Origin of the sequence: Algihabitans albus (assembly GCF_003572205.1) — a bacterium.
GTDB lineage: Bacteria > Pseudomonadota > Alphaproteobacteria > Kiloniellales > DSM-21159 > Algihabitans > Algihabitans albus.
The window spans coordinates 1-56246 of the sequence record NZ_QXNY01000011.1 but is presented as its reverse complement, the minus strand read 5'-3'; the positions used below and the strand labels follow the sequence as shown (position 1 = coordinate 56246).

Annotated in this window: 50 protein-coding genes and 1 other RNA gene (1 of these 51 running past the window's edge); 25 read left to right on the top strand and 26 right to left on the bottom strand. The window is 64.9% G+C overall.

From position 1 onward, the window contains the following. From DBZ32_RS21425 to DBZ32_RS22910, 8 genes are all read right to left on the bottom strand, one after another. On the bottom strand, positions 1–1845 hold the 5' portion of the coding sequence (locus tag DBZ32_RS21425) for a 2-oxoglutarate dehydrogenase E1 component (protein WP_119169314.1). Its footprint begins 1143 nt before the window's first position; the window shows 1845 of its 2988 coding nt (coding positions 1–1845); the start codon lies at positions 1843–1845; its stop codon lies off the left edge, out of view. Positions 1846–2050: 205 nt separating this feature from the next. Then, the gene (gene sucD / locus DBZ32_RS21420) at positions 2051–2926 is read right to left on the bottom strand and encodes a succinate--CoA ligase subunit alpha (RefSeq protein ID WP_119169313.1); all 876 of its coding nucleotides are present in this window, start codon (positions 2924–2926) and stop codon (positions 2051–2053) included. 3 nt (positions 2927–2929) lie between these two features. Next, complete coding sequence (gene sucC / locus DBZ32_RS21415; RefSeq protein ID WP_119169312.1) at positions 2930–4126, bottom strand: ADP-forming succinate--CoA ligase subunit beta; 1197 nt, start codon at positions 4124–4126, stop codon at positions 2930–2932. A 271-nt stretch (positions 4127–4397) separates the two neighbouring features. After that, positions 4398–6002 carry a bifunctional phosphoribosylaminoimidazolecarboxamide formyltransferase/IMP cyclohydrolase gene (gene purH, locus DBZ32_RS21410; protein WP_119169311.1) on the bottom strand — a complete coding sequence of 535 codons (1605 nt, stop codon included), beginning with the start codon at positions 6000–6002 and terminating at the stop codon, positions 4398–4400. A gap of 51 nt (positions 6003–6053) precedes the next feature. Next, positions 6054–7082, bottom strand: coding sequence for an MraY family glycosyltransferase (locus DBZ32_RS21405; protein WP_119169310.1), 1029 nt, complete (start codon positions 7080–7082; stop codon positions 6054–6056). Between the two features lie 13 nt (positions 7083–7095). Further along, positions 7096–8760 carry a heparinase II/III family protein gene (locus DBZ32_RS21400; protein WP_162906905.1) on the bottom strand — a complete coding sequence of 555 codons (1665 nt, stop codon included), beginning with the start codon at positions 8758–8760 and terminating at the stop codon, positions 7096–7098. 149 nt (positions 8761–8909) lie between these two features. Continuing rightward, positions 8910–9572 carry a ribulose-phosphate 3-epimerase gene (gene rpe / locus DBZ32_RS21395; RefSeq protein WP_119169308.1) on the bottom strand — a complete coding sequence of 221 codons (663 nt, stop codon included), beginning with the start codon at positions 9570–9572 and terminating at the stop codon, positions 8910–8912. Positions 9573–9669: 97 nt separating this feature from the next. Next, entirely contained in the window at positions 9670–9951 is a 282-nt protein-coding gene (locus tag DBZ32_RS22910; protein WP_119169307.1) for a DUF1127 domain-containing protein, read from the bottom strand. Positions 9952–10046: 95 nt separating this feature from the next. On the opposite strand from DBZ32_RS22910, the gene DBZ32_RS21385 reads away from it, so the two are divergent. Continuing rightward, complete coding sequence (locus tag DBZ32_RS21385; protein ID WP_119169306.1) at positions 10047–10733, top strand: ArsR/SmtB family transcription factor; 687 nt, start codon at positions 10047–10049, stop codon at positions 10731–10733. A gap of 35 nt (positions 10734–10768) precedes the next feature. On the opposite strand, the gene DBZ32_RS21380 is transcribed toward DBZ32_RS21385, so the two are convergent. After that, positions 10769–11977, bottom strand: coding sequence for a penicillin-binding protein activator (locus DBZ32_RS21380; protein WP_268877964.1), 1209 nt, complete (start codon positions 11975–11977; stop codon positions 10769–10771). A gap of 17 nt (positions 11978–11994) precedes the next feature. Between DBZ32_RS21380 and rsmI the strand changes: the two genes are divergently transcribed. The 4 genes from rsmI (at position 11995) to gshB (ending at position 15437) form a co-directional block, all read left to right on the top strand. Then, positions 11995–13014, top strand: a complete 1020-nt coding sequence (gene rsmI / locus DBZ32_RS21375; RefSeq protein WP_119169305.1) for a 16S rRNA (cytidine(1402)-2'-O)-methyltransferase — start codon at positions 11995–11997, stop codon at positions 13012–13014. Continuing rightward, positions 13001–13366 carry a YraN family protein gene (locus DBZ32_RS21370; protein ID WP_208539361.1) on the top strand — a complete coding sequence of 122 codons (366 nt, stop codon included), beginning with the start codon at positions 13001–13003 and terminating at the stop codon, positions 13364–13366. Before rsmI ends, DBZ32_RS21370 begins: the two co-directional genes overlap by 14 nt. A gap of 159 nt (positions 13367–13525) precedes the next feature. Continuing rightward, positions 13526–14380, top strand: a complete 855-nt coding sequence (locus tag DBZ32_RS21365; protein WP_119169303.1) for a SirB1 family protein — start codon at positions 13526–13528, stop codon at positions 14378–14380. Between the two features lie 88 nt (positions 14381–14468). Beyond that, positions 14469–15437 carry a glutathione synthase gene (gshB, locus tag DBZ32_RS21360; protein WP_119169302.1) on the top strand — a complete coding sequence of 323 codons (969 nt, stop codon included), beginning with the start codon at positions 14469–14471 and terminating at the stop codon, positions 15435–15437. 34 nt (positions 15438–15471) lie between these two features. On the opposite strand, the gene DBZ32_RS21355 is transcribed toward gshB, so the two are convergent. Beyond that, positions 15472–17460: an acetoacetate--CoA ligase gene (locus DBZ32_RS21355; protein ID WP_119169301.1), complete on the bottom strand. Its 1989-nt coding sequence runs from the start codon at positions 17458–17460 to the stop codon at positions 15472–15474. A 230-nt stretch (positions 17461–17690) separates the two neighbouring features. On the opposite strand from DBZ32_RS21355, the gene DBZ32_RS21350 reads away from it, so the two are divergent. Next, positions 17691–18707: a DMT family transporter gene (locus DBZ32_RS21350; RefSeq protein ID WP_119169300.1), complete on the top strand. Its 1017-nt coding sequence runs from the start codon at positions 17691–17693 to the stop codon at positions 18705–18707. A 143-nt stretch (positions 18708–18850) separates the two neighbouring features. Then, positions 18851–19756: a DMT family transporter gene (locus DBZ32_RS21345; protein ID WP_162906903.1), complete on the top strand. Its 906-nt coding sequence runs from the start codon at positions 18851–18853 to the stop codon at positions 19754–19756. Between the two features lie 40 nt (positions 19757–19796). On the opposite strand, the gene DBZ32_RS21340 is transcribed toward DBZ32_RS21345, so the two are convergent. Continuing rightward, positions 19797–20111, bottom strand: a complete 315-nt coding sequence (locus tag DBZ32_RS21340) for a YbjQ family protein (protein ID WP_119169298.1) — start codon at positions 20109–20111, stop codon at positions 19797–19799. A gap of 116 nt (positions 20112–20227) precedes the next feature. Between DBZ32_RS21340 and DBZ32_RS21335 the strand changes: the two genes are divergently transcribed. Beyond that, entirely contained in the window at positions 20228–21541 is a 1314-nt protein-coding gene (locus tag DBZ32_RS21335) for an MFS transporter (protein ID WP_119169297.1), read from the top strand. A 19-nt stretch (positions 21542–21560) separates the two neighbouring features. On the opposite strand, the gene DBZ32_RS22230 is transcribed toward DBZ32_RS21335, so the two are convergent. Then, the gene (locus tag DBZ32_RS22230; protein ID WP_162906902.1) at positions 21561–21833 is read right to left on the bottom strand and encodes a hypothetical protein; all 273 of its coding nucleotides are present in this window, start codon (positions 21831–21833) and stop codon (positions 21561–21563) included. Between the two features lie 136 nt (positions 21834–21969). Here DBZ32_RS22230 and DBZ32_RS21330 point away from each other — a divergent pair, with 136 nt between their 5' ends. Then, a complete protein-coding gene (locus DBZ32_RS21330) occupies positions 21970–22923 on the top strand; it encodes a LysR family transcriptional regulator (protein ID WP_328587500.1) in 954 nt (317 codons plus the stop codon). A 22-nt stretch (positions 22924–22945) separates the two neighbouring features. Here DBZ32_RS21330 and DBZ32_RS21325 read toward each other — a convergent pair whose 3' ends face one another. Next, positions 22946–23704: an SDR family NAD(P)-dependent oxidoreductase gene (locus tag DBZ32_RS21325; protein WP_119169296.1), complete on the bottom strand. Its 759-nt coding sequence runs from the start codon at positions 23702–23704 to the stop codon at positions 22946–22948. Between the two features lie 161 nt (positions 23705–23865). On the opposite strand from DBZ32_RS21325, the gene DBZ32_RS21320 reads away from it, so the two are divergent. Both DBZ32_RS21320 and DBZ32_RS21315 read left to right on the top strand, forming a co-directional pair. After that, on the top strand, positions 23866–24357 hold the full coding sequence (locus tag DBZ32_RS21320) for a DUF3429 domain-containing protein (RefSeq protein ID WP_208539360.1): 492 nt from the start codon (positions 23866–23868) through the stop codon (positions 24355–24357). Between the two features lie 86 nt (positions 24358–24443). After that, entirely contained in the window at positions 24444–25778 is a 1335-nt protein-coding gene (locus DBZ32_RS21315; protein WP_119169294.1) for an RsmB/NOP family class I SAM-dependent RNA methyltransferase, read from the top strand. Here the strand turns inward: DBZ32_RS21315 and DBZ32_RS21310 are convergent. From DBZ32_RS21310 to DBZ32_RS21295, 4 genes are all read right to left on the bottom strand, one after another. Next, entirely contained in the window at positions 25762–26085 is a 324-nt protein-coding gene (locus tag DBZ32_RS21310; RefSeq protein WP_119169293.1) for a YbaB/EbfC family nucleoid-associated protein, read from the bottom strand. The two genes, DBZ32_RS21315 and DBZ32_RS21310, sit on opposite strands and share 17 nt — an antisense overlap. Continuing rightward, positions 26082–27950: a DNA polymerase III subunit gamma/tau gene (locus DBZ32_RS21305; protein WP_119169292.1), complete on the bottom strand. Its 1869-nt coding sequence runs from the start codon at positions 27948–27950 to the stop codon at positions 26082–26084. Before DBZ32_RS21305 ends, DBZ32_RS21310 begins: the two co-directional genes overlap by 4 nt. A 48-nt stretch (positions 27951–27998) precedes the next feature. Next, positions 27999–28095, bottom strand: an RNA gene (ffs, locus tag DBZ32_RS21300) — signal recognition particle sRNA small type. 81 nt (positions 28096–28176) lie between these two features. Continuing rightward, positions 28177–28851: a DUF6134 family protein gene (locus DBZ32_RS21295; RefSeq protein ID WP_162906901.1), complete on the bottom strand. Its 675-nt coding sequence runs from the start codon at positions 28849–28851 to the stop codon at positions 28177–28179. A 184-nt stretch (positions 28852–29035) separates the two neighbouring features. Here DBZ32_RS21295 and nudC point away from each other — a divergent pair, with 184 nt between their 5' ends. Next, positions 29036–29890 (top strand): NAD(+) diphosphatase, encoded by an 855-nt coding sequence (nudC, locus tag DBZ32_RS21290; protein WP_235830299.1) that lies wholly within the window; start codon positions 29036–29038, stop codon positions 29888–29890. A 38-nt stretch (positions 29891–29928) separates the two neighbouring features. On the opposite strand, the gene DBZ32_RS21285 is transcribed toward nudC, so the two are convergent. The 3 genes from DBZ32_RS21285 to DBZ32_RS21275 all read right to left on the bottom strand — a co-directional run bounded on the left by DBZ32_RS21285 (position 29929) and on the right by DBZ32_RS21275 (position 31838). After that, positions 29929–30330 carry a PilZ domain-containing protein gene (locus tag DBZ32_RS21285; protein WP_162906900.1) on the bottom strand — a complete coding sequence of 134 codons (402 nt, stop codon included), beginning with the start codon at positions 30328–30330 and terminating at the stop codon, positions 29929–29931. 141 nt (positions 30331–30471) lie between these two features. Next, the gene (locus DBZ32_RS21280) at positions 30472–30759 is read right to left on the bottom strand and encodes a hypothetical protein (RefSeq protein ID WP_119169289.1); all 288 of its coding nucleotides are present in this window, start codon (positions 30757–30759) and stop codon (positions 30472–30474) included. 230 nt (positions 30760–30989) lie between these two features. Further along, positions 30990–31838 carry a class II aldolase/adducin family protein gene (locus DBZ32_RS21275; RefSeq protein WP_119169288.1) on the bottom strand — a complete coding sequence of 283 codons (849 nt, stop codon included), beginning with the start codon at positions 31836–31838 and terminating at the stop codon, positions 30990–30992. A gap of 229 nt (positions 31839–32067) precedes the next feature. On the opposite strand from DBZ32_RS21275, the gene DBZ32_RS21270 reads away from it, so the two are divergent. After that, entirely contained in the window at positions 32068–32757 is a 690-nt protein-coding gene (locus tag DBZ32_RS21270) for a 2OG-Fe(II) oxygenase family protein (RefSeq protein WP_119169287.1), read from the top strand. Positions 32758–32891: 134 nt separating this feature from the next. On the opposite strand, the gene DBZ32_RS21265 is transcribed toward DBZ32_RS21270, so the two are convergent. Beyond that, a complete protein-coding gene (locus DBZ32_RS21265; RefSeq protein ID WP_162906899.1) occupies positions 32892–34088 on the bottom strand; it encodes an adenylate/guanylate cyclase domain-containing protein in 1197 nt (398 codons plus the stop codon). 506 nt (positions 34089–34594) lie between these two features. On the opposite strand from DBZ32_RS21265, the gene DBZ32_RS21260 reads away from it, so the two are divergent. Then, on the top strand, positions 34595–35278 hold the full coding sequence (locus DBZ32_RS21260; RefSeq protein ID WP_162906898.1) for a hypothetical protein: 684 nt from the start codon (positions 34595–34597) through the stop codon (positions 35276–35278). A gap of 42 nt (positions 35279–35320) precedes the next feature. On the opposite strand, the gene DBZ32_RS21255 is transcribed toward DBZ32_RS21260, so the two are convergent. Next, positions 35321–36364, bottom strand: a complete 1044-nt coding sequence (locus tag DBZ32_RS21255; protein WP_119169284.1) for a glycosyl hydrolase family 28-related protein — start codon at positions 36362–36364, stop codon at positions 35321–35323. Between the two features lie 156 nt (positions 36365–36520). Here DBZ32_RS21255 and DBZ32_RS21250 point away from each other — a divergent pair, with 156 nt between their 5' ends. The 8 genes from DBZ32_RS21250 to DBZ32_RS21215 all read left to right on the top strand — a co-directional run bounded on the left by DBZ32_RS21250 (position 36521) and on the right by DBZ32_RS21215 (position 47080). Next, positions 36521–37489, top strand: coding sequence for a glycosyltransferase family 2 protein (locus DBZ32_RS21250; protein WP_119169283.1), 969 nt, complete (start codon positions 36521–36523; stop codon positions 37487–37489). Between the two features lie 197 nt (positions 37490–37686). Beyond that, the gene (locus DBZ32_RS21245) at positions 37687–38952 is read left to right on the top strand and encodes a glycosyltransferase family 4 protein (RefSeq protein ID WP_119169282.1); all 1266 of its coding nucleotides are present in this window, start codon (positions 37687–37689) and stop codon (positions 38950–38952) included. A gap of 2 nt (positions 38953–38954) precedes the next feature. Beyond that, the gene (locus DBZ32_RS21240; RefSeq protein ID WP_119169281.1) at positions 38955–40256 is read left to right on the top strand and encodes a glycosyltransferase; all 1302 of its coding nucleotides are present in this window, start codon (positions 38955–38957) and stop codon (positions 40254–40256) included. A gap of 13 nt (positions 40257–40269) precedes the next feature. Then, positions 40270–41565, top strand: coding sequence for a hypothetical protein (locus tag DBZ32_RS21235; protein WP_119169280.1), 1296 nt, complete (start codon positions 40270–40272; stop codon positions 41563–41565). Beyond that, a complete protein-coding gene (locus tag DBZ32_RS21230; RefSeq protein ID WP_162906897.1) occupies positions 41562–43829 on the top strand; it encodes a GumC family protein in 2268 nt (755 codons plus the stop codon). The genes DBZ32_RS21235 and DBZ32_RS21230 overlap by 4 nt, the downstream gene beginning before the upstream one ends. Next, positions 43826–45091: a glycosyltransferase gene (locus DBZ32_RS21225; RefSeq protein WP_119169278.1), complete on the top strand. Its 1266-nt coding sequence runs from the start codon at positions 43826–43828 to the stop codon at positions 45089–45091. The genes DBZ32_RS21230 and DBZ32_RS21225 overlap by 4 nt, the downstream gene beginning before the upstream one ends. Continuing rightward, positions 45088–46041 (top strand): glycosyltransferase family 2 protein, encoded by a 954-nt coding sequence (locus DBZ32_RS21220; RefSeq protein WP_119169277.1) that lies wholly within the window; start codon positions 45088–45090, stop codon positions 46039–46041. The genes DBZ32_RS21225 and DBZ32_RS21220 overlap by 4 nt, the downstream gene beginning before the upstream one ends. Beyond that, positions 46034–47080: a polysaccharide pyruvyl transferase family protein gene (locus tag DBZ32_RS21215; RefSeq protein ID WP_162906896.1), complete on the top strand. Its 1047-nt coding sequence runs from the start codon at positions 46034–46036 to the stop codon at positions 47078–47080. Before DBZ32_RS21220 ends, DBZ32_RS21215 begins: the two co-directional genes overlap by 8 nt. 3 nt (positions 47081–47083) lie before the next feature. On the opposite strand, the gene DBZ32_RS21210 is transcribed toward DBZ32_RS21215, so the two are convergent. Genes DBZ32_RS21210 through DBZ32_RS21200 form a run of 3 tightly spaced genes read right to left on the bottom strand, consistent with a single transcriptional unit; the run spans position 47084 to position 50331 of the window. Further along, positions 47084–48268, bottom strand: coding sequence for an outer membrane beta-barrel protein (locus tag DBZ32_RS21210; RefSeq protein WP_119169275.1), 1185 nt, complete (start codon positions 48266–48268; stop codon positions 47084–47086). Between the two features lie 15 nt (positions 48269–48283). Beyond that, a complete protein-coding gene (locus DBZ32_RS21205; RefSeq protein WP_119169274.1) occupies positions 48284–48850 on the bottom strand; it encodes a polysaccharide biosynthesis/export family protein in 567 nt (188 codons plus the stop codon). Then, the gene (locus DBZ32_RS21200; protein ID WP_119169273.1) at positions 48847–50331 is read right to left on the bottom strand and encodes a lipopolysaccharide biosynthesis protein; all 1485 of its coding nucleotides are present in this window, start codon (positions 50329–50331) and stop codon (positions 48847–48849) included. Before DBZ32_RS21200 ends, DBZ32_RS21205 begins: the two co-directional genes overlap by 4 nt. 443 nt (positions 50332–50774) lie before the next feature. Here DBZ32_RS21200 and DBZ32_RS21195 point away from each other — a divergent pair, with 443 nt between their 5' ends. Both DBZ32_RS21195 and DBZ32_RS21190 read left to right on the top strand, forming a co-directional pair. After that, positions 50775–52220, top strand: coding sequence for an exopolysaccharide biosynthesis polyprenyl glycosylphosphotransferase (locus DBZ32_RS21195; protein WP_119169272.1), 1446 nt, complete (start codon positions 50775–50777; stop codon positions 52218–52220). Between the two features lie 101 nt (positions 52221–52321). Further along, entirely contained in the window at positions 52322–53314 is a 993-nt protein-coding gene (locus DBZ32_RS21190; RefSeq protein WP_119169271.1) for a UDP-glucuronic acid decarboxylase family protein, read from the top strand. A 132-nt stretch (positions 53315–53446) separates the two neighbouring features. Here the strand turns inward: DBZ32_RS21190 and galE are convergent, their stop codons facing one another. Continuing rightward, the gene (galE, locus tag DBZ32_RS21185; RefSeq protein ID WP_119169270.1) at positions 53447–54439 is read right to left on the bottom strand and encodes a UDP-glucose 4-epimerase GalE; all 993 of its coding nucleotides are present in this window, start codon (positions 54437–54439) and stop codon (positions 53447–53449) included. Between the two features lie 564 nt (positions 54440–55003). On the opposite strand from galE, the gene DBZ32_RS21175 reads away from it, so the two are divergent. Then, positions 55004–56113 (top strand): hypothetical protein, encoded by a 1110-nt coding sequence (locus tag DBZ32_RS21175; RefSeq protein WP_162906894.1) that lies wholly within the window; start codon positions 55004–55006, stop codon positions 56111–56113. Positions 56114–56246 lie beyond the last annotated feature (133 nt).

The following is a 56246-nucleotide window of genomic DNA, read 5'->3' as shown; positions in this document are numbered from 1 at the left end:
TGCCCAGTCGATTCCCTCGCCCGAGGAGATCATCGCTTTCTTGGCTTCGAGCTGCCGGGCGATCTTCCGGTTGATGTTGAAGCCCTCGGGCACTTGGGTCAGCGTCTCGCCGATCTGCCGCAGGGTCTTCAGGGGCACCGCGGTCTTGCCGCGCCGGGCGTCATAGCCGCGCGCCTTGTCGAAGCCGGCCCAGGCGCCTTCGAACCAGTCGGCCCGGTTGGGTTTGTAGGACTTCGCAGCATCGAAGTCGCGGTCGAGCCGCTCCCACATCTCGCGTACGATGGTCTCTGCTTCGCCTTCGGCGACCACGCCTTCGCGGACCAGCCGTTCCGCATAGACCGTACGCACCGTCGTATGTTTCTTGATGCGGTCGTACATCAAGGGTTGGGTAAAGGCCGGCTCGTCGCCTTCGTTGTGGCCATGTCTGCGGTAGCAGAACATGTCGATGACGACATCCTTCTTGAAGGTCTGGCGGAACTCCGTGGCAATCCGCGCCACATGCACCACCGCCTCCACGTCATCGCCGTTCACGTGGAAAATCGGCGCCTGGATGATCTTGGCTACGTCGGAGCAATAGGGACCCGAGCGGGCGTTGACCGGATTGGTGGTAAAGCCGATCTGGTTGTTGACGATGAAATGGATCGTCCCGCCGATGCGGTAGCCCTTGAGCTCGGACAGGTCGAGGGTTTCCGGCACCAGACCCTGGCCGGCAAAGGCGGCGTCGCCGTGCAGCAGCAGCGCCATGACCTGGGTGCGGTCGCTGTCGCCGTGCTGCATCTGCTTGGCGCGTACCTTGCCCACCACGACCGGATTGACTGCCTCCAGGTGCGACGGGTTGGCGGTCAGCGACAGGTGAACGGTGTTTCCGTCGAACTCCCGGTCGCTGGAGGTGCCGAGGTGGTACTTCACGTCGCCCGAGCCGCCGACGTCCTCCGGGTGCGCCGCGCCTCCGCGAAACTCGTGGAAGATGGCCTGGTAGGGCTTGCCCATGAAGTTGGCCAGGACGTTGAGCCTGCCGCGGTGCGGCATGCCCAGAACCACCTCCTTCAGGCCCAACTGGCCGCCGCGCTTCAGGATCTGCTCGAGACCCGGAATCATGGCCTCGGCTCCTTCCAGCCCGAAGCGCTTGGTTCCGGTATATTTCTTGTCGAGGAACTGCTCGAAGGTCTCGGCTGCCGTCAGGCGTTCCAGGATCGCGCGCTTGCCCGGAACGGTGAAGCTGGTCCTGTTGAGCGCCTCGTTCTCGATACGCTCCTGGATCCAGCGCTTCTGATCGGGGTCCTGGATGTGCATGAACTCGACGCCGATCGAACCGCAGTAGATGATGCGGCAGATCTCGACGATCTCATGCAGGGTCGCGACTTCCCGGCCCAGAACGCCGTCGATGAAGATCGGGCGGTCCAGGTCGGCTTCCGCGAAGCCGTAGGACATCGGGTCCAGTTCCGGGTGTGCGACGCGCTGTGCCAGGCCCAGCGGGTCCAACTCGGCCTCGAGATGACCGCGCACCCGATATGCGCGGATCAGCATGAGGGCGCGGATCGAATCGACCGTCGCTTGGCGCACGCGATCGGTCGACAGCGCATCTCCGCTCGGCACCGGATGGTTGGCTTGGACGGGCGCCATCGCACCGTTGCCTGCGCTGGACGACGCGGGGCGGTCGAGATCGCCGGTCAGCAGACGCCGCGCACCCTCGTCCAAATCGTCGAAGAACTTGCGCCAGCCCGCATCCAGGGACCCCGGATCGGCTTGATAGGAATCGTAGAGGTCGAAGAGCTGGTTCGCTCCCGGACCGAGCAATAGCGAGGCTTCGTCCGGGTCTTGGGAGGCGCGGGCAGAGTCCGTCATGCGTGTCTTTCGGCTGGGCCGGTCCGCCGAGACGGCCCCCGCCGCCCTTCGTTCGTCTATTGGCGGCCGGGGCCGCCGTGTCCTGGTTTACGGTGGCGAGAGCCACCATGCGCTTGTGTTGCGCCCCATTAAACAGCGAGCGCGACACCATTCCGTTAACATCCTACAGGGCGAAGCTGCGCCTTGTTCGCCCATGTTACAAGGCTCAGCTCCCGAAAGCGGTGACCATCGTGCTGCCCAAGCTGGCCGGAGACTCCGCGACGTGGATGCCAGCCTCGCGCAGCGCGGCGATCTTGTATTCCGCCGTATCCTTGCCGCCCGAGACCACTGCGCCCGCATGTCCCATGCGCCGGCCGGGCGGCGCGGTGACGCCCGCGATGAAGCCGACGGTCGGCTTCTTGACGCTCGACTCGGCCAGGAACTCGGCTCCCTTGACCTCGGCGTCGCCGCCGATCTCGCCGATCATGATGATTCCTTCGGTCTCCGGGTCTTCCAGGAACATCTTCAGGCAATCGACGAAGTCGGTCCCATTGACCGGATCGCCGCCGATGCCGATGCAAGTCGACTGACCGAGTCCGGCGGCGGTGGTCTGTGCCACGGCCTCATAGGTCAGGGTGCCGGAGCGGGAGACGATCCCGATCTTGCCACGCTGGTGGATGTGACCGGGCATGATGCCGATCTTGCAGGCATCCGGCGTGATGACGCCCGGACAGTTCGGGCCGATCAGCCGGGTGTCGGACTCTACCAGGCGCCGCTTCACCTTGATCATGTCCTGAACCGGGATGCCCTCGGTGATGCAGACCGCGAGACGAACGCCGGCGTCGATCGCTTCCAGAATCGCGTCGGCCGCGAAGGGCGGCGGAACGTAGATCACGCTGGCGTCGGCGGCGGTTTCGCTGACCGCTTCGGCCACGGTGTCGAAGACCGGAAGATCGAGATGGCTGGTACCGCCCTTATTCGGCGTCACGCCACCGACCATCTTGGTGCCGTAGGCGATGGCCTGCTCGGAATGGAAGGTGCCCTGAGCTCCGGTGAAGCCCTGACAGATCACCTTGGTGTTTTCGTCAACCAGAACGGCCATGATTTATGCGGCCTCCTTCACGGCCTTGACGATCTTGTCCGCCGCGTCGGCCAGGTTATCGGCCGAGACGATCGGCAGTCCGGACTCGGCCAGGATCTTCTTGCCCAGTTCGACGTTGGTACCCTCCAGGCGCACGACCAGCGGCACGTGCAGCGAAACCTCGCGCGCCGCCGCGATCACGCCTTCCGCGATCACGTCGCAGCGCATGATCCCGCCGAAGATGTTGACCAGGATGCCCTCGACGTTCGGGTCGGACAGGATGATCTTGAAAGCGGCGGTCACGCGCTCCTTGGTGGCGCCGCCGCCGACGTCGAGAAAGTTCGCCGGCTCGCCGCCGTAGAGCTTGATGATGTCCATCGTCGCCATGGCCAGGCCGGCGCCGTTGACCATGCAGCCGATGTTGCCGTCCAGCTTGACGTAGTTGAGCTCGTGGCGCGCGGCCTCCAGCTCCATGGGGTCTTCTTCGTCCTCATCGCGCATGTCCTCCACGTCCTTGTGGCGAAACAGCGCGTTGTCGTCGAAATTCATCTTGGCGTCGAGCGCCAGCAAGGACCCGTCACCGGTCACCACCAGCGGGTTGATCTCGACCTGCGATGCGTCGAGCTGAATGAAGGCCTTGTACATGCCCATCAGGAACTTGACGGCGGCCGAAACCTGCTTGCCTTCGAGACCGAGGCCGAAAGCCACCTTGCGGGCCTGATAGGGCATCAGGCCCAGGGCCGGGTCGACGGGCTCCTTGATGATTTTCTCCGGCTGCTCGGCGGCGACCTCCTCGATCTCCATGCCGCCTTCCGTGGAAGCGACGATCACCACCCGGCCGACGGCGCGGTCGACCAGCATGGAAAGGTAGAGTTCGCGCGCGATGTCGCAGCCTTCCTCGACATAGAGGCGCTTGACCTCCTTGCCTTCGGGGCCGGTCTGCTTGGTCACCAGCACCTTGCTGAGCATGGCGCGGGCGGCCTCCGCGACCTCCTCGTTCGACTTGCAGATCCGCACGCCGCCCTTGCCGTCCGGATCGCCGGCAAAGTGACCGGCGCCGCGGCCGCCGGCATGAATCTGGGCCTTGACGACAGTGACGGCGCTGGACAGATCGCGTGCGACGGTGACCGCCTCGTCCGGCGTGTAGGCGACGCCGCCCGTGGGCACCGCCACGCCGAACGTCCCGAGCAGACCCTTGGCCTGGTATTCGTGGATGTTCATGCGTGCTTTCGCTCGATGATTGGGCTCAGGAGACCGAGCCGTGGGGAGAGGCGGGACCGGTGCCGCCTCCGGGAGTCCGCCGTAAGGCAGTCAAGGAGACAGGCCGCTCATCGCCAGGAAAATCTCTGCTTAGGCACCGGTCCGATACCCGATCCGGCTCCGCAGCGCGGCGCACTTTAGCAGCCTCGCGCTGCAGTGCAACCGGCTGTCTGAAGCCATGCCATGCGTCCGTCGAAGAGAGACGGGGGAATGACAAAGCTTCCTGTCACAACTAATGCCGGAAGTGGCGCAGGCCAGTGAAGACCATAGCGAGACCGGCGTCGTCGGCGGCGGCGATGACCTCCTCGTCGCGGACCGAGCCGCCGGGCTGAATCACCGCCGTGGCGCCGGCCTCGACGGCCGCCAGCAGGCCGTCGGCGAAGGGGAAGAAGGCGTCGGAGGCGACGACGCAGCCTTTGGCCGCGCCGGCTCCGAAGGCTTGCTCTGCCTTGATCGCGGCGATACGGGCGGAATCGACGCGGCTCATCTGGCCCGCGCCGATGCCGAGGGTGGCGCCCGAGCGCGCATAGACGATGGCGTTTGATTTTACATGCTTGGCCACGCGAAAAGCGAACAGCAGATCGGCGATCTCCGCCTCGCTCGGCTGGCGCCGGGTCACCGCCCTGAGCTGATCGGCGGCGATCCGGCCGCTGTCGCGGCTCTGCACCAGCAGGCCGCCGGAGACCGTCTTGGCGGTAGTGCCGGCCTCGGCTGGATCGGGCAGGCCGCCGGTGATCAGTAGACGCAGGTTCTTCTTGCTGGCCAGCAGGTCTCTTGCGTCACCCTCGACCTCCGGCGCGATGACCACCTCGGCGAACAACTCGGCGATCTTCTCCGCCGTGGCTGCGTCGAGCGAACGGTTGACCGCGATGATGCCGCCGAAGGCGCTGACCGGGTCGCAGGCAAGAGCCTGGGCATAGGCCCCGCTCAAGCTCTCGCCTTCGGCCACGCCGCAGGGATTGGCGTGCTTGATGATGGCGACAGCCGGCCGCTCGAATTCGGCGACCAATTCGAAGGCGGCATCGGTGTCGTTGATGTTGTTGTAGCTGAGCTGCTTGCCCTGAAGCTGTTCCGCCGTGGCGACGCCCGGGCGTGCCTTGCCGGCCCGATAGAAGGCGGCCTCCTGATGCGGGTTCTCGCCATAGCGCAGGGTTTCCACCCTTGTTCCCGCCAAGGCGATCTCCTTGGGCAGCGGATCGCCGAGTTGCTGCGCGAACCAGCCCGAGACGGCAGCGTCGTAGCCGGCGGTATGGGAGAAGGCCGCGGCGGCGAGACGCCGGCGCAAGGCGGCACCGGTCCGCCCCCCCTCCGCTGCCAGCTCGGCGAGCAGGGCGGGATAGTCGGCCGGGTCGGTCAGCACGGCCACGGCGCCATGGTTCTTGGCCGCCGCGCGGATCATCGCCGGCCCGCCGATGTCGATGTTTTCGATGCAAGCCTGAAAGTCGCCGCCGCGCGCCACCGTCTCGCGGAAGGGGTAGAGATTGACCACCAGCAAATCGATCGGCTGGATGCCGTGCGCCGCCATCTGCTCGGTATGGGTCGGGTCCGAGCGCTTGCCGAGCAGGCCTCCGTGGACCAGCGGGTGCAGGGTCTTGACCCGTCCGTCGAGGATCTCGGGAAAGCCCGTGGTTTCCGCGACCTCACCGACCGGCAGACCGGCCTCGGCGATGGCCTTGGCGGTGCCGCCGGTGGAAATCAGCTCGACGCCCCCGTCATGGAGCGCACGCGCCAAGTCGATCAAGCCGTGCTTGTCGGAAACGCTCAGCAGCGCACGGCGCAGCGGGATCTGATCGAGGTCGGCGTCGGGATTGTCGCTCACGTCGGCGGCATTGCTCATCGGTCGGTCGCTCTGCGTTCGGTCAGGTTTTTGAAGGTATGGCTGGCGGGGCTACACCGAATCCGGGGCCCGTGCAACGCCGCCGCGCAGCCAGATTAGAAAGGCGCCGGTCAGCAAGGCCGCGACGGCCAAGGGTACCCAGGGCTGCCACAGCTCCGCCGCGACGGCCAGTGCCAGCAGCAGGAGATTGAAGCCGCCGATGGCCAGGCTGCAGCTCCCGTGGGTCAGCTTGCGTTCCACGGCGCGCTGGTAGGCATGGCTGCGGTGGGCGCGCCAGGGCGGTTGGCCTTGCATCAGCCTTAGCAGCAGTGTGGTGGTGGCATCGGCCCAGTAGTAGGCGGGCAAGATCAGGGCGGACGCCCAGGCGCCCTCGCCGGCGGCGATCACCAGCAGCCAGCCGAGCAGGAAGCCGAGCGGCACGGATCCGACATCGCCGAGAAAGACCTGCGCCCGATGCCAGTTCCAGGGCAGGAAACCAGCGACCGCGCCGATCAACAAGAGTGCCAGGACCACCGTGGCCAAGGGCCAGTCGCCGAGCAAGGCGAGCACGACCACGCCCAGCGAGATGGAAAGGGCCTCGACCGCAGAGAGGCCGTCGATCCCGTCCATGAAGTTGAAGAGATTGATGAACCAAATCCAAAGCAGCGCCGTGAAGACCAGGTCGGCCCAGAGCGGCAGCAAGCCTTGGGTCGCCGGTTGCGCGCCGACCATACCGCCGATCGCCAGCAGCACGGCGGCCAACTGTACGGAGAAGCGGAGGCCGGCCGGCAAGCTTTCCTGATCGTCTCTCCAGGACACCATGGCTAACAGCACTGCGCCGGCCAGCACGGTCCAGAGACCGGGCAAACCGGTGCTGCCGAAGACGAGCCCCCAGAGCGCCAGAACCAGCAAGAAGCCGCCGACCAGGGGCAGACCGCCGCCTCGCGGGGTCGGCTGACTGTGGCTGGAGCGGGCGTTCGGTCGGTCCAGCGCGATCTCGCGCAGCTTCGGCAGAATACGGCCGATCGCCCACCAGACGAAGAGGGCCAGCAGGCCGGCGGCGGCGACAGCGGCGGCCGGCGTCGGCGCCATCTCGATCATGACCCAATCCAGTTCATGTACTCTGTGGCCCCCGAGCCCGCGGGTCGCGACCCTTCGTTTCGCGACGCAGAGCCCATTTGACCTTCAACCCCTCCGGCGGACAGAGGCCGGCGAGCACCACCTGCTGACTGCGTCGCTCGGCCGGGCCGCCGTGGTAGACCGAATCCTCCAGCGTGATCTCCGCGCCGCTGGCGCGCAGCCGCCAGCCGCCCGCCTTGGCCAGGCGCAACAGCGCGCCGCCGCCGGACAGAAGCGTGGCCTGAACGTCGGGATGAAGGTGAAAGCGGATTGCAAAGCGCAGGTCGCGCTTCGATCCGCCGCGCTCCACCGGCTCCAAGCGGTCTTCGCCGCGCAGATCCTCTCCGCCCGCGCTCAGATAGAGACGGCGAATATGACGAAGGCCGAAGCGCTCGGAATAGCCATCGTGCGCGGCCTCGACCCAGACTGCACCCTCGGCCTCGTCACGCTCGCAGTAGGGAATCGCCGCGCGTGCGATCATGCCGCCGCTGCGGCCAAGCGGCGAGGCATTCATATCGCCGAGAGTCAGGGTCGAATGGGCCGGCGTGCCGCGGAGCAGCCTGCGGTAAGCTTCGGGGAGATCCGCTGTGCCGGGCCCGCAGTTGACGATCAGCCGTTCGCGCGCGACCGAGAGCTCGAAGGCCAGCGTGCCGGCATGGGCCGCGCGGTCGGAGCCCGGCGGCGGGGGTGGGCCCGCATCCAGGATGATCAAGGTGCGCCCGCTTTGCAGCCGCTGAAAACCGCTCTGCGGCGCGGACATTCGGGGCCGCCGCCGGGCATCGGCGCGTTGCAGCACGAGGTCGACCTTGAACCCCTGCTCCGGCAGGCTGCCGTTGAACAAGGCCAGACCGCCGTCGCCATGCTGGTAAAGGCGCAACATCGGTGCCATCGACTCGATGGCTGCCACCAGGTTGGGCGGCACCGTCTGGTCCGCGCCATGCAGCGTCGCGCGCAGATCGATCAGGTCGCGCAGCATGGCCAGATGATGCGCCGGACTGCGCTCGATCTGTCCGCCGTCGGGCAGGATCTGACGGGCCAGCTCCAGCTCCAGCAAGGCGAGCCCGCGGCGCATCTGCGCCAGGCAGCCTGGCAGGCAGGCGCCGGCGATGATCAGCCCCCGCAGCGCGAGAACCAGGTCCGCGCCCGCCAGACCGGCAGGCAGCACGCGCGCCAGATGGCGCGTTTGGCGGGCTGCGGAGTGCAGCAGCTCGCGACGGAATTGCGTCTCGGCGCTGGCGGCGAAGAAATCCCACTGGCCGAGCCAGTGGGACAGGCGGCGCGAAGTGGTCAGCGGCGCCCAGGCAAGCCGGTCGAAACGGCTGTGGGCGGCCAGCCAGCTTTCGGTCAGCTCGCGCGCGCGCCGTCTGGCCGTATCGCCCGCCGTCGCCCGCAGATCCCGCAGCCAGGCGAAGCCATGCACTTCCTCTAGCCAAGCCGTCCCTGCTTCGGGTGGGCACCAGAGCGGGTTCGGGTCCAGGAGCGTCTGTCCAGCCAGTGACCAATGCCCCTCAAGCAGGGCGGCGCCCGCATCGACGTCGCCGGGCCAGGGATCGGGCGGTGTCGCTTCCGGGTTTACGGCATCGCAGCCGCCGAGTGTCCAGTCGTAGGCCGGCAGCGCGAAGAAGGGGCGCTTGGCGGCGTAGGCGAGGCGCCCGAACAACAGAGGTCGCGGTAAAGTCAAAAGTGCGCGCCAGCGGGTCAGGAAGCCTGGCTGCCGTCGCGATCCGACTCGAGGCCGGCGATGCGCCTTGGGCGCAGGGGACTCGGCTAAGCGGCGCTCGCCCATGGCTGTTGCGCCGCCTCCGCGCCTCAGGCGCCGCGCAGGGCGCGGATATTGTCGGCATAAGCCTCGGGGCCGCCAATGAAGGTGGCGGTGCCGGCGACCAGCACGTCGGCACCGGCGGCGACCGCTTGCGGTGCCGTCTCCCGATTGATGCCGCCATCGACCTCCAGGTCGATCTTGCGGCCGCTGGCGTCGATCATCGCGCGCAGCGATCGGATCTTCTCCAGCGCCTCGGGGATGAAGGATTGCCCTCCGAAACCGGGGTTGACGCTCATCACCAGGATCAGGTCGAGCTCGCTCAGCACCGGCTCGACGACGGACACGGGCGTCCCTGGATTGAGCGAGACGCCGGCCTTCTTGCCGCAGGATTTGACGAGCTGCAGCGTGCGATGCAGGTGATATCCAGCTTCCGGATGGACCGTCAGGATGTCGGCGCCCGCCTTGGCGAAGGCTTCCACATAGGGGTCGACCGGCGCGATCATGAGGTGCACGTCGAAGGTCTTGGCCGAGTGTGGCCGTAACGCCGCCACGACCTGCGGGCCGATGGTGATGTTCGGTACGAAATGGCCGTCCATCACGTCCACGTGCAGATAGTCGGCACCGGCGGCGTCGACCGCACGCACCTCCTGCCCCAGGCTGGCGAAGTCGGCGGAGAGAATGGAGGGCGCGATCCGGACGGGCTGCTGCATGAGCGTCTGACTATCAGCGCTCGGCCTTGCCGTCAAAGCGGGAAAGCGGTGGTCGCCCTGTCAAGCCGGCGTCGAATTCGTGACAGTGGCAGAACCGCTATCTCGGCCTTGGCTCGTCTGGCAGCCGAACCCCACCGGAGTCTGCAAGCTTGCGTCCCCAGACCGCGCTGCGGACTTCGCGGCGTGTCAGGCCGATATCTCTGAGAAGACGCTCGTCCAGGTCTGCGAGCTGGTCTTCCGCGCAATGGGCCCTGTAGGCACGGCCGAGTAAAGCTCCCAAAGCGCGAAGCCAGGCGAAGGGGCTTCCAGTCGGATCGCCTGCGATCCTAGGCTCTCTCTCCAAGCGAACGGACTTGCGGTTGAAAGCTGGAGAGTTCATGCCTGGAAGCTCCTCAAGATCCCACGGGAAACGTCCGCTTCGGAGATCTTTGATATCAGCTTGCTCGCAGCTAATAGTTCGGTCATGATCGAACTATGAAACACGGACCGGACATCGCCTATATCGCGTCCCTGATCGGCGATCCGGCGCGCGCCAACATCTTGACGGCACTTCTTGGCGGCCTGTCGCTTACGGCCAGCGAGTTGGCCGTCGAGGCCGGTGTGACCAAGCAGACTTGCAGCTCGCATTTGGCGCGGCTGCAGGAGGCGTCGCTGATCGCCGTGGAGACGCAGGGCCGGCACCGCTATCACCGTCTGGCCGACAGCGGTGTTGCAGCGCTGCTCGAAAACCTGATGGGCGTCGCCGCCGCGCGCCGCCCGAGCCGGGTCCGTCCTGGACCCAAGGAGCCAGCCCTACGGCAAGCGCGCGTCTGCTACGACCACTTGGCCGGCGATCTTGGCGTGGCTCTCTTCGATGCTCTGGTCCGCGACGGCGTTCTTGCGGTCGAGCGCTCGCAGCCCCGGCTGACGGTACGCGGCGAGGCGGAGATGCTGGACTTCGGGATCGATCTCGCGGCGCTCGGCAAACTACGTCGCCCGTTGTGCCGCAGCTGTCTCGATTGGAGCGCGCGGCGCAGTCATTTGGCCGGTGCGCTGGGCGCGGCCCTGCTGCAGCGACTCTTCGACGTTGGCTGGGCGCGTCGGGTCGAAGGCACGCGCGTCGTCGACTTCACGCCACCCGGCCGGCAAGCCCTGAAGAAGCGCTTCGCGCTGTCGGTGTGAAAAGGTCTTGGGACGGAGCTTCACCAGCGTAAACGCTAAGACCCGACCCGTTCGAAACTGCTCGGCGCGATTTCGCGCAACTCGATGGCGTTGCGCTGCAGCTGCAAGACGGCCAACCCCCGTTCGGTGCTGCCGTCCCCGCGCAGTCGAAAGATGCCGTCGACTCCCGCGAAGCCATTGGGATCGGTCAGATCCTCTGCGGTGTAGTCGGGCGCGGTGCCGGCCTGCGCCGCCTCGCGCGCCAAGACGGCGGCGAGCGCTGTGGCGTCATAGGCCAGGGAGGCCAGACGCGGCGGGGTCTCGCCGTAGAGCTCTCGGTAGCGGCTTGCCCAAGCCTCCCAACCGCTGCGTTCGGGGGCGGCAAACCAGCCGCCGACTAGCGCGGCCTCCTGGCCAAGGCTGGGATCCTCCCAGAGCTGGGTGCCCAGGTATTGGGTCTGTTCCGGATCGATATCGTAGAAAGGCAGCAGTGTGGCCAGTCCCAGCAGCTCGTTGCCGCCGGCCGGCACCAGCAGGGCATCGTAGCTGGAGCGTGCTGCCGCAAGCTGCTGCACGATCGGTCCGGCATCGGTTACCGCAAAGGGATCATAGGTTGCGACCTGGGCCACGAAGCCGCCGTAGCGGGTGGCGGCTTGCTGAAGGGCTTGCAGTGTGGCGTCGCCGTAGGGGTTACGCGGCGCCAGCACGGCAAAACGGGTCATGCCCTGTCGGGTGGCGTAGTCGACGACCCGGTCGACCTGCGCCGTCGGATCGAGGCCGATCACCCAGACTCCACGCCCTCCGACGGTTCTGTCGTTGGAGAAGGCGACAACCGGGATTTGAAGACCTCGGGCTTGCGGTGCCGCCGCGGCGACGGAGGTAGAGAAAAGCGGGCCGAGAATGAGGTTGGCCTCCTCGTTCAAGGCCGCTTGCATGGCTTGCTCGGCGCCTTCCGGTCGTCCGCCAGTGTCGTGCAGCGTCAGCTCGAAGTTCGGACCGCCCACGTCGAACAGTGCCATCTGTGCGGCATTCAGCAAGGCTTGGCCAAGTGTTCCTTGCTCTCCGGTCATCGGAAGCAGCAGGGCTACGGTCGCTTCGCCGGGGTCTCGCGGGGGCGGGGGCGGGGGCGTCGGCTGCGCCTCGACGACCGGCGGCGTTGGCGTTTGTCCGCTGCTCTGCGGTGGGGCATCATCCCTGGCTGAACAAGCCGTCAGGCTCAGCAGCAGAACGCCGAGAACTGCAGCGCGACCCGAACGCGAAGGCATAGTTGCGAAAGGCAGGCATGAAGGGATCACGATCCACTCCCGCTGGTGGAACTGGTAAGGGCTTTGAAGCCGTTGCCGTCCAGAGTGAGGACGACACGGCCGAGCTTGCGACTGGCACGAAGCTGTTGCGACTCGAAACGCCGTTGAAGCCTCTCGAGCCAGCTTTGTATCTGGTTGCCTGCCCGATCGGCAACTTGGCCGATGTGACATTGCGTGCGCTCTCGACGCTGGCGCAAAGCAATCTCCTCGTCTGCGAGGACACGCGCTACACCCGGCGACTGCTCCAGGCCCATGGTCTCGACCGCCCCGACCGCTCTCTTCTCGCCTACCATGAACATAATGCCGCACGTGTGCGACCGAAACTGATCGAAGCCCTCAAAAGGGGCGAGACCGTGGCGCTGGTCAGCGATGCCGGCACGCCGTTGGTCTCCGACCCCGGGTTCAAGCTGGTGCGCCTCGCGGTGGAGGCCGGAATTCGCGTGATCCCGATTCCGGGCCCTTCGGCGGTTCTGGCGGGGCTGGTCGCAGCTGGCCTGCCCAGCGACCGCTTCTGTTTCGCCGGGTTTCCTCCGCCCAAGAGCGCCGCCCGCCAACGCTGGCTGGCCGAACTGAAACCCGTGCCGGCGACGTTGATTCTTTTCGAAGCCCCTCAACGCCTGGCCGCCAGCCTGTCCGATATGGTCGAGGTTTTGGGCGGCGAACGACCGGCGGCCGTGGCGCGAGAACTGACCAAGTTGTTCGAGGAGGTGCGGCGTGCGCCCCTGGCCGAGCTTGCGGCGACCTATGCTGCGGAGGCCCAGCCCAAGGGCGAGATTGTGGTGATCGTCGGTCCGCCGCTGGCTGAAGCGACGAATGCGGCGGCGCTGGATGCGGCCCTGCGCAGTGCGTTCGCGGCTGGCGGCAGCCTGAAGGATGCGGTGCAGGCGGTGCAGGCGGCGACCGGGCTGCCGCGCAAGCAGGTCTACGCCCGCGCCTTGGCCCTGTCCGATCCAAAATCCTCCACCGGCTCGGAGGATGGTGGCGATGCGAACGCTTGACTCCCGTCGCCGGGCTTACGGCGCGGGCCGCAAGGCTGAGTTGCTAGCGGCCTGGTGGCTGCGGCTTAAGGGATACCGCATCCTCGCGCACGGTTTGCGGCTGCCGGTCGGTGAGATCGATCTGATCGCCCGGCGCGGGTCCTGCCTCGCCTTTGTCGAGGTCAAGCGGCGCGCGACGTCCCTTGCCGCGCTCGAGGCCGTGACACCGCGTCAGCGGCGTCGGATCCTGCGTGCGGCCGAAGCCTGGCTGGCACGGCGGCCGGATCTGGCCGGCCTCGACTTGCGTTTCGACGCGCTGCTGTTGGTCCCGGGCCAGCGGCCCCGGCACCTTCCTGATGCCTGGCGGCCTTGACACGTCCTGCCGTGCCTCGGCTCGCCCTGTGGGTTGCTTGCGCGGACGAATGTACCGAAAATCCCCCTCTGGCATTTTCTGACCGACGCCTTACCCTCCTGCTGCGATGATTTCTGGGTCGGCAACATATCTCGACCGCTATTCCCGGCGGCGGTGGACATGAACTGGTCACTGGCAAGCGGCCGGCAAGACCTCGAGTCCGCCTTGCGTCGGGTTGGCAGCCAGCCCGACATCCTGATCGATCTGGCCGATACCGCGCTGTTGCTGGCGGCTTTGGATCAGCCGAAGTTGCCGCTGGAGCGCTATCGCCACCACCTCTCGTTGATGGCGCGTGACGCTGCGGATCTTGCCGCCAAGTCGAGTGGCGAGAGCGAGCTGCAGATGCGCTTGGAGGTGCTGCGGCAGGTGATTTTCGAGCGCTATGGCTATGCCGGCGACGAAGAAACCTACGACGACCTGCAGAACGGCAATCTCATGCGCGTGATCGACCGACGCTGCGGGCTGCCGGTCGCGCTGGGCATCCTGGTTGTGGCAACCGCCCGCGCCCAGGGTTGGGATGTTTCGGGCCTGTCCTTTCCCGGCCACTTTCTGCTGCAGCTTCAGGCCGGCGCCGAGCGTGCCGTGGTCGATCCCTTCAACGGTCTGCGCGAGCTGCAGGCGGCGGATCTGCGCGAGCTGCTCAAGGTGCTGTCGGGGGTCGAGGCCGAACTGAAGCCGGAGCACTATGCCCCCGTCGGCAATCGCGACATCCTTCTGCGCCTGCAGAACAACCTGAAGCTCCGTCATTTGCGCGAGCAACGGCCGGAGCAGGCCCTGGAGCTGGTCGAGTCGATGCTGCTGATCGCGCCGGATCAGGCGGGGCTCTGGCGCGAGGCCGGTCTGCTGCACGCCCATCTTTCCAATCTGCGCGCCGCCATCGTCAGTCTGGAGCACTTCCTGGAACTGGCTCCAGCCGGTAGCCAGTCGCAGGAAGCCGGCGAGCTACTCCGCCAGTTGCGCAACAGGCTGAATTGATCCGATCCACGCCGGCCGGCTTCCGCCGCTGGTGCTCGGGTGCTACCAGAAGGTGCGCAGTTTCCGCAGCCGGGAGTTCGAAACCTCTATGTCCCCTTCGCCGACACCTTTGGCCGTCGCCATCCAGATGGACCCAATCGAAGCGGTCGACATCGACGGCGATAGCACCTTCGCGCTGGCCCTGGAGGCGCAGGCCCGTGGCCATGCCCTCTGGCACTACCTGCCGCAGGATCTGAGCTTCCACCACGGCCGGCTGTCTGCGCGATCCCGGCGGCTCGAGGTGCGACGCGCGGCGGGCGCCCACTTCACGCTGGGGGACTTCCAGACGCTCGATCTTGCCGGTGTCGATGTGGTGCTGATGCGCCAGGACCCGCCCTTCGACATGGCCTACATTACCGCCACGCACCTGCTGGAACATGTCCATCCCGCAACCTTGGTGGTCAACGATCCGGTCAGCGTGCGGAACGCTCCGGAGAAACTCTTCGTCACCCACTTCGCGGAGCTGATGCCGCCGACCCTGATCACCAGCAACAGGGAAGAGGCCGCGGCCTTCCGCGCGGAGCACGGAGACATCATCGTCAAGCCGCTGTTCGGCAACGGCGGTGCCGGCGTCTTTCATCTGACGCCGGAAGACGAGAACCTCAACGCCCTGCTGGAGCTCTTCACCCAGCTCTACCGCGAGCCGATCATCGTGCAGCGCTACCTGCCCGAGGTACGCCAGGGCGACAAGCGCATCATCCTGATCGACGGCGAGCCAGCCGGTGCGATCAACCGCGTACCGGCCAAGGGCGAGGCGCGTTCCAACATGCATGTCGGTGGCCGCGCAGAGAAGGCGGAGTTGACCAAGCGCGACCGTGAGATCTGCCACGCGCTCGGTCCGATCCTGCGCGAGCAGGGGATGATCTTCGTCGGCATCGACGTGATCGGCGACTACCTCACGGAGATTAACGTCACCAGCCCCACCGGCATTCAGGAGATCGACCGCTTCGACGGCGCCAATCTGTCCGGCCTGATCTGGGATGCCGTCGAAAAGCGCATCGACCGGGCGGTGGAGTAAGACGAGGCGACGGCAGCGCGCGCTGTCGAGCGCTCTACTGCCGTAGTGCTTCGATGTTCCGGTAGAGCTCGAGGGCTTCCGGATTGGCCAGGGCTTCCCTGTTCTTGACCGCGCGGCCGTGGACCAGGTCGCGGACCGCCAGTTCGACGATCTTGCCGGACTTGGTGCGCGGGATGTCGGCGATCTGCACGATCTTGGCCGGGACATGGCGCGGCGTAGCGCCCTCGCGGATGGTCTGTTTGATGCGCTTTTCAAGCGCCTCGTCGAGGCATGTGCCGTCGCGCAGATGCACGAAGAGGACGACCCGCACGTCGCCTTGCCAGTCCTGGCCGATCACGATGGACTCCACCACCTCCGGCAGCTTCTCGACCTGGCGGTAAATCTCGGCCGTGCCGATGCGCACGCCGCCGGGGTTGAGGGTGGCGTCGGAGCGGCCGTAGACGATCACCCCGTCGTGGCGGGTCAGCTCGACGAAGTCGCCATGGCACCAGACGCCCGGAAATCGTTCGAAGTAGGCGGCGCGGTAACGGGCGCCGTCGGGGTCGCCCCAGAAGTAGAGTGGCATGGAGGGGAAGGGCTTCACGCAGACCAGCTCGCCCTTCTGTTCGCGCACCGCTTTGCCCGTGTCGTCCCAGACTTCCACCGCCATCCCCAGGCCGCGTGCCTGGATCTCGCCGCGATGCACCGGACCGATGGGATTGCCCAGCACGAAACAGGCGAGAATGTCGGTGCCGCCGGAGATGGAGGCGAGACTGACATCCTCCTTAAGGTTCTCGTAGACATAGTCGAAGCCTTCCGGCACCAGCGGGCTGCCGGTCGAGCAGATCGTTCGGATCGTTGAAAGATCGTGAGTCCCCTTGGGCGCCAGCTCGGCCTTGTTGCAGGCATCGATGTACTTGGCCGAGGTGCCGAAGAGTGTCGTGCCTTCGGCGTCGGCATAATCGAACAGAATGTTGCCGTCCGGTGCGAAAGGCGAACCGTCGTAGAGGAGCAGCGTGGCCTCGCAGGCCAGACTGGCGACCAGCCAGTTCCACATCATCCAGCCGCAGGTGGTGAAGTAGAAGACGCGATCGCCGGGCCTCACGTCGGCATTCAGCCGATGCTCCTTGACCTGCTGGATCAGCGTGCCGCCGACGCCGTGGACAATGCACTTGGGCTTGCCGGTGGTGCCCGATGAGTACATCACGTAGAGCGGCGTATTGAAGGGCACCCGCAGGTAATCGATGTCGCGGGCCGTATAGGGCGCCAGTGCCTCCTCTAGGGTGGCCGCCTTCGGCAGCCTTGCCGCAGCCTGCGGACGGCCGAGCAGCGGACAGACGACCGTTTTTACGACACTGGGGAGCTGCGGCAGAAATTCCTGGATCTTCGGCAGAGTGTCGATTTCCTTGCCGTTGTAGAAGTATCCGTCCGGCACGAAGAGGACCTTCGGCTCGATCTGGCCGAAGCGATCGAGCACGCCTTGCACGCCGAAATCCGGCGAGCAGGAAGACCAGATCGCGCCCAGCGAGGCCGTCGCCAGCATGGCGGCCACCGTCTCCGGCATGTTGGGCATGAAGCCGGCCACTCGGTCGCCTTGGCCGACACCCTGATCCTTCAAAAGCTGTTGCAGCCGGCTGACCAGCGCTCGCAGCTCGCGCCAGGAGAGGCGGCGCTTGACCTTGTCCTCGGCCCAAAAGACCAGAGCGTCGCTGTCGTCGTCCCGGCGTAGCAGGTTTTCGGCGAAGTTCAGCCGCGCCTGCGGAAAAAACTGCGCGCCGGGCATCCTGTCGCCGTCGACCAGAACCGGCTTGCCGGCCGGACCGTCGCCGATCAACTCACAGTACTCCCAAACCGCGATCCAGAACTCCTCAAGGTTTTCGACGGACCAGTCCTGGAGCTGTGGGTAGCTGGAGAGCTCAACTCCTTCCTTTTCCTTGAGGTACTGCAGGAAATGGGTGAGCTGCGCCTCGGCGACCCGTTGCGGCGAAGGGCTCCAGAGCGGTGGGTCGGTGACGGCGGAGGCAGTGGGAGAGACGGAGGACATGAGGCAGTCGGCTCGCAGTCGAGACTCGGTGAAGACGGCACCGTCAGACTAGAGCAGGATTGCCGGGAGTGAAATTGCTTTGGTGCCATCGTTCCGAGCTTGATCCGCCGCCGCCCGGACTGCGCTCGATCAGCTCACGGCCGGCGCCCGACCCGGGGATTGCCATGCAAGCGAGCCATGCGGGGCTGGCTCTACTCCCGCGTTGCGGGAGCCTCTAGGATCGCAGGCCTATGCACGACGATTCCTCCGAAGATTTCAAGGCAACCAGTCCCACCGCCGGCAACGCCTCTACCGGCAAGCCGGCGGTCGAAGATCCGGCCCCAACGGCCGGACGCACAGCCCTGAGTGCCGCCATGACCGGCGCCCTCTGCATGACGGCCGCCTCGCTCGGCTTTTCGGTGATGAACATCCTCATCCGCGAAGTCTCGACCGAGTTGGAGGCGGCGCAGATCGCCTTTTTCCGTAACTTTTTCGCCGCTGCCGTCATGCTGCCCTGGCTCTTGCACAGCGGGGTAACCAAGGCGCTGGCCACGCAGAACCTGAAGCTGCATCTGCTGCGTGCGGGCGTCGGCCTGATAGCGATGCTCTGCTGGTTCTATTCGATCTCCCTGTTGCCTCTGGCCCAGGCCGTGGCGCTAAACTTTACCGTGCCTCTTTTCGCAACGGTCGGTGCGGCCTTGATCTTACGCGAAGTGGTGCGCGCCCGGCGCTGGAGCGCGACGCTGGTCGGCTTCGTTGGCGTGTTGATCATCCTGCGGCCCGGCACGACCGAGATTTCGCTGGTGACCGGTCTGCCGGTGCTGGCCGCGCTCTTCATGGCCGCTTCGGTGATGTTGGTGAAGACCCTCTCGGCCCGCGATGCGCCGGCAACCATCGTGCTTTGGATGAACTTGCTCTTGACCCCCCTGTCGCTGATTCCAGCCCTCTTCGTCTGGCGCTGGCCCAGTTTGGAAGCCTTGGCGATGATGGCTGCGATCGGTGGCGCGGCCGTGCTTGCCCACATCGCCCTGACCCGGGCCTATGCCCGCGCCGACGCCTCGGCGGTGCTGCCATTCGACTACATGCGCCTGCCCTTCATCGCTTTCTTCGCCTTCCTGCTTTACGGCGAGGTTCCAGACCTCTGGACCTGGATCGGCGCTGCTGTCATTGCCGCCTCCTCGATCTACATCGCGCACCGTGAGGCAAAGGTGGCGCGCGAACGGGCCGCCAGCGGCGTTGCCGCCGCCGGACCGCAGGGCCGGGAATGACGCCGGGAATGACAGGGTGCGAGCCATGGGCCGGATGTCGTCGCGGGTTGGGTATGATGGCGCCGCGCGTGGCGGGAACGCAGACGTGGATGCCTCCGGGGGGTCGGGTCTAGAACATGGCGTTGCAGAGTAAGGGGCAAGCCATGTCGCCCAATTTGCAGGGCGCACTCTGGATGTTGGCCTCGGCCCTGGTCTTCACGGCCAACGGTGTGCTGGTCAAGGCCTTGGCTGAGACCGGCATGTCCTTTTTCCAGATCGCCCTGGCGCGGGCCGGCTTCGCCCTGATCGCGATCCTGCCTTTCGTCTACCTGGCCGGTCGGCAGGCGCTGCGTACGGCTTATCCAGGGACTCATGTGATCCGCGCCGTCTGCGGCGCGGGGGCGATGCTCTCCGGCTTCTATGCGTTGTCCCGTCTGCCGCTGGCCGACGTCACGGCGATCGGTTTTACCACTCCGCTTTTCGCGACCGTGCTGGCGATCTTCCTGCTGGGCGAGGCGGTGCGCTGGCGGCGCTGGACGGCGACGCTGGTCGGCTTCGGCGGCGTGCTGATCATGCTCAGGCCGGACGCCCTGCTGACCGGCCAGGGTATCGCGCTCGACGGTTTCCTGGCGGCGCTCGGTATGGCGCTTGGCATCGCCGTGGCCGTGATCATGGTCAAGAGGCTGCCTAAGAGCGAGCACCAGTCCGTGATGCTTCTATGGTTCTGCCTCGCCTCCATCGCACTGGCGGTGGTGCCGGCGATTCAGGCCTGGCAGGAGCCTAGCCTGCAGCAGTGGCTGATGCTGGCGGGCGTCGGCGTGATCGGCGTATCTGGACAATCGCTGATCATCCGGGCCTACCGCGCCGGCGAGGCGAGCTTCATCGCCCCTTTCGACTATGCGAAAATCCTCTTCGCGATGGCTTTCGGTTTTCTCTTCTTCGCCGAGGTGCCCGAGAACTGGACCCTCGCGGGTGCCGCGGTCATCGTGGCCAGCACCCTCTACATCGCCCGCCGCGAAACCAAGCTCGGCACCCGCAAGGAGCGCGAGCGCGCCGGCGTTGTCGAGTGAGAAGCTCGGTAGGGCTATCGCCCGATCTTCTTCGTGCGTGTTACTCCAGTACCACCGCAGTTCCGTTGGCGCTGACCATCAGCATGGAGTCGCCGACCGTTTCGTAGTCGAGATCGATGCCGACGATGGCGTTGGCACCCAGCGCTTCGGCCTTTTCCACCATGTCCGCCATGGCCTCGTCCTTGGCGTCGCGCAGGGCCTTTTCATAGGCGCCGGCGCGGCCGCCGACGATGTCGCGAATCCGGGCGAAAAGATCGCGAAAGACGTTGGCGCCGATGATGCACTCCCCGGCGACGATTCCCTTGTAAGCGACGATCCGCCGTCCTTCGATGGAATCCGTGGTGACGACCAGCATGCTGCCCTGTGCTCCCTGTCTCTACCTGAGTCCTCGACTCGGTCTCCGATTGAACCGAACTCGCGTTACGATAGCGCGCTTGTGCCCTTTGACGATAGCGGGCAGGGTCCGCTGTCATGAGCTTCGCCGCGCCGCCAGAATCCAGTGCCCCTGAGGCCACCCCGGAAGGTGCGGGCCGGCGCGGCATTGCCGCCTGGTGCCTCTACGATTGGGCGAATTCAGCCTTCCCGACGGTGATCGTCACCTTCGTCTTCGCCGCCTACTTCACCAACGTGATCGCGGAGACGCCGGAGATCGGCACCGGGCAATGGGGGCTCGCCATGGGCCTTTCGGGCCTGGTCATCGCGCTGCTCAGTCCCGTCCTGGGTGCGATTGCCGACCAGAACGGTCGTCGCAAGCCTTGGATCGCGGTTCTCGCACTCATCTGCGTGGCGGTGGGCGCGCTGCTCTGGACGGTCGAGCCGGTGGCAGGAGCGCTGGTCTGGGCGCTGGTCCTGGTCACGGCGGCCAACGTCGCCTTCGAGATCGGGACGGTCTTCTACAATGCCATGCTGCCGGAGGTCGCGCCGCGCGGGAAGATGGGCCGCATCTCCGGTTGGGCCTGGGGAGCCGGCTACGCGGGGGGGCTGGCCTGTCTGGCCGCCTGTCTCTTGCTGTTCGTGCAGCCCGAAGTCCCGCTCTTCGGTCTCGACAAGGAGACCTACGAGCATGTGCGTGCCACCGGGCCTTTCGTGGGCCTGTGGTTCCTCGTATTTGCGCTGCCGATGTTTCTCTTCACGCCCGACCGGCCGGCTTCGGGAAAGCCGGCTGGAGAGGCGGTGCGGTCGGGTCTCGAGACTCTATGGGAAACCCTTAAAAAGTTACCGCGCTACGGAACGATCCTGCGGTTTCTGATCGCCCGGATGTTCTACACCGATGGGCTCAATACGCTCTTCGCCTTCGGTGGCATCTACGCCGCCGGGACCTTCGGCATGAGCTTCGACGAGATTCTGATCTTCGGCATCCTGCTCAACGTGACCGCCGGTTTCGGCGCTGTCGGCTTTGCCTGGATCGACGATTGGCTGGGGCCGAAACGTACGGTGCTGATCTCGGTCTGCTTCCTGATCCTGCTGGGCACCGCGATTCTGCTGGTGGAATCGAAGCTCTGGTTCTACCTGCTCGGCTGCGCCATGGGCATCTTCATCGGCCCTGCCCAGTCAGCCAGCCGCACTTTGATGGCACGGCTTGCGCCGGCTGAGATTCGAACGGAAATGTTCGGTCTCTATGCCCTTTCCGGCAAGGCCACCGCCTGGATGGGGCCCTTTCTGGTCGGTAGCGTCACCGTATGGGCTGACAGCCAACGCTGGGGCATGGCGACCATTCTCGTCCTCTTCGTGATTGGCGCCGTTCTCTTACTGCCGCTGCGCGAACCTCGACAGACCTCGGATTAGGCGACTTTCGCGCGAGATCCTAGGGCGCCATGCAGGAGCCTCTGGGAACACGGCCATAGCGCTCGCGTACACGCCCGTGGTTCCCCAACAGCCCGGTAAGCGGACGAAAAGCGGCGGCGAAGCTCTGGCGGATCGCGCGGCCCTGTAGGACCCGCCCGTGCGCCAGCTTGGCGGCAAGTCGGGCGTCGCTTGTGATCGCCCCTGGTTGGTAGAGAATGGCCGGCGGATCGGACGCTTTGGCGGCAGCCGAGGGTGCGGACGGCGTTTCGGCGGGCTGGACAGATACGGTCATGGCGGGCTCTCCTGTGAAGCGGCGAAGAGGTCGGTCGCAATCGAACGCCGCGACCTGTGTATCAGCTTATTGCCCTTGTTTTCTTCACAGAAGACCTCTTAATAGCAAAGTATTTAAGACTTTCAGGAACAGATAGATGGCGGCGGTGAACAATATCAATGAGATGGAGATTTTCGTCCGGGTGGTGCAGGCCAAGTCTTTCTCGGCTGCGGCACGCGCTCTGGATCTCTCGCCTTCGGCGGTGTCGAAGCAGATCGGCCGGCTGGAGGATCGGCTGGGCGCCCGCTTGCTGAATCGCACGACCCGTCAACTCTCCCTGACCGAGGTCGGTCAGGCTTTCTACCAGCGGGCCGAGCGCATCATCGCAGACATCGCCGAGGCGGAGCAGGCGGTGGGCGATCTGCATGCTTCGCCGCGCGGCCTCTTGAGGGTCAATGCCCCCGTCGCTTTCGGCCGACTGCACATGGCGCCGCTCCTGCCGAAGTTCCTGGAGAGCTATCCGGAAATCTCGGTGGAGTTGACCGTCAACGACCGCTTCGTCGACCTGATCGAGGAGGGGATGGATCTGGCCCTGCGCATCGGAGAGCTGGCGGACTCGTCACTGATCGCCAAGCGTTTGGCGCCGAACCACCGGGTGGTCTGTGCGGCGCCGGCCTACCTCTCGGCACGGGGAACGCCGCGGCTACCGGCCGACCTGCAGCAGCACAACTGCATGACCTATACCTTCCGAACCAACCGTCACGACTGGCGGCTGGAGAAGGATGGGGTGGCCGAGTCCGTCACGGTCTCCGGCAATCTGGAAACCAACTACGCCGAGGTGCTGATGGCGGCCGCGCTGGCTGGCAGCGGGATCGTCTTGCTGCCCTTGTGGCTGGCCGGCCCTCAGTTGACCTCGGGTGAACTGGTCGAGGTGCTGCCAGACTGGCAGGCTCAGGACAGCGCGATCTATGCGGTCTACCCGCATGCCCGGCATCTCTCGCCCAAGGTTCGGGTTTTCGTCGACTTCCTGACCGACGAAGTCGGCCATCTGGCTCAATGCTGGGAGCGCCAACCGACGGCGGCCCGATCCGCGAAGCACTCTGCGGCTTGACCTTGGGTCTTGCGCTTGACGGTCAGGCCATGCGCAGGCCGCCGTCGAAGCGGATGGTTTCCATGTTCAACATCGGATTGCCGGCGATGTGCAGGACCAGATCCGCGAACTCTTCAGGGCTGCCGAAGCGCTTGGGGAAGATCGGCTGCTGCGCCAGGTTCTCCTGGACGTCCTCGGGCATGTTGAGCAGCAGCGGGGTGCCGATGAGTCCTGGTGCGATCGAGAGGACGCGCACGCCGAAGCGCCCCAGCTCGCGCGCCGCCGGAGCGTTGAGGCCGTTGATCCCGGCCTTGGAGGCGGCATAGGCCACCTGGCCGACCTGGCCCTCCGTGGCTGCGACGGAGGAGGTGGAGACGATCACACCGCGCTCGCCGTCCTCGTTCAGCGGTTCGGCGCCCGTCATCTCTGCGGCGGCCAGGCGGAGCATGTTGAAACTGCCGATCAAATTGACACGGATCACCGCCTCGAAGGCGGCGAGGTCCATCGGCCCGTCACGCCCGACGATACGCTTGGCCGGCGCGATGCCGGCGCAGTTGACCAGCAGGCGACAAGGGCCGTGGGCCGCGCTCGCCTGCTTGACAGCGGCTTCGGCGTTGGCGGCGTCGCCGACGTCACAGACCAGGCCAAGTCCACCGATGTCCTTGGCTACTGCGTCGGCCGTGTCGCCGTTGAGGTCGATCACGCCGACCTTGGCACCGGCCGCGGCCAGTGCGCGGGCCGTGGCGGCCCCCATGCCCGAGCCACCACCGGTGACGAGAGCGCCCACGTCTCTGACATCCATGAACTCAGTCCTTCCCCTGTTTGCCTCGGCCCGATCTTCCCGCTCGGGCCGGCGGGCCTATAGCATGAGCGACCATCCGAGCAGAAGAGGTCAGCCTCTGAGGGCGTGCGGAGGGAGGTCTTTCGTTCTTCTACGCAAAGGCTATCTTGGCGGCTATGTCGATGCGTCAGGTTCCCCGCCCCGCCCTCTGGCTTGGTTTGGCCGGCCTTATTCCCTTCGCCGCAGGTGCCGTCGCCGTCTGGGCGTTGCCTCAAGGTTGGAACGATTTCGCCCAGTTCATCCAGATGGCCTACGCCGCCTGTATCCTGTCCTTCATGGGCGCCGTGCATTGGGGGTTGGCGATGGCTGGCACCGGAGTGGCCGGACCAGGCGTGACCGGTGCCGGTACGGCAGCCGGAGACAGCCATGCCGGTATGACCTGGACGCGCACCGCTGGCTCGGTGATTCCGCCGTTGTTGGGTTGGCTTGCTCTGATCATGGCGCCGCTGCCAGGTTTGATACTGCTGATTCTTTCCTTCGTTGGGCTGTTCTGGGCCGACATGCAGGCGATCCGTCTCGGCCGGGCCCCGACCTGGTATCTGCCTTTGCGCAAGACCCTGACCATCGGCGTGGTGATTTGCCTCGGCATCTCGGTGATGCGCTTGGTCGTGTGATCGCCCAAACGGAGCTGGATCATACAGGGCCGTGTCAGTCGGTTCCGTCTTCCCACCGGCGGCGTTCGGCGTTACATGCGCGGGCTATGGCGTCTCCGGCTCGTTCTTCCCCAGATCATCCCGCCCTGCCCCCGAATGCTCGGCGCATCGCGCTCGATCTTTTGCGTGCGGTTCTACGCGGGCGGCGTCCGCTTGATGAAGCACTGACGACCGAGCCGCGCCTGGCGCAGTTGGAAGGGCGCGATCGCGCCTTCGCACGCCGTCTCGTCGCCACGTCGCTGCGCCGGTTGGGGACGCTCGACGCCCTGATCGACCGTTGCCTGGACCGGCCGCTGAAGCGGGAGTTCAGCATCGTGCAGGACCTGCTACGCCTCGGCGCCTGCCAGCTTTTGATCCTCGGCACGCCGCCGCATGCCGCGGTCGCGGAGACTCTGCGGCTGGCGGAGAAGGGCAAGCAGGCCGGTTTCAAGAAGCTGATCACTGCCGTCCTGCGGCGGCTGGAGCGCGAAGGCCCGCTTTGGCTCGCGGAGCTGGACACGGCCAAAGCCGATACGGTGCCCTGGCTCTGGGACTCCTGGTCGGTGGCCTACGGTGACACGACGGCGCGAGCCATCGCTGCGGCTCAAGCCGGGGATCCGCCGCTCGATCTCAGTCTGGTCGACCCTGCGACGGCGGAAGACTGGGCAGAGCGCCTGGGCGCGTCGATTCTGCCGACAGGGTCACTGCGTCTGCCACCGGGCAGCGGCGAGGTCGCGCGCCTGCCGGGGTATGAAGAGGGGGGATGGTGGGTTCAGGATGCGGCAGCGGCTTTGCCGGCGCGCCTGCTGGGCCCGGTTGCGGGCAAAAGAGTCCTGGATCTCTGTGCGGCTCCGGGCGGCAAGACGGCGCAACTGGCTGCGGTCGGCGCTCAGGTCGTCGCGGTCGACGCCGATGAGGAGCGCCTGACGCGGCTGGTCGAGAACCTCAATCGTCTCAAGCTGTCAGCCGCAACCGTGGCTGCGGATGCCGCACGCTGGCGCCCGCCGCGTCTCGCGGAGGCGGTGCTGCTCGACGCACCCTGTTCGGCGACCGGCACGCTGCGCCGGCATCCGGACATTCCTCAGCTCAAGCGTTCGGAGGATTTGCCGGCCATCGTGGCCGTGCAGAAACGTTTGCTCGCCAATGCGATTGCCTGTGCCGAACCGGGTGCGCCCCTGGTCTATGCCGTTTGCTCTCTGCAGCCGGAAGAAGGGCCGGAAGTCGTGGCGGCGGTGCTGGCCGGCGGGGCACCGGTCACGCGCGAGCGGATCGACCCTCAGGAGGTGGGGGGGCTCGCCGAACTGATCGACGCCGAAGGCGCGCTCCGCAGCCTGCCCTGCCACCTGGCGGAGCGGGGCGGACTGGACGGGTTTTATGCCTGCCGGCTTAGAAAGGTAGCTTGAGGCCGCCCGGCAGATCGAGACCGCCGGTGATCTCCTTCATCTGTTCGCCCGCAGCCTGCTCGACCTTGGCGCGCGCATCGTTGACAGCGGCCAGCACCAGGTCCTCGAGCACTTCGATCTCCTGCGGCAAAGCCAAGGAGGGATCGATCCGGACGGCCTTGACGTCGCCCTTGCCGGTCATGGTGATCTTGACGAGTCCGCCGCCCGCCTGGCCGTCGATTTCGGCCTCGGCCAGGCGTTCCTGCATCTCGGCCATCTTCTGCTGCATCTGCTGGGCCTGCTTCATCATCTGGCCAAGATTCTTCATGCCCCGTCCTCGTTCTGGCTATCGGTCTCTGACTGTTCGTTGGGCTGTTCGTCGAGCGGTAGCCCGCTGATCACGCGGCGCAGTTTGGCGCCGGGGAATGTCTCCAACGCCGACTGCACCAAAGGGTGATTCTGCGCCCGTTCGTAGGCGATCCGTTCCGCCTCCGCTTCCCGTTCGGCCAGGGTGGCCTCGCCCGGTTCGCTGGAGACGCTGACCATCCAGCGTCGGCCGGTCGCGTCCTCCAGAATCTTCGAAAGGCGGCCGGCCAAGTCACTCGGTGCGTTGGGACCTGGATTGAATTCAAGCTGCCCGGACTGGCAGCGCACCGGTCGCACGTCGCTGCGCAGGGCGTGGAGTAGGCGCACCTCCTTCAAGCTGCGGAGCAGTGCTACGACCGCTTCGAAGGTTTCCGGAAGCGGTTTGCCGGCAGGAGCTGCCTGAGCTTCGATCTGCGCTTGGGTCTCGGTTTGACGCTCGGTTTCGTGGAGTTCCGCCCTATCGGGTTGGGGCCTGGCTTGCGGCCGGCCGCCGCCAACAGCGCGCGTACCGCCACCGCTGTCGAAAGCCTGTGGCGTGGCTGAGCCGGATGGACGCGACGACTCGCCGGAGGGATTTCCAGCGGTCGATCCACGTCCGCGGAGCTGGCGCACCAGGTCGGCCGGATTCGGTAAGTCGGCTGCGAAAGCCAGCCGGATCAACACCATTTCGGCGGCTTGCAGCGGGGCCGGTGCGCGCTGCGTCTCATCGATACCCTTCAGCAACAGTTGCCAGGTACGTCCCAGTGTGGCGACATCGAGCTTGTTGGCGAATTCGCGCCCGCGCACCCGCTCCGTTTCCGGCAGGCCTTCGCCGGCTTGTTCCGGAACCAGTTGCAGCCGGGTGATTCGGTGGGTCAGTTCGAGGAGATCCTGCAGGACCACCAGCGGATCGGCGCCGCCGTCATAGAGGTCGCGCAGGATTGTCAGGGCCTCGGCCGTCTCTCCCGCCATGACGGCACCGAAGAGATCGAAGACGCGTGCGCGATCCGCGAGCCCAAGCATGCGCTTGACCGAGTCCGTCCCGATCTCCTCGCTGGAGAGCGCAATCGCTTGGTCGAGCAGGGAAAGCCCGTCACGTACCGAGCCGTCGGCCGCACGCGCGATCATCGCCAGCGCCTCGTCCTCGGCGCTGACGGCTTCCTGCTCGCAGATGCCCCTGAAGTGTTTCACCAGGACCGCCTGTTCGACCCTGCGAAGGTCGAAGCGCTGGCAGCGCGAGAGTACGGTGACCGGTACCTTACGGATCTCCGTGGTGGCGAAGATGAAGATGACGTGCTCCGGCGGCTCTTCCAGGGTCTTCAAGAGTGCATTGAAGGCGTTGCGCGAGAGCATGTGGACTTCGTCCACGATGTAGACCTTCTTGCGCGCCGAGACCGGGCGATAGCGCACGCCGTCGATCAGGTCGCGGATATCGTCCACGCCGGTTCGGCTGGCGGCGTCCATCTCGATCACGTCGACATGGCGGTCTTCGGCGATGGACGTACAATGCTCGCAAAGGCCGCAGGGCTCGGGCGTCGGACCGCCTTTGCCGTCCGCTCCGACGCAGTTCAGCGCGCGGGCGATAATGCGGGCGGTGGTGGTCTTACCGACGCCGCGCACACCCGTCAGCACGAAGGCGTGGTGCAGGCGGCCGGTAGCCAGTGCGTTCGACAGGGTGCGCACCAGCGCGTCCTGTCCGATCAGGTCCTTGAAGCTGGCCGGGCGATATTTGCGTGCCAGCACGCGATAGGGCGTCGCTGCGGATGTGCCAGGCGCCAAGGTATCAGGCGCTGGCGCCGCCAAGTCCAGGGCCGGCAAGTTTGGGGTTGTGTCCGGTGTATCCGGCATCCGCTCTCCGGCCCGGGCCAGGGCAAACGGTGGCTGGCAGGGATTGAGGTGTGAGACTGGTCGGCGACCCGGCCGGAAACTCGTTACGGCTGCTTCCTTCCGGACCTGACCGGGTTGGCGAGGCGACCGTCCGCCGCCAGCCTCACGACGCGACTATATCAGACTGCCTGCCCCTGGCGGCAAGAGGCTCTATGAGGTCGTCTGCGAAGACGGCACGCCCATCGGGCTATCTTTGCTCTGCCGCCGTCGCCGTCACGGCTATGCCCGAGGGAGCCGGCAGGGCGAAGCGGATCAGGCGGCCCGTGCCGTCGTACCAGAAGTCGCGTTCGATCTCGCCGATGAGCGTCCAGCGCGTCGTCTCGACCGGGCCCCAGCCGGTCGGCACCGGCTCCGATCTTTGCTTCAGGCCGTGCACGCGCTTAAGCCTGCCGTCGACGGCATCGACCAGACCTTCAGCCTTCGGCGTGTCGCGGTGCCAGCCGGAGGTCGTCATCAGATAGCCCGAGATGGAAAAGCTGCGACCATCGCGTGTGCCCCGTAAGACCTGGTCCTGCCGCCAAGCCCGAACGTGATGGCGCTGCCTGCCAATGCGGCTGTCGCTGACCAGACCTTGTAGCCATCCCTCCGCCCAGGTTTCTTCGGCCAAGTGCTCGAAGGCCAGGGGCTCGGTCAGGGCGCCGGACGGCAGTCGCTGTGGCAGCAGCAGCCGACTCTCGTTGCGGACCAGAAGACGCGCGGTCCGGGCATCGCGCTCGACCGTGATGCAATGCTCCCCGGCCGGACGACCGGCCGCTTCCGCGGCAAAGCGCAAGCGATAGTCCGCGGGGAAGACCGGTGACGCTCCGGCGGTCGAAACCTTGGCGAAGGACGGCAGGGCCAAGCCCGCGGCCGCAGCACTCAAGAAGCTCCGTCGCGTCCAATTTATTTCCATAATGCATCCAGTCTCGGCCGCCGCGTTGCCTGGTGCAAGCCGCTGTGCCACTTTCGCGGCCATGTTGTTGCCCGCACCAAGAGCGCTTGCTCCGAATGTTTATGCGTCCGGCCCTTTGGACAGGGTTGAACAGCTCCGTCGTGACGAGGGCTGGTTGGCCGGTGTTCTGGCGGATGCTGCAAGCTGCTTCGTGCCGGTCTGGCGGGATCGCCATCTCTTCCGCGAAGATGGGCAAGGCGCAGCCTCTGCGATCTTTCTCCCGGCTGATCGCGCCGAAGCCTTGTTGGCAAGCGGTGCGGAGACCAGTTTTCTCGGCCTCCGCGATGGTGTCGCGCACTTCGCCCTCGACCTCGGCCACCTGAACACGCCGGATCATGCACCGGCCTTGGCCGGATTGGGCGACTTCGCCGATCTGCGGCGCATCGGCCCGCTGCTGCCACGCGATGAGGGTGCGATCCTGGCGCACGCGCGCGCGCTGGTCCATTGGCACGGGCGGCATCGTTTCTGTGGGCTCTGCGGCGGAGCGACTCGCTCGGAACAAGGCGGTCATCTCCGCCGTTGCCAGACGCCGGATTGCGGGGCACTCCACTTCCCGCGCACCGATCCGGCGGTGATCATGCTGGTGCACGACGGCGGCGATCGCTGCGTTCTCGGCCGGCAGGCACGCTTTCCGGCTGGGATGCACTCGACGCTGGCTGGTTTCGTCGAGCCGGGCGAGAGTCTTGAAGACACGGTGGTGCGCGAGGTCCATGAGGAAGTGGGATTAAGAGTGCGCGACGTGGCTTATCACTCCAGTCAGCCCTGGCCTTTTCCCTCCTCGCTCATGCTCGGTTTCTATGCCGTGGCCGACGCGGACAGATTGCGGATCGATCCTCATGAGTTGGAGAGTGCGGCCTGGTTCAGCCGCAAAGAGCTTGAGGCGTCACCCGAAAACGACAGCTTCCGCTTGCCGCGTACCGACTCCATAGCGCGCCGTTTGATTTCCGACTGGCTGAACGGCCTGCGGTAGCGTCGGATCGCTTCGGCGACCTGCACAAAGTATCTGGTCTAGGGCTCAGCGGCCTCGGTCTTCGAGGCGGCGTCCGCAAGCGCTTCGGCGGGAGTCTGGTCCAGAAGCAAGGCAAGACACTGGAGCGTGCGCTCCACCTCGCTCTCTGCGGGATCGAAGGCGATGGCAATCTCGTCGGCGTTTTGGCGTACGCACACGCCGCTAAGCGTGCCGGCCGCCGCATGGCGGACGGTCAATCTGTCGCCGATAATAGGCGGGCACTTTGCCTTGATGCGCAACCCGCCGCGCGAAACGTCGAGAACGTCGCCGATCAGACGCTCGGTACCGATCTGAAGGATCACCTCGACGTCTTTCGCTTCAACTCGCAGAGTGCGGCGGCGTTCTACGGCCGTGCGATCTGAGCCGGCGGGACGTCCCGCGGTCGGGAGTTCAGCACTCATGCTTCGGTGGCCTCCAAGCAACACCGCACCAAGCTGCGACATCCGGGTTAGCGAGAGGTTAATGACGCCGGCCGCTGGCCGTCCGCTCCAGCGGATGCGGAAACGGATACGCTGTTTGGAACATCAAGGCAGATCTTGACTCTAACTGCCGCTGAAGCGTTGCAGATAGTCGATCAGAGAAGGATCGCCTTCAAAAAGATGAAATTCGGATCCCCGTTGCGGCTTGTCGCCTCCAAGGGTTCCGATTTCCACGACCCAGCGACGGTTCTCGGCCCGCGGATCGTCATCCACCATGATCGTTATCTGTTTTTCGGCCAGGCGGCCGACAAGCCGGTAGGGAAAGGCGTCACCGGTGCCATCCAGGCTCAGCGACTCCCACGGTAGGTCGCGGAGGTCCTCGTAGAGGCCGACCAAGGCTGCTGATGTCATGCCGATCCCTCCCTGCGACCGACTCCCGGGATCGGAAATCCGGAGAGTCCTCTTCATCTATATGGGAGTTTTATAAAAACGCCGCTATATAGATAGTAGCTATGGTTGCATTTTATTTCTTCGACTCCTCTTTTGGTGGGACGTCTCTGTCGGTGGCAGTCGTTCGGATGGCGTTCCGGCGGGTGGCAGTCCGGGCCTTCGAGGGCCTGGCCCAAACGGATGTAGCGGACTCAGTCAAACATATCGGGCTGGCTGTTCTGCAGATCCGACCAGATGGTTTGGAAATGCAGCCAGCCAATGAAATCGTTGCCGACATGCTCGCGGCTGTGGCGCGCACGCTCCGGCGCGACCAGCTTTGAAACCTGGCCCGTGGCCTCGACGGCGAGCTGCTGTTGGCAGCAGCGCTCCAGTGCGATGAACCAGAAGGCCGCATCGTCGACGGAATGGCGACTGGCGGTCAGCAAGCCGTGGTTCTGGTGGATCACGGCACGCACGTTCGCGAAAGCCTCGGCGATTCCGTTGCCGGAGCCGTCCTTTACCGTGACGGCGCCTGCCTCGTCGGCAACGACCTTGTGGTCATCGAAGAACGCGCAGGCATCTTGGCTGATCGGTGCCAGCGGTTTGCCGAGTGCGGCGAAGGCCGTGCCGTAGAGGGTGTGGGCATGGCATACGGCGACGATGTCGGGTTGAGCCTCGTGGATGGCTGCGTGCAGTACGAAGCCGGCCCGGTTAAGCGCGTGTCGGCCCTCGACCACGGTTCCTTCATGGTCCGCCAGGACCAGGTTGGAGAGCTTGACTTGGTTGAAGTGCACCGCCATCGGATTGGTCCAATAGAGGTGTGGGTGCTCCGGATCGCGAACCGAGATATGGCCTGCGAAACCGTAGTCGAAGCCTTGCAGCGAAAAGGCACGGCAAGCTGCGACCAGCCGCTCCTTTCGGTGTTGCCGTTCCGCCGCCGGATCGTCGAACACCGGGACCTGCGGAAAGGCCAAACCAGCCTGTTCGGGCTGATAGATCGAGACTCGTTCGGTTTCCGCGGCGGCGCTGACGCCGCTCCTTTTTTCCGCTGCTTGCAGCATGCTACCCCTCCCTCGCGTTATGATCTTGTCCGTCAAGTATAGATCAAGCTGAACAGGACGCATCCGAAGTGAGGGCATAGCCGGCATGACGGAGTGGCTCTGGCCAGGACGTTCGAGAGGTCCTTGGCTGCGACGGCGCAGCGCTTCGGCCGCTTGACCGGCGTGCGGTGCGCGGAGATGGTGCGGACGACTTTCGCCCGGAGAAATCTGGCCTCGGAGAAACCCCGCCATGACGCAGACCACCTCGCCGCCCAAGGCGGCAGCCAGCTTGATGCCGGTCTTCGCAACGCCGATCGGCCAGTTCTCCGTACCGGCGGCCGCGCGTCTCAATCCGGCGATCCGTGCCACCGTACTCGAGCGCGAGACGGCGATGGGCGGCGTTGCGCGCTCGAATGCCGGCGGCTGGCACTCGCGGGCCGATCTGCTGGATTGGGGGCTGGCCGAGATCGACGAACTGGCCGAGACCGTGCAGCAAGCCGCTTTGGCTGTGGCCGCACCTATGGCCCATGCGCGCAAATTGCGCGCCGAGGTGACGATGCAGGCCTGGGCCAACGTGACCCGCCGCGGCAACTACAATAAAATCCACGATCATCCGGGCTGGCATCTTTCTGCAGTCTATTACGTGGATGCGGGCGAGATCGATCCCGATGCACCACCGCAGTCGGGCTGGATCGAATTCGTCGACCCACGCGGTGCCATGGGCGCCGAGCCCCCGGGTGTGGATCCCGATCGGCCAGTACGCTTGCCGGGGCGTGGTGGCGCCCTTTTCGGCAATATCTTCGCCTTGCCGCCGATTAATGGCGGTCTGCTGATCTTTCCGTCTTGGCTGCGACACTGGGTGCATCCCTACGCAGGTGACGCGGAGCGCATTTCGCTGGCTTTCAATCTGCGCTTGGAAGATGCGCAACCGGTGGACTAGACCAGGTAGTGATCAGTCGGACCCACGTATTGGGTCCGGCGATTCCGTTAAATCCAGTCTCGATTCAAAGTGGTAGAGTCTGTTTCTTGAGATCGGCGGAACCGCGAAGCGAGTCCATACGATCTCAACAGGCTCTAGCCGGCCGGTTCGAGAACCGACTGTGGGCTCGCAACACCCCGGAGCGCGTGCTGCCCAAGGCTCTGGAAGGGGCGGTTCGGCAACATCTCCACGAAGCTCGAGGAAACCAGGAGCTGGCGATCGAGCCGACCGGCCAAATCGGCCAATCGGCTCGCGATGTTCACATCGCTGCCGACGACGGTGTAATCGAGCCGTGCACCCGATCCGATGTTGCCATAGGCGACTTCGCCGTAGTGCAGTCCGATCTTGATCCCGAAGCGCTGTCCGTCGCGCGCGCCCGCGCAGTCCTCGGCGACCCGCGCGATGATGTCCTTGGCCGACTCGAGGGCCGCCATACACGCAGCCTGCTCCGTCTCGCCGGCGCGGTGAATCGCCAGTACGCCATCGCCGATGTACTTGAGAACCTGTCCGCCTCGCCGTTCGATCGGCGGGACGACGCAGTCGAAGTACCGATTGAGCAGCGCAACCGTGTCCTCTGCGCTCATGGCCGCCGACAGGGCGGTGAAGCCGCGCATATCCGTGAAGAGGATGGCGGAACGAATGTGCAGGACCTCGCCTCGCCGAACCTGGCCGGACAGGATGCGGGTATGGGGTTCGTCACCGACATACATCCGGAGCGTTTCCTGGAGCAGCCGCCGAGCGCGGTTGAGATCCAACACGATGGCGATTTCGGGTTCGATGGCTTGTAAAATGGCGATGTCTTCATCGCTGAAGCCGTCCGGATTGCACGTGGCGAAGGTGATTCCGCCTTCTGCGCCATCGCTAAAGAAAATCGGCATGCAGATGTAGTGGCGGTAGCCCTCGGCACGCAGTTCGGGAACGATGTTGTATGCTTCGTCCCTGATCTCATCGAGACGGAAGGTTACCCACCGGCGTGTAAGGTGAGCTTGATAGTAGGGGCTGGCTTCGTAGATCGCCTGGTTGTCCCAAGGGAAGTCCAACGCCTTGATGGTGGCTTTGCGGCTCCAGATCCGACCGAGACCGCGTCGCACTGCATAGAGCGTCGGCATGGCGCTGGCCATTCTGTCGAGCGGTAAGCCCGCGGCGATTAGACGCTGGGCGAACCCTTCCGTTGCCTCGTCCGGGTCATCCAGGAACCGCGCTTCGTTCAATAGCCAGTCGCGAACTGCCCGCGCCCGCGCCATGGCGTCTCCTGCTTCCTTCTCCGCCGAGCCGGTGGTCCGGGTGGTCATGCCCCGATTCCTTTCTTGCTTTTGCCGTTCAGCCAGGGGCCACGGCGACACGTGATCGCGCTCGGCCCAAGGAATGGTAGGGCAGTGAAGCCAGCGCTCTGCCATCTGGTGTGCGTGGGAGACTGCGGCAACGCCATATCTGTCGGCGTCTTTTGGCACCCGTAAAACTAGAAAAAATTAGCTTTCTAAAAGATCACAGGGCGCGCTAAGAAATTTGCAATTTTTGGCGAATACTCTCGGATGTGTACGATTGTTAGTGGTAATTGCTCAATTTTGCCCCAACGGCGCCTCTTATTTATCTTACGCGATGCTCTATTTCGTCTCTCGACGCGCCACACGGCCTCACACAGGATTTCATCCTAAACAAGAAACTACTCTATCGTTGGGGGAGGTTGCGTCACGCCTGGATGAGATGGCGTCATTTGCGATAGCGGGCGTCGATTGCTCGACTGCACACAAGTGAGGTTCGTCGGGTTTCCCCTCTACGTACGCGGAGCAATGCAAGAATGTCTCGCAATCTCTCGATAGAGCCCCTTTCTGCCGAAATGCTAAATCCCGAAATCGAAGCCAAGGTGAAAGCGCTTGGCGTTCCGGCCGAAGCTTACAGGGCCGACTCTCCGGTCACATCCATGCGCCGTGCCGAATACGAGAAGATGGTGCGCGGTTTGAGGGGATTGCCGGCGCGTCCGCGCTTGCTGCATGTCGGTGCAAAGCCCTTTGAAGTACCACTGGCGCTGGCCCGGGGGTTCATCACCCCGGTGCTGGTGGTCAGTGCCGAGTCCGAACAGCTCGCCGAACTGGGCGCCGTCGCCGAAGCGCAGGGTATCGGTCACCTGATCCGGGGTGTGGCCGGCGATCCGCTCTTGCCGTCGGCGCCGCGACAGGGTTTCGATGCGATCTGGATCGGGCAGGGCGTAGGTGTGCCCTTGGACGCCGATGCCTTTGCGGCCTGGAGGCTGTGCCTCAAACCCTTTGGCTGGCTGGTTCTGGTCGTCGGATCTTCGGCCGATGACGAGGCAGCGACGGATCAGCAGGAGGGCACCACGCTTAATCTCGTTCAAGGCCTGGCCCGCGCGGCCGGCTTTGCCGTCTCGGTGCATTCCCTCGGGCAGAAGGGCGATCGCATGAACGCGGAGGCCTACGTCGTCGCCCGCAAACTCGATCGCGACCTTCGCCCGGAGGAGCTTTAGCGACTCCGATCTGGAATCTCGAGGAGCTTTAGCGACTCGGACTTAAAATCCAGCGGAGCTTTCTACCGAGATGGTGCCGCTTTCGGGGGCTTGCACGCCCGAGCCGGCTCCGAAACAGATCGAGCCCTCCACAAAGATCCGCTCGATCAGTCCGCCGTTACTGGAATCCGCATCGATACAGGGGCCGGTGCGGCTGCCACTGGTGCTTTCGATCGTCACCCAATGGAACAGAACGAACTCGATCAGGCCATCGTTCTCCGTTTCCAGGCTAACGATGGGGGCATCGGAGCTGCCGATGCTGTCGAATTCGCTGTATTCGATTTGCAGTTTGCTGATCTTGGCCTCGCCACCGCCGATGTTGGAGGGATTGTGGATGACGAAAGCCCGTCCCGCGACGGACCGGGTTTCGATATTCGACCAGATGGTCTCGTTGATGAAGGTTTGGTCGGCATCCTGCGGCACGCGTACGATAAAGCCGTCGCCTCCCGTCCCGTCGCACTTCACGTCGCGGACCAGCAGATTCTCGACCCAGGAGAAGGCACGGCGGGGTTGAACCAGCAGACAGTCGCCCGCGATATCCTGGATCAGCAGACGCTCCAGTCGCGGGTAGTCGCCCATGCTCACTCTCACCGCTCGCCGAAGCTGGTCGTTCCCCCCGACCAATCTGAAGCGCTCGAACCGCGAGCCGAACAGCTTGCTGGCCGAACCGTCTTGCTGTCGGTTGCCCTGCCATCCGCCGATCTCGACGCAGGTGTCGGCCATCCTGCAGAGCAGAGCTGGCATGCCCAATCCCTGGAGGTGCCGGTTCGCGACTGTCACGGTGCTGTCGAGTTCATAGGTGCCCGCAGGAACCACGACCAGACCATTCGTCGGAGCAGCATCCAGAGCACTTTGAAAAGCGGCACTGTCATCCTGCCCGTCGCCAGGTATCGCGCCAAAGTCGAGAACGGAAACCGGCTGGCCGGGCGCCGGCGAGCCGGTCTGGGCCGTTGCCGTTAATGAGACGGGTAGGAGGCTGACGACCAGCCCGGCGAAGGTCGTGCGGGCCGAACTTCGCAGGAAGGACGACCAGTTCGATTTCATCATTTAGCGCCACCTCGGTCACACAGGGTTTACGGAGAGATATGTGTCCTCAAACCATCGCCACTCTCAACCTAGGGTACCGCGCAGGTCAGGCACTGGAACTGCGGAGAACAAATTGCGGTCTCGAACGGGTCGCTCTGAGACGGAAAGGAGGCTGACGTGAGCTGGCCAAGGGTAAGCGTCGTGATTCCAACGCGGGACCGGCCCGATTGTCTGGCTGAGGCGGTTGCCAGCGTGCTGCGGCAAAGTCACCCGGTGTCAGAAGTCATTGTCGTCGACGACGCTTCGCGAGATCCGGATGCCACACGCTCGGCCGTCGGCGATGATCCTCGGGTCCATTTGATTAGAAACGACCGGTCGCTGGGCGGGGGCGGGACACGCAATCTGGGCGTCGCCAGCGCGACCGGCGATCTGGTCGCCTTCCTGGATGACGACGACCTTTGGCATCCGAAGAAGCTGGAGTGTCAGGTTGCGGCTCTGGCCGGTTCTGCCGACTGGCAGCGTACCCTGGTGTACTGCGCCCTGCAGGTGCGCGGTCGAGCGGGCGAAATCCGCCTGCCGGCGCAGGGGATCGGCGCCGAGGAAGATGTTGGCGACTATCTCTGGCGACGCGGCGGCTGGATGCAGACCAGCAGCCTTCTCTTGCCGCGCAAGCTCGCGGCGGAAATCAGCTTTCGCCCGGAGCTGGCGGCACATCAGGATTGGGATTTCGTTATTCGGCTCGCCGCGGCAGGCGTCGCTTTCGTTTTTCTGCCGGAGCCGCTGGTCATCTATCGCGACGATCACGCTGGCGCCCGGATCTCGCGTCGCCCCGATCCGCAAGCCAGCCTGGAGTGGCTTGAGAGTGTCCGCTCCCTGATCTCACCTGCGGCTTACCGAGCCTTCCGGGCACGGCGTGCGCCGCTGCTGGCCCGGGATCGGCCCCTTTCGGCTCTGACGGCGATCGGCGCCGCCGTTCGCCACGGAGAGCTCGATCCGCTGCGCGCCGCTCGCCTACTGGCCGCTTTTGCGGTCGCTTTCGTGTCGCCGGTGGCCTACCGCGCCCTGCCGCCCATGCGCCTCAGGGGCGCGCAGCGACGCGTACTCTCGTCGTCCCCTCAACCGTCTTCGACCCACCTGCGGTCCTGAGGGTCTCTTGCGTGTGATCGTTGTGGGGCGGCCGGGGTTCCACGGCGGCCACAGCATGATCGCAGCCATGATTGCAGCGCAGCATTGCGGGTGTCGGCAGACTAAATCCACGACCGGCTAGCTGGGCACCGGTCCCTCGCATCGAACTTAACGCCGACCGCACAATCCGCTCCGCAGCGACCGAGCGAAAGGCTCTCATGCGTGTCTTGCTGATCTCGAATCTGTTTCCTCCCGAGGTTCTTGGCGGTGCCGAGATCATGGTCGAGGCCTTGGCAGAGGGTCTGCTGGAGCTGGATTGCGAGGTCACGGTCGCGGCCCTCGCCGCAGACGGCGCATGGCGTCTGGAACGGCCGAGCGGCTTGTCTGCGGAGTTCGTCTCTGGGCATCCGCTGGGCAACGACCTCCTCACAACGCGGCGTGTCCGCTGGCGGAGGGCGGCCTGGTATCTGCTTGGTGAGGTCAATCTGCTGGCGCGCCGCCGCCTCGGCGAGTTGATGGACAAGCTGCAGCCCGACGTCGTGCACACAAGCAACCTCACGGGTTTCGGACCGCAGGCGATGGCCGCTGCTGCCGCGCGCGGTCTGCCCTTGGTGCATACGATCCAGGACTACGGACTTGTCTGCCTGCGTGGCACGATGTTCCGGGGCGGGCGGCCCTGCTCGGGTCAGTGCGGCGACTGCCGTGTCGGCACCACGCTTCGCAGGGCCGGGTCCCAGACAGCTCACAGCGTCGTCGGTCTCTCGCAGCACGTGCTCGAACAGCATCTCGAGAACGGCTATTTCCAGAACTCTGAAGAGCAGGCGATCGTCCGGACCTGGCATCTGGAGGGCGTTCCGCAGCACCTCCCCCTGCCGTCGGAAGGCGCTCCGCGCCAGCGCCCGGATCCCGTCACTTTCGGCTATATCGGCCGGCTTCATCCGACGAAAGGCATCGATCGCCTGATCGAGGCGATGCGCAGGCTGGATGCGGACTCCGCGCGACTTGTGATCGGTGGCACGGGCAACGCGGATCTTGAAGCGGACCTGAAGCAGCAGGCCGCCGGTCTGCCGGTCGAATTTCTCGGCTGGGTCGACGCCAAGTCGTTCTATCCCATGATCGACGCGCTGGTCGTGCCCTCCATTTGGCACGAGCCTCTGGGGATGGTGGCCCGCGAGGCCCACTGGTGGGGCCGGCCCGTTCTGGCGGCGCGACGTGGGGGCCTTGCCGAGATCGTTCGCCACGGGACCGACGGGCTTCTGTTCGATCCGGACGACCCTGCCGAATTTGCCTGCGCCCTCGGTGACTTTGCACGAAACGCCGATCTGCGCCGTGTCCTGGTGCAAGGTGCGCGGACCGCGGCACCGGCCGATGGGCGCGGTGGATTGGCGGAGAGGTATCGGGAGATCTACCGCCGGGCGATCGAAAGCCGCACCCTGCGCCCCGCGACGGCGCAGGAGCCGCTGTCAGAAGTGACGGGGCCCTAGCCATGCGTGTTGCGATCGTCGCCGGCGATTTCCCCGCTCTCTCAGAGACTTTCGTTCTCAATCACGTGCTGGCCCTCTTGCGAGCGGGAGTGGAGGTGCAGGTGATCGCGCACCGCCCGAGACCTGACAGCTTGACTCATCCCGAAGTCGCGGAGCATCGGCTTCAGGATCGCACCTATTATCTGGATCGCCCGCAGGGTTACGCGGGTCGCCTGCTGCAGCTCCCCCGCCGTCTGTCGCGCCCGCGCGCGCTGCGGCGGGCCCGCCATTGGGCCTCCGCCTGCAATGCCGGCAAGCTGGGACGGGCGGCTCTTGGCCTGGACCTGCTCTACAGCGTGACCGGCGACCTGCCGGCCGATCCGCGTTTCGATGTCATTCATGCGCATTTCGGGGACGGCGGCGTGCGTGCGGCCTACCTTCGGGAGCGGGGCTTTCTCCAGGGGCCATTGGTGACCACCCTGCATGGAGCCGACGACACCTACGGTCCTCGCCCTCTGCGATATCTCGCCGAACGCGGCGACCTGAACCTTCCGATCAGCAACTTCTGGGCGGAAGAGTTGATGCGTCTCGGGTTTCCGGAGGCCCGGGTCCGTGTCCATCATGTCGGCATCGACTGCGGTCGCTATGCCTTCACCCCCCGTTTGGCAGGCGCCGGCGAACCGCTGCGCCTCGTCACGGTATGCCGTCTGGCGCCGCGCAAAGGTGTGCAGGATGCGTTGGCCGCCTTGGCTGAAGTACGACGGCAGCGGCCGGATTTCGCTTTCACCTTTACGATTGTGGGTGGCGGGCCGATGGAGGCGGAGCTGCGAACCCTCGCCGGTCAGCTCGGTCTCGAACGAGAGGTGCGCTTCCTCGGCGCCGTCGATCAGTCTCGTGTCGCCGAAGAGTTGTCCCAGGCGGAAGTCTTTCTGCATCCCAGCTACACGACCAGCAGCGGGGAGCGTGAGGGTATTCCCGTCTCCATGATGGAAGCCATGGCACGTGGTCTGGTCGTTGTCTCAACGCAGCACGCGGGGATCCCAGAACTGGTCGAGCATGGCCGCAGCGGTTGGCTGGTACGCGAGCGTGACGTCCCTGCTCTGGCCTCGGCGATCCTGCGTGTCGCCTCGTCGCGTGAGATGATTGCTGCCTGGGGTGCCGCCGGTCGCCACAGGGTGGAGACGGAATTCAATCGAAAGGACCTGGACCGCCAGTTACTCGATATCTATCGCGAACTGAGCGATGGCTGGTCGCCCGACATGACGGCTCTTCCGAGCAAGCCGCTGCCGGCCGGCCGGGCAGCGCTTAAGCTTTCGACAGGCTGAGGAGGCTCGGGCGATGTTGCTGATCTTGCTCGCTGCTGCCACCGGGGTTGCCCTTACGATGCCTGGAATCTCCCTGCTGAACGCGGGTGGAATCGGCATCCAGCCACTCCTGCCGTTGCTGGGCGCGGTGATCGCGGCCGGGGTGATCGCCCGCGGTGGTATTCCGATCGGCGCTTTGGGCTGGTTGATGATGATCGGGATTGCCTTGGCTCTGTCGTCCTTGGCCTCGGTCGATCCCGGCGCGTCTCTGCTTTACTTCACGTTCCAACTGGTGACGGCGGCCTTGGCCGCTCTGGGCTTCGGATATCTGCTGTCGGAACGTTCGCTGCGTGTCGCTTTTCTCAACGGCTATATCTTCGGTGCCCTGGTCTCGGCGGCGGCTTCCGTCCTGCAGTTCGCGACCTCGACCTTTCTCGGTTTTGCCTTTCGGCTCGCGAACAACCAGAATTTCGAGCTTCTCGCGCCCTGGGGGCGCGGCATGGCCTTCACCGCCGAGGCTTCTCTGCTTGCGACGGTGATGATGCCCGCCTTGCTCGCGGTCTATCTCGAACGTCAACGCGAAGACAGTGTGATCTTGCCGATTTTTCGAACCTTGCCGGCAATGCTGCTCTTGCTGGCCGGCTATGTTGCTTCGAAGTCGTCGACCATCGTCTTTCTCCTGCCGGCCTTGCTGCTGGCTGAGACTCTTATGCAGCGCGACCTCTTCGGCGCTCTGCGTAAGTACGCACGCCATCTTGTCTTCTTCCTATTGTTGGCCGCGGCCTTCTTCCCGATATATCAAAGCAGGCTGGCGGCGACCGATGCGCAATTCTCCTCAGCCGGCCGACTTGAGAAGATGGTGGCGGGGATCGCTATCGCCGGCGACCACCCGGTATTTGGGGCTGGGCCGGGCATGGTGTCCGACCCGATCTTCTTCGACCCTTACGTCAACCACATCGTCGACTGGAGTTGGAAAGACTTCGATGTGCCTGACAAGGGCATCGATTCCGCCGTGATCCGCACGCTGGCCGAAAGTGGCGGTTTCGGTCTTTTAGCGACTTACTATCCCGTGCTTCTGCTGTTCCTGGCCGCGGCAGCCATGGCCCGACGACCCGATATTCGGCCCTTCCTGCCAATCGCGATTTGTCTCTTGTTTTCCCAGTCACTTGTGTCGGGTTACCGGGATCTAACCATCTTCTACCTGCCGCTGGTGATCGGCGCGGTAGGGGCTTTCATATGCCGCGGGCCGGTGGCTGCTCCAGTACAGCCGAAACCTGCACACCTGCTGCCGGTCGATCGTCGACTTTCGCGCGAAGGGGCTCTGTCATGAGCGACGCCGTTGCCACCCGTCTGCCGGGTCCCATCAACGACACGCCTGCCGCTGTCGGTCTCGGAGATATATTCGGCATGATCCGCCGGCACTGGTTGCCTGCCGCGGCCATTGTCGTGATCGTCTTTACGCTTGGGGTCTTGGGCACTTTTGCCATGATCCCGAAGTACGAAGCGCAGGCTTTGGTCATGGTCCGGGGGGAGCAGATGGAGAGCCTCCAGGTGCGGATCGACCAGCTGCGCGGCGAACCGGGTTTTCCGACTGTTCTGAGCGAAGCGGAGATCCTCAGCTCGCCGGGTCTGCTCGACAGCGTGGTCGAGCGCCTGGAGTTGACGGCAGAGCCCGAGTTCAATCCTCGTCTCGAGGATGATTTCGTCTTACCGCCGGTGCGCGCCGCTTTTGCCCAGGGGCGTGAGCGCCTGGAAAACCTTCTCGGGCTCACGCCGGAAGCGCGGCCGCGCAATCCCGAGCTTGAACGGCGCATCGTGTTGGCTCGACTGCAGGGGGCGGTTTCGGTCGAACCGCGCGGGCGTTCCTACGTGGTGGAGGTCGGTGCCGTCTCTCGCTCGGCCGCCTCTGCCGCGCGTTTGGCCAACGGCGTCTCCGAAGCCTACGTCGCCGCGGAACGTGCGGAGCGCATGACACGCTTGGAAGCGCTCGACACCTGGCTCGAGGAGCGTTTGCAGCAGTTGCGCGCCGAGGTCGTTGTCAGAGCTGAGGCGGTAGAGCTTTTTCGGCAGACGGAAGATCTCTTTGAGGGTCAGTCCGGCAGTCTTCAGCTCGAGGAATTGAGCGCCCTTTCCGGCCAACTCGTTGAGGCGCAAGCCGACACCGCACGCGCGGCGGCTCAGCTTTCTGAGGTGCGTCGCGCCGCGGAGTCCGGTTCGGCGAGCGAAGCGCTCTCGCTGGCCGTCGATGCTCCCTTGATTCAAAGATTGCGTGCCGAGGAAATCGAGATGGCGGGCCTTTTGGCCCGAGTCTCCTCGACCCTGGGGCGGCAGCACCCCGACGTGGTGTCGGTCAGCCGGGAGCTTGTCGAGTTGCGAGGCCGGATCAATGAAGAAGTTCAAAAGATCGTCACGCTGGCCGAAGCGCGCTTGGCCAATGCCCGTGCGCGCGAAGAGTCGATCGCCGGATCGCGGCAGACCTTGAAGGACGAGATCGACGGTAAACGCGATTCATATGTCCGCCTGATCGAACTCGAGCGTGACGCGGAGTCTGCGCGCGCCGCTCTCGACAGCTTCCAGACTCAAGCGAACCAGCTTGTCGGCGCAGGGGAAATCGAACAGCCGACCGCCATGATGATCTCACCGGCGAAGGCGCCTCTTTCGCCTGCTCAGCCCAACAGCAAGGCGCTTTTCGTGCTGTCGCTTGCGGCGGGCTTGATGCTCGCCGGTCTCTATATCGTTTTACGCGAGGTGACCGAGCAGCGCGTCAAGAGCGGTGCCGAGCTGCGACGTCTGTCGGGTCTGCGCCTGCTGGCCGTTCTGCCGCGGGTGCGGGGGCTCCGTGTGCGATCCCCGGCCGCGCGCCGCCGGCTCGAGAAGCGCCCGGACCTCGCATTCGGTCAGGCGATGCGCCGGCTCTATGCCGGTATTCGCCATGGAGACAACAGCGCCAACCTTCGCTGTATCATGGTCTGTTCCGGAGAGTCGGGTGAAGGTAAAACCCTGACGTCCATAGGCTTGGCGCAAGAAGCGGCGGCGATCGGACGCCGCACCCTGTTGATCGATTTGGATCTGCACAAGCGCGATGCCAGTCGGGCTTTCCCGTCCGGTGAGCCGGAAGGTGCGGAGGATCCGGACTTGGCGGCGGCGATGGAGTCGCCCGAGCGGCTGGACGAACTGATGTGGCGCGGCGCGGCGGGACGCCTGCGTGTGCTGCGGCCGCGCGCCGATCTCGTCGATCCGCTGGCTTATCTCGAGCATCCGCGGCTCGATGTGTTGCTTCGCGAAGCGCGGCGGCGTTTCGACTTGGTGATCGTGGATACGCCGCCCCTGCTGACACTGCCCGATGCAAGTTTTCTGGTCAGACGCGTCGATGCCTGCCTTCTGCTGGTCCGCTGGAACCGGACGAAGCGGAGTGCGTTGCGACAGTCGCTGGACCTGCTGGCCGCCTTCGACGCACCCTTGCTTGGCTGCGTCTTCACTCAGGTCAACATGAAACGCTATGGTGCCTACCAGCCCGCCGAAGATGCGGCCTACCTTCGTCCAGCCTCCGTTTACGTCGCGGCCGAGCGGAAACGACTGGTGGCGCCGACATGACGACCCTGATTCTCAGCACCAGCTATCCGAGGCCGACAGATGTCGGTCGGAAGGTCGTGATGTCGGGTTTCCTGGATTGGCTCAGCGTGCGAGCCGCGGGAGAACGGGTCGTCTATGCCCATCTCGCGCCCAGGCAGCAGGAGCGTCACGAGCGGCTGGCCGTCGACCTTTACGAAGCCCGGGTCGATCCCAGCTGGCGGCGGCTCGGCGGCATGGCCGTCGAGGGGCTCTTGCGGGGACGTACACCGCTGCAGATCGCTGCCGTCGGTGCGACCGGGGCGGCGACCACCCTGGCGCGCCTGGTCGGCAAACTGGCGCCGGATCTCGTTGTTGCCGATACGCTGCGGGTCGTGCCGGTACTCGATCGTCTGCCCCTGGGCGCTGCGCGCAAGGTCGTCTATCTCGACGATCTCTACTCGCGGCGCTACGCCCGCCTGATCGAGACCTTGGACCGGCATCCCGATGCCGAGCTCAACAGTCTCGGCACCTTTGCGCGTTTTCTGCCCGCTTGGATGGCGCGGATCGCCCGCGTCCGCGGTCTGCAGCGGGCCCTGCTACAACGCGAGATGCGCCTGATGGAGACGGCTGAGAACGCGGCGCCGGCCCGGTTCGACCGTTGTCTGTTGCTGAATGAACAGGAGGCCGATGTTCTCCGGACTCGAAGCGGCGCCGACAACATCTTCAGCGTGCCGCCCTACGTGCGCGTTCGGGAGAGTTCCCCGGAACAGCGGCCGGTCGACCCACCCTGTTTCCTCTTCCTGGGAAATCTCAGCTATCCGGCGAACGCCTATGGCTTATCCCGCTTTCTGTCCGAGACTGTGCCACCACTCTTTGCGGCCCTTCCGCAGGCAAGGCTCGACATCGTCGGCGGTGGCGCCAGTCCCGCCTTGCAGGCTCACGTTGCCAGTCTGGGCGAGCGCGTTCGCCTGCGCGGTTTCGTCGACGATCTCGACGGCGTTCTCGCCGGGGCAACAGCCCTGGTGGCGCCGGTGATTTACGGGACCGGTGTCAAGATCAAGGTCATCGATGCCCTTGCGCGTGGCCTGCCGATCGTGTCGACCCCGACCGGTGCCGAAGGAATCGAAGTAGTGGACGGACGCGAAGGTTTCCTGCGCGACGATCTGGCCGACTTCGTCGAACCGTTGCGGCGGTTGACCGATCCCGACGTGAATCGCGCCTGCTCGGAGGCCGCGTTGCAGCTCTATCATAGGCGCTACAGGCGCGATGCGGCTTTCGCCGCCTATGAGGAGGCTTTCGCATGACGGCGCCTCAGGAGACTCTGAACAGGTCTGGCCGCTCCGACCGGACACCGGTATCGATCGTTGTCTGTACGCGCGACCGGGCCGACGATCTCATGCGCTGCCTGGCCGCTATTCGGGCCCTGGACTGTCCTCCGAGCCTGCAGGTGGACGTCGTGGTGGTAGACAATGGCTCGCGGGACCGTACTGCCGAAGTCGTCGCCTCCGCGGCCGAGGGCAGTCCGATCCCAATGCGCCGTGTTTACCTGGCAGAACCGGGTCTTGCCCGAGCGCGCAACGCGGGCATCCAGGCCAGTCTCGGCGACTACATTCTTTTTACCGATGACGATTGCCTGGTGGCGACCGACTGGTTGGCCTCGGCGATCCGGGTGATGCAGACCGAGCCGTCGATCGGCCTGGCCGGAGGGCAGGTGAGACTGCACAACTCGCGCGACCTGCCTGAGACGATCAAGCCCTCACCGGATCTGGAAAGGCCGAACGGGTCCGCCGATCTGCACGGCCTTCTACTCGGCTGCAACATGGTGATCCGGCGTTCGGTTCTGGACGAAATCGGCCTGTTCGACCCACGCTTCGGTGCCGGCAGCCGCTTCAAGTCCTCCGAAGACACCGACATGGTCTACCGCGTTTACCGGGCTGGGTTCGGGGTGATCTATAATCCGCAGTTCGTGGTGTCTCATAATCATGGGCGGCGCTCTTTGCCGGAGATACGGCGGCTGCACCGCGGTTATCGAATCGGACGCGGCGCGTTCTACGCCAAGCACCTTTTGCATGGCCGCCTGGACGTGCTTTCCATCTTGCTGCGCCAGTTGGTGCCGCATCGGCGCAGCGCTTACCCGCTGCCCAGCTGGCCCCGCTATCTTCGTGCCGTTGTTGGGCAGTTCGTCCGTGCGCCTTGGCTGCTCGCCGGTGCAATTCTCTATTGGCGGATCGGTGAAGAAGCGGCCCATGGCTAGCGGACTTGCAGGCGAGGCGACGAATGTGGTGACACTCTCGACGCTCCGCGGGACGGCGGTCCCGTCTCTGACGGAAGAGATTCAGACGCGTTTGCGGGATCTCCGCTCGCAGGTTCTGGCTCTGGGTCGCCTGCTGCCGGCCGACCGTCCGATCGTCTATCTTGACTATCCCCTGCATCTGAACGTCGGCGACCTCTGTCTTCAACTCGGCGCGGAGCAGCTGTTCTCCGACCTTGGGCTACGGGTTCTCGGCCGGGCCTCGATGTTCAACGGCAAGGCGTGGCTGCGGCGGCGCCTCGATCCCTCCGTTACGATCGTCCTGCACGCCGGCGGCAATCTGGGGGATCTTTGGCCGGGCCATCAGGACTTCCGGGAGGCTGTCGTCGCTGCCTTTCCGAACAACCGGATCGTGGTTCTGCCGCAGTCGCTTCATTTCGCCGACAGGCAGGGGTTCGAGGCCTGTATGCGACGTTGGGCGCAGCACCCGGATTTGCACTTGGTCTTGCGGGACCGCGTGTCCTATGGGCGAGTCGCGGAGCATCTGGGCGATCGGGCCTATCTTGCACCCGACCTCGCGCATTGCCTCTATGAACAGGCGCCCTTCCATAAAGGCGCGACCACGCCCGGCAAGGGCAGCCTGCGGCTGGTCAGGCAGGATGTCGAAGCGTTGGTGCTGCCCGACCACGCTGCCGCCGCCACACAGCATTTCGACTGGGCGCAGATCTACACGGCCGCGGATCGCCGTGCCTATGCGCTGGTCCGCCGCCTGCACCGGCTGGACGATCGCGCGCCGGTGAACTTGCCGATCTACAGGCCTTGGCGACGTCTGGCCGAGCGGGCTGTGACCCGGGGGGCGGAGCACCTCTGCCGTTTTGCGGAGGTCGACTCCGACCGGCTGCACGGCATGTTGATGTCACTTCTGTTGCATCGCCATGTGCGCTGGCGGGAGAGTCGGACCGGCAAGACGGGGGCCTATGTCGCGACCTGGCTGTCGGATCTCCCAGGATCGGCTTTGGCGCAGGCCGGAACGGCGGCGTGAGCCCTACAGCCCGCTGCGCAGGCCGACGAACAGACTGTTTCGGATAAAGCCCGCATCGTCCGCGTCGGACGTGCGCCGATCGAACTGATAGCTGCCGGTGAGCGCGACCCAGCGGTTCAGGCGATAGCTGGCCCCCAAGCCGATCGTGAAGCGGGTGTCCGAGCGCTGGAGACCCTGATAGTCGTCAAGGCGCAGTCGCAAATCTGCATCCAGCGTCGTGCGGTTGGTCAGCGCATGTTCCACCCCGAAGCGCGCTTCGGTGCGGATGCGCGAGTCCGCCTGCTCGTTGCCTTCCTCGACGAAACTCGTCTCTTCGCGGCGATCGATAGTGAAGATCACGTCGGTCAGGGGGGTGACGTTCCAGGTGAGGCTGCCGTTCAGCTGAAGGCCGGTGAAGTCCTCGCGGTCGGAATCGGCGAAGTCTTCCTGGAACAGGCCGATGGCGAACTCGGCTTCGATCAGGTTGCCCAACTCGAAACTGCTGCCGACGAGGCCTCGATGAGTGAGGGAATCCTGATCGAGACCGCCGCCATCTGGATCGTCGAAGTCTCGCCAGGTCACCCCGGGCTGCAGGAACGTGCTGAATGCGGGAGAGACCCGGAAACCGACTCTTAAATTGCCGTCGTAGCGTGTGAATTCACGATCCGCCCGAATCTCGTCGTCGAAGTCGCGCCGCGTGATTCCACCGTTCGGCGCCAGACTGATCCGATTCAAGCGCCAACGGGCACCGGCGTTGACGCCGAAGTCGTTGAAGACGAAGCGTTGCGCTCCATCATCCGTATCGGCATCGGTCCGATCTTCGCTGGCCCGTGTGAAGTCCAGCCGTCCGTTGAAATCGAGATCGTTGGTGGCCGTATAGTCCAACGCCGTCGAGGCGCGATAAGTCTCCTCGTTCTCGTCTGTCTCCGTGGCATAGCGGTCGAAGCGCGCCGATCCCAGCAGAGACCAGTCGAAGTCTCGGCCGTCGATATTGAGCTGCAGGGCCGGTTGGGTGATCGCCGCAATGTCGCCGGCGGCATCGTTTTCGCTGGCTCTAACGTTGTCGTTCGCAAGTACACCGAAGCCGAGCGTCGGCCGCACCGTCGTGGGACCGAATTGCAACGCGCCGCCGGCCTCCTGTGCCTGGACGGCCAAGGGCACGGCGGCTGTCACCAAACAGACGACGCAGAGGAGGGCCGAACCCCGCATGCTTACCGGCCGCCTTTAGAAGTATCGCTCCAGGACACGGATCACGTCGCCCGGTTGGATTCGGACCTCCGGTCCGGCCTGGCCTTGCAGGGTGGTGCCGTCTCTCGCCCGCGTAATCTCGAACAGGTCGCGACGTCCGCGGTCGGTGAAGCCACCGGCGATCGCCACGGCTGTCAGGACCGTCATATCGCTCTCGTAGGGATAGCGGCCGGGGCCGGCGACCTCGCCGAGGATGAAGAAGGGACGGTAAGTCCGAACCTCGACACTCACCGAGGGTTCCAGCACGACCTCCGCGCTGCGCAGTTCCTCGGCGATCCGTTCCGCCAGGTTGTCGGCCGTCACACCGCTCGCCTCGATGCCCGCGATCAGGGGCACGGCCACCTGTCCGGAGTCCGACACGAGGTAGGAGCCGGTCAGTTCCGGTTGTCCGAAAACCGTCACCCGGATCTCGTCGCCCGGACCGAGCAGATACTCGCCGAACTGGCGTTCGTTCTCGATTGGCGGAAGGTCGCTCACGCCTCCGCAAGATACCAGGGTAACGACAAGAAAAAGCTTCAAGGCGAGCAAGGTAAGGCGTTTCATTTCCGACTCCCAATCGAGGCCGCGGCTGCCTGCGTGGCGCTCAGTCGCTGTCGAGCTTCATGGAACAAGCCTACCACTGGATCGCGGGCGAACAAGAGTAGGAAGGCGACGAAGGCGAGAACTCCCACCGGGATGGCAGCAGCGGTGAGTTGTAGGACCGAAGCCTGGGTCGGTGCCCAGGCAAGCGCGAGAAGGACCGCGCCCGCCATGGCCGCTGCACAGCAGAGGATCCCAACGAGCGGGAGATAGCGGGCCAGAAATCCCTGTCCCGTGAGATGGCGAACCAGAAGGATCCGGAGCGGCCAGACCAGGAAGAGCTGGCGTGCCAGCATGGCGACCGCGACCAGCGTGATCGACTCGGTGGCTGCGAGTGGGAAGAGGATCACGCCTGAGCCGAAGAAGATCAGCGCTTGATACAACACCAGGTCCGGTCGACCGAGTGCGCGCGCCAACACGGGTGTGTTGAACTCGACCGCCATCGGCAGGCCGGCGAGACAGAGAATCTGAAGGGCGGGCACCATCGGGAGCCAATCCGGCCCAAGGATCAGTTCGACAGCCAGGGGTGCGATCGCCGCCAGGCCCAGAAGCGCCGGGAAGCTCGTCAGGGCAATCGCACGCTCGAGAAAATTCAACAGTGCCTTGATCCGAGAAGGCTCGGCCTGCAGGCGCGCAAAGGCGGGTAAGGCGACCTGGTTGACCGGCGCCAGCAGAAGCTGGATCAGCATCTCGAGGACACGACGGGCCATGGCGAAGAAGCCGACTTCCGCAACACCCAGGAAGAGCCCGATGACGATGGGCGCGATCCGCTGGTCCGCGATGATGACCAGACGGCTGCCGGTGCTGAAGGCGCCGTAGCCTGCGAGGTCGCGCAGATGTTGGCGCGAAATCCGGAACCTAGGGCGCCATCCGGCGGCAATCCACATGCAAAGCAGCACCGTAGCAGCCGTCGTTAGATGCATGGCCACCAAGGCCCAGACGCCCTGCCCATCGAAAGCGAGCCAGAGGCCGATGCCGCCGCCGGTGGCTAGCGAGACGAGCGCCCGCACGGCGAAGGGGCGAAAGCGGAGCTCCCGCTTCAGGCGCGCGGTCGGCACGGCGGCCAGGGCTGTCAGCGGCAGGTAGAGCGCCAGAGCTTGCAGAACCGGTGACAGTTCGGCCGCCTCGAACAGGCTCGCGAAGGCCGGAGCGATCGCCACTAATGTCCCTGCGAGAACCAGTGACAGGATCGTGACGGCCCAGAAGGCGCTATCCAAATGCAGTGGCTCGATCTCGTGGCGCTGCACGAGACGCTCCACAGCGCCGTCGGACACGGCGGCCTCGAAGACCGAGATCAGGGCCATGGCAAGAACCACGGTGCCGATCGCTTCCGCTCCGACCTGCCGTGCGATCATCACGAAAACCGTCAGGCTCAGCGCCTGACGAACCAACGTCTCGGCACTCGACCACAAGGTTCCCGTCACGAGTCTGCGTGTGAACTGCAAGACCCCTTGCCTTCCCGCCCGCTATATTCCGCCTCGAAAGCGAGGAGGACTCTGAACAGAAGCGATTTTGCTTCCGCTTCGTCCGCCACCGCGCGTCAACCACGTCAAAGAGACGGTCGATCCTAGCTGAAATCGACTTGGCGACGGCACCAAGGGTTATCCGGCTCTGCAGCCGGCCTGTCGACCCCGCGAAACATCCGTGACGCTGCCCCTAGGTCGGTGTGATTTATTTGAGATGACTCAAGGATGCTGTGAGGACAATTTGATTAAAGTCGTGTGATGCAAATATAGCTCTAAATCACAACCTGTAAAAAACAAAGGTGAGCGCAGAACATTATTTTTGTTGAGGTTGATTTGTCACCAGCACCTCAAGATGCTGCACCGCGACATAAGGAACTGCTGCGGAATTTTCTCGCGGCGACAGCAGCATTGAAAAAGGGGGCATGCCGATGCCGGCCTCGATCGAGTGGACCGAAGGCAGATCGCGTGCGGGATTGGCTCGGGTCAATCCCGATCTCAGCCATCGTGTCCTGCGCACGTTCGACCTGCCCGTGATCTTCGGCCTCGGCGGTCTGCTCTATTTCGTCGTCGTCGAGCAGCGCCTGGGTGTCGAAGCGCGCGAAAGTTATCTCTTTGTCGCGCTGCTTGCCGCCGCGCTTCAGTTTGTCATTCAGCAAGCCGTCGCCTCGAAACGAGAGCCCTCTTTCGCGGTCCTGGTCCGGAGCGCGCTGGCAGCCTGGAGTCTGTCCGTGGTGGTGCTGATCGTGCTCAGCTTCGGCCTGCAGCTCGGCGAGCAGTTCTCACGCCTCTGGGCGGCGCTCTTCTTCGCGGCTGGCGCCGTCTACCTGGTCGGATCGCGTCTGCTGTTCGCACGGCGATTGAAGCGTCTGGCCGATGCGGGGCGGCTGCGCAAACGTGTCGCTATCTTCGGCGCGGGATCTGGCGGGCGAGACCTGATCCGCCGTTGGAGTGGGCTGGGTCGGCACGGACCGCAGGTGGTTGGCATCTACGACGATGCACCCCACGGGACTGGGCTCCGCGAGGAATTCCGGGAAGGCGGTCTGGACGCGCTGCTGACGGCCTGTCGCTCGGATTTGGTGGACAGCGTCATCGTCTCGGCACCGCTCGATAAGGTCGACCGTCTGTCTGAGGGGCTGCGCGAACTGCGGCAGCTTCCCGTCGATATTCTTCTGAACCTGGAAGGTTTGGAGCGATTCGGCGACGCCCGGCTGCTGCGTTTCGAAGGCACAGGCATGGTGGAGTTGGCGCGCCGGCCTCTCGACGACGCGCAGATGATGCTGAAACGGATCGAGGATATTGTCGTCGCGGGCGGCCTGTTGCTCTTGACCGCGCCGCTCTTCGCCGTCATCGCGCTGGCCGTCAAGCTCGAGAGCCCGGGTCCGCTCTTCTTCGTGCAGCGACGCTATGGCTACGGTGGCAGGCTGATCGGTGTCCTGAAGTTCCGCAGCATGCGTCATGAAGACAGCGATCAGCAGGGCAGCCGCCTGACGATGCCCGGCGATTCGCGTATCACCCGCGTCGGCCGGATCATCCGCAAATTCAGCCTCGACGAGCTGCCGCAGCTGATCAACGTGCTGCGCGGCGAGATGTCGATGGTGGGCCCCCGACCGCATCCGCTTCAGGCGAAGGCCGGGGAGCGGCTCTACGACCAGGTCGTCGAAGACTTCTACGCGCGCTATCGCGTGCCGCCTGGCATCACCGGACTGGCCCAAGTCAGCGGTCTGCGCGGGCAAACCGACACCGAACAGAAGCTGATCGACAGGGTCGCCGCCGACCTTCAGTACATCGAGACCTGGTCGCTTTGGCTCGATATCAAAATTCTCGCCCGAACCGTCTTCAAGGTGGTGGAGGCGGAGAACGCCGTCTAGCCCGGGGATCGCCCGGTCGAGCCGGGCGAACCTCGGGTTCCTGCATCCTCGATGTCGCGTTTCTGGCGGCATCCCAAGATAGAGAAGAAAGGAACCAAGGCATGCCGGTTGCGCTGCGCAAACGCGTTCTCGTCACGGGAGGCGCTGGCTTCCTGGGCTCGCATCTCTGCGAACGGCTCCTCGCCGATGGCTGCGAGGTGCTCTGCGTCGACAACTTCTTCACGGGACGCCGAGAAAATATCGCTCATCTGATGTCGGAGCCCTACTTCGAAATGCTCCGACACGATGTCACCTTTCCCCTCTACGTCGAGGTCGACGAGATCTACAACCTCGCCTGTCCGGCCTCGCCGATTCACTACCAGTTCGACCCGGTGCAGACCACGAAGACCAGCGTGCATGGGGCGATTAACATGCTGGGTCTGGCGAAGCGTGTGAAAGCCAAGATTCTGCAGGCCTCGACCTCAGAGGTTTACGGCGATCCGCAGCTTCATCCGCAGCCGGAGAGCTATCGCGGCAGCGTCAATCCTGTCGGTCCGCGCGCTTGCTATGACGAAGGTAAGCGCTGCGCGGAGACGCTGTTCTTCGACTACTACCGGCAACACAATCTCAATATCCGGGTAGCCCGAATCTTCAACACCTACGGTCCGCGCATGCTGCCGAACGATGGTCGGGTGGTCTCGAATTTCATCGTCCAGGCCCTGAAGGGCCAGAACATCACCGTCTACGGTGACGGTTCGCAGACCCGCTCCTTCTGTTACGTCGACGACCTGGTGGACGGGCTGGTCCGTCTCATGAACGCGCCCGACGAGGTGACGGGGCCCGTAAATATTGGAAATCCCAGGGAGATGACGATTCTCGAGCTGGCTCAACGGGTCATCGACCTGACCGGTTCGCGCAGCCAGGTCGTGCTGCGCCCCTTGCCGCAAGACGACCCCCTCCAGCGGCAGCCGGACATCACCCTGGCCAAAAAGGCCCTTGGCTGGAATCCGACGATTGAATTGGAGACCGGGTTGGACTCAACCGTTGCCTACTTCCGTGAGCTGCTCGCCTTCGAGCTTTCCGAAGCCCAGACCATCGCGGAAGTCGCGGAGTAGGGCCGGGTTTCTGCGGGATCGACTGCCGCTCAGGCGTAACGCCCTCTAGGACAGCCCGCCGAGGCAGTTTCCAGAGATTTCAGGAAGCGCGATGAGGTCGCCTCATCGCGCTTCGCCTTTTTTGGACGGTCTCTAAGCCTTCGCGCACTGCCAGCGCCAGGCGTGCTCGACCATCTCCTCGATCGCCGAGAAGCGGGGCCGGAAGTCGAGTTCGGAGCGCGCTCGCGCCGAATCGGCTACGAGCTTCGGCGGATCGCCGGGCCGGCGGTCCGCCTTGCGGACCGGCACGCCCAGGCCCGTCACACGTTCCGCGGCGGCAACGACATCCAGAACCGAATTGGCGCGCTCGGCGCCGAGGTTGAACACCCCCGATGCACCGCCGTCCAGCAAGCGGTTGAGGGCGGCGACATGGGCGTCGGCCAGATCGCAAACATGGACGTAGTCGCGCAGGCAGGTCCCGTCCGGCGTCGGATAGTCCGTGCCGAAGATGTCCAGAGCGCCGACCCGGCCGCGGGCGGCCATCAGAACGCGGGGAATCAGATGGGGTTCCGGATCATGATCCTCGCCGATCTCCAGGTCCGGGTCGGATCCCGCGGCGTTGAAGTAGCGCAGGGCCACCCACCGCAGATCGCCGGCCTCGCCCGCGTCGGTCAGCGCCGACTCGATCATCAGCTTGGTACGGCCATAAGGGTTGATCGGGTTTTTGGGTAGATCCTCCGATATGACCGGCGCTCCAGGTTGGCCGAAGATCGCGCAGGTGCTCGAGAAGACCATCGCCTCCACCTGGAACAGCTTGAGCGCATTCAGCAGCGTCAAGGTGCCGACCACGTTGTTGTCGTAGTAGGACAGCGGGTCCTCAACTGATTCACCGACGTAGGCGAAGGCGGCGAAGTGCAGGGCGCCGACCGGCCGGTGGCGCGACAAGGCCCGCCCAAGTGCTGACGGATCGCGGATATCGCCGACTTCCAGAGGCCCCCAGCGCACGGCGCTGCGATGACCGCGCGAGAGATTGTCGAAAACGACTGGCAGAAAGCCGGCGGCTGCGAGGGCTTTGCAGACGTGGCTTCCGACATAGCCGGCGCCGCCAGTGACCAGCACGCGTGGTCGTTCCGAGAGATTTGCCATTGCGGGTGTCCCTTGTTCGCGATGTCGGGACGGTCTTTGCCCCGCGAGACTTAACCCTATGGCAAAGCTTGCGAGGCCAAGCTGAGCGAAGGCTGTGGCGCCGAGGGGCGCGTAAGGGGGATAAAGTTATGCAGGCAGGGGTGGGGCGGATTGCTGCCGAGCCGGACGTGCGATGGGGCGGGCGACCGCGCGCAGACGAGCTGTCGAAGGGCGCTGATAGGAGGGTAGGCGATGGGCAGGCGGGCGACGTCGCGCCGTGGCATCCGCCGATCGTCGTTTGGGGGATTTTAGGCGCGGCCTCCTGGCTTCCGATCGCACTCTGCCTCTACCTTTTGCTGCCCTAGAAGCTGCCCTAGAAGCTGCCCTAGAAGCTGTCATGGAGAGGGCGCCCAGCCACCATTCCAAGTCGCCCGCTCTCGGGCGCTCGTCTGTGCCCCGCTTGTGACCGTTTGACGGCCTTCCAAGGCCACCCGTTTTTCACGAAGACAGCTTCCTCCGGTCCCGGCCGTTGCCTGTAGTTTGCCGGCCATGCTGGTGAAGACTCTCAAAATAGGCGCTCCACGCGTGAGTTCGGAAGCCGGTGGCAGCCGTTTGGATGCGGAGATCTGCGGCGAGCCTCTCTACGTCAAGGCGAACGTACCCCTGGCGGAGAGCAGCGAGGCTCTGGTCGCAGCTTTCTATCTGGTCGCTCTGCACTACAACGCCGTCTTGCGGGTCGAAGGCGAACTCGACCCGCTGTTCCTGCAGAATGTGCCGAAGGTCGCCGCCTTCGCGGAACGCCACCTTCGTTTGCCGGGCAGCACGGTCGAAGCACGCGGCAATGGTGGCGAGGCGAGGCGAGCTGGCGCCAGTGCCGCCTTTTTCATCGATGGGTTGGAGTCGCTCTACACCTTGAGCCGGCGCACCGCGGAGTTGGATGCGCTGATCTACGTGACAGGTTTGGACAGCCCCCGTCGGGATCGCGCCACGGAGGAGGACAATCTGGAGCACCTGCGCCGATTGGCCGAGACCTCCGGGCAGTTCCTCATCGAGATGGAAACCAATCTTCGCGATCTCCGTCTGTTCCGCTCAGTGAACTGGGAGTTCACTCGCAGTGCCACGCTGGCCGCGATGGCCCAGTGCCTGGCCGGCCAGGTCGGTCACGTCCTGGTTCCGGGAAGCGACGTGGCGGCGTTCGGTGGAACTCTACCCTGGGCATCTCATCCGATCCTGACCGAGAGCTGGTCGTCCAGTGCCGTCGAGATCGTCTGCGACGACTCCCCAGCGCGTTGGATCGACAAGATTGCCGCGCTCGGCAGCTATCCTCCGGCGCGAGACTACCTGCAGGTTTGTCTGCGCAGCGATCGGCTTGGCAGCAATTGCGGCGACTGCGAGACCTGCGTTCGGACGATGGCGGCCCTGCAGGTCGCGGGCGACCTGCAGGGGGTTCGGACCTTGCCGCAGGACGGGCTGCTTGAGCGCATCCGCGCTTTGCCGCGCCTGACGTGGAATCAACGGCGCGCCTGGCAGACGATTCTCGATCACCCGAAGTGCGGTGATCTGTCCGGAGCGATTAGAAGCAAACTCGACGAGACGCCGCCGCCGCCGGTCCGCACCATGGCCTCGGCGATCAGCGCCTCCCGTCTGACGTGGCAGATCAAGAATTTTCGACTGGTCGGGCAGATGCTTCGCTGAAGTGTCGCAGCGTCGAGGCGCGGTGATCCCGGCGGGTGTCTGAGTGATCGAAACGGCGGCGCAGATGCCGTCTTCAGGGGTTATGAAAGGGGTTGAGCGATGCACGTAGCGGTGATCGGGACGGGCTACGTCG

Coding starts and splice junctions, on each gene's coding strand:
- sucD (WP_119169313.1), bottom strand. CDS start 2,926: ATGGCCGTTCTGGTTGACGAAAACACCAAGGTGATCTGTCAGGGCTTC.
- sucC (WP_119169312.1), bottom strand. CDS start 4,126: ATGAACATCCACGAATACCAGGCCAAGGGTCTGCTCGGGACGTTCGGC.
- purH (WP_119169311.1), bottom strand. CDS start 6,002: ATGAGCAATGCCGCCGACGTGAGCGACAATCCCGACGCCGACCTCGAT.
- DBZ32_RS21405 (WP_119169310.1), bottom strand. CDS start 7,082: ATGATCGAGATGGCGCCGACGCCGGCCGCCGCTGTCGCCGCCGCCGGC.
- rpe (WP_119169308.1), bottom strand. CDS start 9,572: ATGCAGCAGCCCGTCCGGATCGCGCCCTCCATTCTCTCCGCCGACTTC.
- DBZ32_RS22910 (WP_119169307.1), bottom strand. CDS start 9,951: ATGAACTCTCCAGCTTTCAACCGCAAGTCCGTTCGCTTGGAGAGAGAG.
- DBZ32_RS21385 (WP_119169306.1), top strand. CDS start 10,047: ATGAAACACGGACCGGACATCGCCTATATCGCGTCCCTGATCGGCGAT.
- DBZ32_RS21380 (WP_268877964.1), bottom strand. CDS start 11,977: ATGCCTTCGCGTTCGGGTCGCGCTGCAGTTCTCGGCGTTCTGCTGCTG.
- rsmI (WP_119169305.1), top strand. CDS start 11,995: ATGAAGGGATCACGATCCACTCCCGCTGGTGGAACTGGTAAGGGCTTT.
- DBZ32_RS21370 (WP_208539361.1), top strand. CDS start 13,001: ATGCGAACGCTTGACTCCCGTCGCCGGGCTTACGGCGCGGGCCGCAAG.
- DBZ32_RS21365 (WP_119169303.1), top strand. CDS start 13,526: ATGAACTGGTCACTGGCAAGCGGCCGGCAAGACCTCGAGTCCGCCTTG.
- gshB (WP_119169302.1), top strand. CDS start 14,469: ATGTCCCCTTCGCCGACACCTTTGGCCGTCGCCATCCAGATGGACCCA.
- DBZ32_RS21355 (WP_119169301.1), bottom strand. CDS start 17,460: ATGTCCTCCGTCTCTCCCACTGCCTCCGCCGTCACCGACCCACCGCTC.
- DBZ32_RS21350 (WP_119169300.1), top strand. CDS start 17,691: ATGCACGACGATTCCTCCGAAGATTTCAAGGCAACCAGTCCCACCGCC.
- DBZ32_RS21345 (WP_162906903.1), top strand. CDS start 18,851: ATGTCGCCCAATTTGCAGGGCGCACTCTGGATGTTGGCCTCGGCCCTG.
- DBZ32_RS21340 (WP_119169298.1), bottom strand. CDS start 20,111: ATGCTGGTCGTCACCACGGATTCCATCGAAGGACGGCGGATCGTCGCT.
- DBZ32_RS21335 (WP_119169297.1), top strand. CDS start 20,228: ATGAGCTTCGCCGCGCCGCCAGAATCCAGTGCCCCTGAGGCCACCCCG.
- DBZ32_RS22230 (WP_162906902.1), bottom strand. CDS start 21,833: ATGACCGTATCTGTCCAGCCCGCCGAAACGCCGTCCGCACCCTCGGCT.
- DBZ32_RS21330 (WP_328587500.1), top strand. CDS start 21,970: ATGGCGGCGGTGAACAATATCAATGAGATGGAGATTTTCGTCCGGGTG.
- DBZ32_RS21325 (WP_119169296.1), bottom strand. CDS start 23,704: ATGGATGTCAGAGACGTGGGCGCTCTCGTCACCGGTGGTGGCTCGGGC.
- DBZ32_RS21320 (WP_208539360.1), top strand. CDS start 23,866: ATGCGTCAGGTTCCCCGCCCCGCCCTCTGGCTTGGTTTGGCCGGCCTT.
- DBZ32_RS21315 (WP_119169294.1), top strand. CDS start 24,444: ATGGCGTCTCCGGCTCGTTCTTCCCCAGATCATCCCGCCCTGCCCCCG.
- DBZ32_RS21310 (WP_119169293.1), bottom strand. CDS start 26,085: ATGAAGAATCTTGGCCAGATGATGAAGCAGGCCCAGCAGATGCAGCAG.
- DBZ32_RS21305 (WP_119169292.1), bottom strand. CDS start 27,950: ATGCCGGATACACCGGACACAACCCCAAACTTGCCGGCCCTGGACTTG.
- DBZ32_RS21285 (WP_162906900.1), bottom strand. CDS start 30,330: ATGAGTGCTGAACTCCCGACCGCGGGACGTCCCGCCGGCTCAGATCGC.
- DBZ32_RS21280 (WP_119169289.1), bottom strand. CDS start 30,759: ATGACATCAGCAGCCTTGGTCGGCCTCTACGAGGACCTCCGCGACCTA.
- DBZ32_RS21275 (WP_119169288.1), bottom strand. CDS start 31,838: ATGCTGCAAGCAGCGGAAAAAAGGAGCGGCGTCAGCGCCGCCGCGGAA.
- DBZ32_RS21270 (WP_119169287.1), top strand. CDS start 32,068: ATGACGCAGACCACCTCGCCGCCCAAGGCGGCAGCCAGCTTGATGCCG.
- DBZ32_RS21265 (WP_162906899.1), bottom strand. CDS start 34,088: ATGACCACCCGGACCACCGGCTCGGCGGAGAAGGAAGCAGGAGACGCC.
- DBZ32_RS21260 (WP_162906898.1), top strand. CDS start 34,595: ATGTCTCGCAATCTCTCGATAGAGCCCCTTTCTGCCGAAATGCTAAAT.
- DBZ32_RS21255 (WP_119169284.1), bottom strand. CDS start 36,364: ATGATGAAATCGAACTGGTCGTCCTTCCTGCGAAGTTCGGCCCGCACG.
- DBZ32_RS21245 (WP_119169282.1), top strand. CDS start 37,687: ATGCGTGTCTTGCTGATCTCGAATCTGTTTCCTCCCGAGGTTCTTGGC.
- DBZ32_RS21240 (WP_119169281.1), top strand. CDS start 38,955: ATGCGTGTTGCGATCGTCGCCGGCGATTTCCCCGCTCTCTCAGAGACT.
- DBZ32_RS21235 (WP_119169280.1), top strand. CDS start 40,270: ATGTTGCTGATCTTGCTCGCTGCTGCCACCGGGGTTGCCCTTACGATG.
- DBZ32_RS21230 (WP_162906897.1), top strand. CDS start 41,562: ATGAGCGACGCCGTTGCCACCCGTCTGCCGGGTCCCATCAACGACACG.
- DBZ32_RS21225 (WP_119169278.1), top strand. CDS start 43,826: ATGACGACCCTGATTCTCAGCACCAGCTATCCGAGGCCGACAGATGTC.
- DBZ32_RS21220 (WP_119169277.1), top strand. CDS start 45,088: ATGACGGCGCCTCAGGAGACTCTGAACAGGTCTGGCCGCTCCGACCGG.
- DBZ32_RS21215 (WP_162906896.1), top strand. CDS start 46,034: ATGGCTAGCGGACTTGCAGGCGAGGCGACGAATGTGGTGACACTCTCG.
- DBZ32_RS21210 (WP_119169275.1), bottom strand. CDS start 48,268: ATGCGGGGTTCGGCCCTCCTCTGCGTCGTCTGTTTGGTGACAGCCGCC.
- DBZ32_RS21205 (WP_119169274.1), bottom strand. CDS start 48,850: ATGAAACGCCTTACCTTGCTCGCCTTGAAGCTTTTTCTTGTCGTTACC.
- DBZ32_RS21195 (WP_119169272.1), top strand. CDS start 50,775: ATGCCGATGCCGGCCTCGATCGAGTGGACCGAAGGCAGATCGCGTGCG.
- DBZ32_RS21190 (WP_119169271.1), top strand. CDS start 52,322: ATGCCGGTTGCGCTGCGCAAACGCGTTCTCGTCACGGGAGGCGCTGGC.
- galE (WP_119169270.1), bottom strand. CDS start 54,439: ATGGCAAATCTCTCGGAACGACCACGCGTGCTGGTCACTGGCGGCGCC.